At 56.7% G+C, this 46,634-nt stretch carries 69 protein-coding genes; 30 read left to right on the top strand and 39 right to left on the bottom strand.

Features of this window, described 5'->3' with window-relative positions; translation table 11 throughout:
* Nucleotides 1–193: 193 nt before the first annotated feature.
* Entirely contained in the window at nucleotides 194–424 is a 231-nt protein-coding gene (locus E1K68_RS27830) for a hypothetical protein (protein WP_034135905.1), read from the top strand.
* Here the strand turns inward: E1K68_RS27830 and E1K68_RS13795 are convergent.
* Entirely contained in the window at nucleotides 417–671 is a 255-nt protein-coding gene (locus E1K68_RS13795) for a hypothetical protein (RefSeq protein WP_034135906.1), read from the bottom strand. The two genes, E1K68_RS27830 and E1K68_RS13795, sit on opposite strands and share 8 nt — an antisense overlap.
* 71 nt (nucleotides 672–742) lie before the next feature.
* On the opposite strand from E1K68_RS13795, the gene E1K68_RS13790 reads away from it, so the two are divergent.
* Nucleotides 743–1,129, top strand: coding sequence for an Imm41 family immunity protein (locus E1K68_RS13790; RefSeq protein ID WP_034135907.1), 387 nt, complete (start codon nucleotides 743–745; stop codon nucleotides 1,127–1,129).
* Here E1K68_RS13790 and E1K68_RS13785 read toward each other — a convergent pair.
* The 10 genes from E1K68_RS13785 to E1K68_RS13740 form a co-directional block, all read right to left on the bottom strand.
* Nucleotides 1,116–1,916, bottom strand: coding sequence for a C40 family peptidase (locus E1K68_RS13785; protein WP_212614254.1), 801 nt, complete (start codon nucleotides 1,914–1,916; stop codon nucleotides 1,116–1,118). The genes E1K68_RS13790 and E1K68_RS13785 overlap by 14 nt on opposite strands.
* A 2-nt stretch (nucleotides 1,917–1,918) precedes the next feature.
* Nucleotides 1,919–2,671, bottom strand: coding sequence for a phage minor tail protein L (locus E1K68_RS13780; protein WP_212614253.1), 753 nt, complete (start codon nucleotides 2,669–2,671; stop codon nucleotides 1,919–1,921).
* Between the two features lie 9 nt (nucleotides 2,672–2,680).
* Nucleotides 2,681–3,019 carry a phage tail protein gene (locus tag E1K68_RS13775; RefSeq protein WP_058409918.1) on the bottom strand — a complete coding sequence of 113 codons (339 nt, stop codon included), beginning with the start codon at nucleotides 3,017–3,019 and terminating at the stop codon, nucleotides 2,681–2,683.
* 3 nt (nucleotides 3,020–3,022) lie between these two features.
* The gene (locus E1K68_RS13770; RefSeq protein WP_212614252.1) at nucleotides 3,023–6,076 is read right to left on the bottom strand and encodes a phage tail tape measure protein; all 3,054 of its coding nucleotides are present in this window, start codon (nucleotides 6,074–6,076) and stop codon (nucleotides 3,023–3,025) included.
* A gap of 27 nt (nucleotides 6,077–6,103) precedes the next feature.
* A complete protein-coding gene (locus E1K68_RS13765; RefSeq protein ID WP_094774174.1) occupies nucleotides 6,104–6,406 on the bottom strand; it encodes a DUF1799 domain-containing protein in 303 nt (100 codons plus the stop codon).
* A gap of 17 nt (nucleotides 6,407–6,423) precedes the next feature.
* The gene (locus E1K68_RS13760; protein ID WP_212614251.1) at nucleotides 6,424–6,804 is read right to left on the bottom strand and encodes a phage tail assembly chaperone; all 381 of its coding nucleotides are present in this window, start codon (nucleotides 6,802–6,804) and stop codon (nucleotides 6,424–6,426) included.
* Nucleotides 6,805–6,807: 3 nt separating this feature from the next.
* Nucleotides 6,808–7,464 carry a phage tail protein gene (locus E1K68_RS13755; RefSeq protein ID WP_078825120.1) on the bottom strand — a complete coding sequence of 219 codons (657 nt, stop codon included), beginning with the start codon at nucleotides 7,462–7,464 and terminating at the stop codon, nucleotides 6,808–6,810.
* Between the two features lie 73 nt (nucleotides 7,465–7,537).
* Nucleotides 7,538–7,954, bottom strand: coding sequence for a phage tail terminator-like protein (locus E1K68_RS13750; protein ID WP_212614250.1), 417 nt, complete (start codon nucleotides 7,952–7,954; stop codon nucleotides 7,538–7,540).
* Nucleotides 7,951–8,547: a hypothetical protein gene (locus E1K68_RS13745; protein ID WP_212614249.1), complete on the bottom strand. Its 597-nt coding sequence runs from the start codon at nucleotides 8,545–8,547 to the stop codon at nucleotides 7,951–7,953. Before E1K68_RS13745 ends, E1K68_RS13750 begins: the two co-directional genes overlap by 4 nt.
* Nucleotides 8,544–8,912 carry a hypothetical protein gene (locus E1K68_RS13740; RefSeq protein ID WP_212614248.1) on the bottom strand — a complete coding sequence of 123 codons (369 nt, stop codon included), beginning with the start codon at nucleotides 8,910–8,912 and terminating at the stop codon, nucleotides 8,544–8,546. The genes E1K68_RS13745 and E1K68_RS13740 overlap by 4 nt, the downstream gene beginning before the upstream one ends.
* Nucleotides 8,913–8,936: 24 nt before the next feature.
* Here E1K68_RS13740 and E1K68_RS13735 point away from each other — a divergent pair, with 24 nt between their 5' ends.
* Nucleotides 8,937–9,245, top strand: a complete 309-nt coding sequence (locus tag E1K68_RS13735) for a hypothetical protein (protein ID WP_212614247.1) — start codon at nucleotides 8,937–8,939, stop codon at nucleotides 9,243–9,245.
* A 1-nt stretch (nucleotide 9,246) separates the two neighbouring features.
* On the opposite strand, the gene E1K68_RS13730 is transcribed toward E1K68_RS13735, so the two are convergent.
* The 9 genes from E1K68_RS13730 to E1K68_RS13690 all read right to left on the bottom strand — a co-directional run bounded on the left by E1K68_RS13730 (nucleotide 9,247) and on the right by E1K68_RS13690 (nucleotide 17,134).
* Nucleotides 9,247–9,750, bottom strand: coding sequence for a DnaT-like ssDNA-binding protein (locus E1K68_RS13730; protein ID WP_212614246.1), 504 nt, complete (start codon nucleotides 9,748–9,750; stop codon nucleotides 9,247–9,249).
* A 59-nt stretch (nucleotides 9,751–9,809) separates the two neighbouring features.
* Nucleotides 9,810–10,397, bottom strand: coding sequence for a hypothetical protein (locus E1K68_RS13725; RefSeq protein WP_212614245.1), 588 nt, complete (start codon nucleotides 10,395–10,397; stop codon nucleotides 9,810–9,812).
* Nucleotides 10,398–10,443: 46 nt separating this feature from the next.
* Nucleotides 10,444–11,406 (bottom strand): major capsid protein, encoded by a 963-nt coding sequence (locus E1K68_RS13720; protein ID WP_166405604.1) that lies wholly within the window; start codon nucleotides 11,404–11,406, stop codon nucleotides 10,444–10,446.
* A 12-nt stretch (nucleotides 11,407–11,418) separates the two neighbouring features.
* Nucleotides 11,419–12,147 carry a hypothetical protein gene (locus tag E1K68_RS13715; RefSeq protein WP_212614244.1) on the bottom strand — a complete coding sequence of 243 codons (729 nt, stop codon included), beginning with the start codon at nucleotides 12,145–12,147 and terminating at the stop codon, nucleotides 11,419–11,421.
* An 83-nt stretch (nucleotides 12,148–12,230) separates the two neighbouring features.
* On the bottom strand, nucleotides 12,231–13,316 hold the full coding sequence (locus E1K68_RS13710) for a minor capsid protein (RefSeq protein WP_212614243.1): 1,086 nt from the start codon (nucleotides 13,314–13,316) through the stop codon (nucleotides 12,231–12,233).
* Nucleotides 13,291–14,709, bottom strand: coding sequence for a DUF4055 domain-containing protein (locus tag E1K68_RS13705; protein ID WP_212614242.1), 1,419 nt, complete (start codon nucleotides 14,707–14,709; stop codon nucleotides 13,291–13,293). Before E1K68_RS13705 ends, E1K68_RS13710 begins: the two co-directional genes overlap by 26 nt.
* Nucleotides 14,706–15,995: a terminase gene (locus E1K68_RS13700; protein ID WP_346344348.1), complete on the bottom strand. Its 1,290-nt coding sequence runs from the start codon at nucleotides 15,993–15,995 to the stop codon at nucleotides 14,706–14,708. Before E1K68_RS13700 ends, E1K68_RS13705 begins: the two co-directional genes overlap by 4 nt.
* 7 nt (nucleotides 15,996–16,002) lie before the next feature.
* The gene (locus tag E1K68_RS13695) at nucleotides 16,003–16,479 is read right to left on the bottom strand and encodes a DUF2280 domain-containing protein (protein ID WP_212614240.1); all 477 of its coding nucleotides are present in this window, start codon (nucleotides 16,477–16,479) and stop codon (nucleotides 16,003–16,005) included.
* Between the two features lie 31 nt (nucleotides 16,480–16,510).
* Nucleotides 16,511–17,134: a putative metallopeptidase gene (locus E1K68_RS13690; protein WP_212614239.1), complete on the bottom strand. Its 624-nt coding sequence runs from the start codon at nucleotides 17,132–17,134 to the stop codon at nucleotides 16,511–16,513.
* A 74-nt stretch (nucleotides 17,135–17,208) separates the two neighbouring features.
* On the opposite strand from E1K68_RS13690, the gene E1K68_RS13685 reads away from it, so the two are divergent.
* Entirely contained in the window at nucleotides 17,209–17,535 is a 327-nt protein-coding gene (locus E1K68_RS13685) for a hypothetical protein (protein ID WP_212614238.1), read from the top strand.
* A 30-nt stretch (nucleotides 17,536–17,565) separates the two neighbouring features.
* Here the strand turns inward: E1K68_RS13685 and E1K68_RS13680 are convergent, their stop codons facing one another.
* The 4 genes from E1K68_RS13680 to E1K68_RS13665 are packed head-to-tail and all read right to left on the bottom strand — an operon-like array spanning nucleotide 17,566 to nucleotide 18,737.
* The gene (locus E1K68_RS13680) at nucleotides 17,566–17,820 is read right to left on the bottom strand and encodes a hypothetical protein (protein ID WP_212614237.1); all 255 of its coding nucleotides are present in this window, start codon (nucleotides 17,818–17,820) and stop codon (nucleotides 17,566–17,568) included.
* Nucleotides 17,817–18,008 (bottom strand): hypothetical protein, encoded by a 192-nt coding sequence (locus E1K68_RS13675; protein WP_212614236.1) that lies wholly within the window; start codon nucleotides 18,006–18,008, stop codon nucleotides 17,817–17,819. The genes E1K68_RS13680 and E1K68_RS13675 overlap by 4 nt, the downstream gene beginning before the upstream one ends.
* A 49-nt stretch (nucleotides 18,009–18,057) precedes the next feature.
* Nucleotides 18,058–18,402 (bottom strand): hypothetical protein, encoded by a 345-nt coding sequence (locus E1K68_RS13670; protein WP_212614235.1) that lies wholly within the window; start codon nucleotides 18,400–18,402, stop codon nucleotides 18,058–18,060.
* Entirely contained in the window at nucleotides 18,399–18,737 is a 339-nt protein-coding gene (locus E1K68_RS13665; RefSeq protein ID WP_003218335.1) for a hypothetical protein, read from the bottom strand. Before E1K68_RS13665 ends, E1K68_RS13670 begins: the two co-directional genes overlap by 4 nt.
* 78 nt (nucleotides 18,738–18,815) lie before the next feature.
* On the opposite strand from E1K68_RS13665, the gene E1K68_RS13660 reads away from it, so the two are divergent.
* Nucleotides 18,816–19,205, top strand: a complete 390-nt coding sequence (locus tag E1K68_RS13660; protein ID WP_244858808.1) for a hypothetical protein — start codon at nucleotides 18,816–18,818, stop codon at nucleotides 19,203–19,205.
* A gap of 268 nt (nucleotides 19,206–19,473) precedes the next feature.
* On the opposite strand, the gene E1K68_RS13655 is transcribed toward E1K68_RS13660, so the two are convergent.
* The 9 genes from E1K68_RS13655 to E1K68_RS13615 form a co-directional block, all read right to left on the bottom strand.
* Nucleotides 19,474–19,773, bottom strand: a complete 300-nt coding sequence (locus E1K68_RS13655; protein WP_212614234.1) for a hypothetical protein — start codon at nucleotides 19,771–19,773, stop codon at nucleotides 19,474–19,476.
* 161 nt (nucleotides 19,774–19,934) lie between these two features.
* A complete protein-coding gene (locus tag E1K68_RS13650; RefSeq protein ID WP_212614233.1) occupies nucleotides 19,935–20,621 on the bottom strand; it encodes a hypothetical protein in 687 nt (228 codons plus the stop codon).
* Complete coding sequence (locus E1K68_RS13645; protein WP_212614232.1) at nucleotides 20,618–21,232, bottom strand: recombination protein NinG; 615 nt, start codon at nucleotides 21,230–21,232, stop codon at nucleotides 20,618–20,620. Before E1K68_RS13645 ends, E1K68_RS13650 begins: the two co-directional genes overlap by 4 nt.
* Nucleotides 21,229–21,744 (bottom strand): hypothetical protein, encoded by a 516-nt coding sequence (locus tag E1K68_RS13640; protein ID WP_069868605.1) that lies wholly within the window; start codon nucleotides 21,742–21,744, stop codon nucleotides 21,229–21,231. The genes E1K68_RS13645 and E1K68_RS13640 overlap by 4 nt, the downstream gene beginning before the upstream one ends.
* On the bottom strand, nucleotides 21,741–22,538 hold the full coding sequence (locus E1K68_RS13635) for a hypothetical protein (RefSeq protein ID WP_212614231.1): 798 nt from the start codon (nucleotides 22,536–22,538) through the stop codon (nucleotides 21,741–21,743). Before E1K68_RS13635 ends, E1K68_RS13640 begins: the two co-directional genes overlap by 4 nt.
* Nucleotides 22,525–23,502 carry a phage replication protein gene (locus E1K68_RS13630; protein ID WP_212614230.1) on the bottom strand — a complete coding sequence of 326 codons (978 nt, stop codon included), beginning with the start codon at nucleotides 23,500–23,502 and terminating at the stop codon, nucleotides 22,525–22,527. The genes E1K68_RS13635 and E1K68_RS13630 overlap by 14 nt, the downstream gene beginning before the upstream one ends.
* A gap of 1 nt (nucleotide 23,503) precedes the next feature.
* Nucleotides 23,504–24,352 (bottom strand): BRO family protein, encoded by an 849-nt coding sequence (locus E1K68_RS13625; RefSeq protein ID WP_212614229.1) that lies wholly within the window; start codon nucleotides 24,350–24,352, stop codon nucleotides 23,504–23,506.
* Between the two features lie 130 nt (nucleotides 24,353–24,482).
* Nucleotides 24,483–25,100 carry a hypothetical protein gene (locus E1K68_RS13620; protein ID WP_191949319.1) on the bottom strand — a complete coding sequence of 206 codons (618 nt, stop codon included), beginning with the start codon at nucleotides 25,098–25,100 and terminating at the stop codon, nucleotides 24,483–24,485.
* Nucleotides 25,101–25,154: 54 nt separating this feature from the next.
* A complete protein-coding gene (locus E1K68_RS13615) occupies nucleotides 25,155–25,382 on the bottom strand; it encodes a helix-turn-helix transcriptional regulator (RefSeq protein ID WP_191949320.1) in 228 nt (75 codons plus the stop codon).
* Nucleotides 25,383–25,425: 43 nt separating this feature from the next.
* On the opposite strand from E1K68_RS13615, the gene E1K68_RS13610 reads away from it, so the two are divergent.
* The 6 genes from E1K68_RS13610 (at nucleotide 25,426) to E1K68_RS13595 (ending at nucleotide 28,733) form a co-directional block, all read left to right on the top strand.
* The gene (locus E1K68_RS13610; RefSeq protein ID WP_082561474.1) at nucleotides 25,426–26,133 is read left to right on the top strand and encodes a LexA family transcriptional regulator; all 708 of its coding nucleotides are present in this window, start codon (nucleotides 25,426–25,428) and stop codon (nucleotides 26,131–26,133) included.
* On the top strand, nucleotides 26,133–26,369 hold the full coding sequence (locus tag E1K68_RS27825) for a hypothetical protein (protein ID WP_244858807.1): 237 nt from the start codon (nucleotides 26,133–26,135) through the stop codon (nucleotides 26,367–26,369). Before E1K68_RS13610 ends, E1K68_RS27825 begins: the two co-directional genes overlap by 1 nt.
* A gap of 178 nt (nucleotides 26,370–26,547) precedes the next feature.
* On the top strand, nucleotides 26,548–27,426 hold the full coding sequence (locus E1K68_RS13605) for a hypothetical protein (RefSeq protein WP_105706787.1): 879 nt from the start codon (nucleotides 26,548–26,550) through the stop codon (nucleotides 27,424–27,426).
* Between the two features lie 124 nt (nucleotides 27,427–27,550).
* Nucleotides 27,551–27,877: a DUF2388 domain-containing protein gene (locus E1K68_RS13600; RefSeq protein WP_212614228.1), complete on the top strand. Its 327-nt coding sequence runs from the start codon at nucleotides 27,551–27,553 to the stop codon at nucleotides 27,875–27,877.
* A 183-nt stretch (nucleotides 27,878–28,060) separates the two neighbouring features.
* The gene (locus E1K68_RS27820; protein WP_068967251.1) at nucleotides 28,061–28,249 is read left to right on the top strand and encodes a hypothetical protein; all 189 of its coding nucleotides are present in this window, start codon (nucleotides 28,061–28,063) and stop codon (nucleotides 28,247–28,249) included.
* Between the two features lie 70 nt (nucleotides 28,250–28,319).
* Nucleotides 28,320–28,733, top strand: a complete 414-nt coding sequence (locus E1K68_RS13595; protein ID WP_069868617.1) for a hypothetical protein — start codon at nucleotides 28,320–28,322, stop codon at nucleotides 28,731–28,733.
* A gap of 68 nt (nucleotides 28,734–28,801) precedes the next feature.
* Here the strand turns inward: E1K68_RS13595 and E1K68_RS13590 are convergent, their stop codons facing one another.
* Complete coding sequence (locus E1K68_RS13590; RefSeq protein ID WP_068967253.1) at nucleotides 28,802–29,257, bottom strand: hypothetical protein; 456 nt, start codon at nucleotides 29,255–29,257, stop codon at nucleotides 28,802–28,804.
* Nucleotides 29,258–29,486: 229 nt separating this feature from the next.
* Between E1K68_RS13590 and E1K68_RS13585 the strand changes: the two genes are divergently transcribed.
* The 4 genes from E1K68_RS13585 (at nucleotide 29,487) to E1K68_RS13570 (ending at nucleotide 31,318) form a co-directional block, all read left to right on the top strand.
* A complete protein-coding gene (locus E1K68_RS13585) occupies nucleotides 29,487–29,738 on the top strand; it encodes a DUF1654 domain-containing protein (RefSeq protein WP_056847751.1) in 252 nt (83 codons plus the stop codon).
* A 769-nt stretch (nucleotides 29,739–30,507) separates the two neighbouring features.
* Nucleotides 30,508–30,930: a hypothetical protein gene (locus tag E1K68_RS13580; protein WP_212614227.1), complete on the top strand. Its 423-nt coding sequence runs from the start codon at nucleotides 30,508–30,510 to the stop codon at nucleotides 30,928–30,930.
* A complete protein-coding gene (locus tag E1K68_RS13575) occupies nucleotides 30,927–31,118 on the top strand; it encodes a hypothetical protein (RefSeq protein WP_034136250.1) in 192 nt (63 codons plus the stop codon). Before E1K68_RS13580 ends, E1K68_RS13575 begins: the two co-directional genes overlap by 4 nt.
* On the top strand, nucleotides 31,115–31,318 hold the full coding sequence (locus tag E1K68_RS13570) for a hypothetical protein (RefSeq protein WP_212614226.1): 204 nt from the start codon (nucleotides 31,115–31,117) through the stop codon (nucleotides 31,316–31,318). The genes E1K68_RS13575 and E1K68_RS13570 overlap by 4 nt, the downstream gene beginning before the upstream one ends.
* On the opposite strand, the gene ykgO is transcribed toward E1K68_RS13570, so the two are convergent.
* Nucleotides 31,319–31,474, bottom strand: coding sequence for a type B 50S ribosomal protein L36 (gene ykgO, locus E1K68_RS13565; RefSeq protein ID WP_019816741.1), 156 nt, complete (start codon nucleotides 31,472–31,474; stop codon nucleotides 31,319–31,321).
* A gap of 123 nt (nucleotides 31,475–31,597) precedes the next feature.
* Between ykgO and E1K68_RS13560 the strand changes: the two genes are divergently transcribed.
* The 6 genes from E1K68_RS13560 (at nucleotide 31,598) to E1K68_RS13530 (ending at nucleotide 37,746) form a co-directional block, all read left to right on the top strand.
* On the top strand, nucleotides 31,598–32,341 hold the full coding sequence (locus E1K68_RS13560; protein ID WP_068967259.1) for a hypothetical protein: 744 nt from the start codon (nucleotides 31,598–31,600) through the stop codon (nucleotides 32,339–32,341).
* Entirely contained in the window at nucleotides 32,338–32,901 is a 564-nt protein-coding gene (locus E1K68_RS13555) for a siphovirus Gp157 family protein (RefSeq protein ID WP_212614225.1), read from the top strand. Before E1K68_RS13560 ends, E1K68_RS13555 begins: the two co-directional genes overlap by 4 nt.
* Before the next feature lie 144 nt (nucleotides 32,902–33,045).
* Nucleotides 33,046–35,343, top strand: a complete 2,298-nt coding sequence (locus E1K68_RS13545) for a hypothetical protein (RefSeq protein WP_244858806.1) — start codon at nucleotides 33,046–33,048, stop codon at nucleotides 35,341–35,343.
* Between the two features lie 310 nt (nucleotides 35,344–35,653).
* The gene (locus E1K68_RS13540; RefSeq protein WP_212614223.1) at nucleotides 35,654–36,019 is read left to right on the top strand and encodes a hypothetical protein; all 366 of its coding nucleotides are present in this window, start codon (nucleotides 35,654–35,656) and stop codon (nucleotides 36,017–36,019) included.
* A 57-nt stretch (nucleotides 36,020–36,076) separates the two neighbouring features.
* Complete coding sequence (locus tag E1K68_RS13535) at nucleotides 36,077–36,793, top strand: hypothetical protein (protein ID WP_212614222.1); 717 nt, start codon at nucleotides 36,077–36,079, stop codon at nucleotides 36,791–36,793.
* A gap of 83 nt (nucleotides 36,794–36,876) precedes the next feature.
* Nucleotides 36,877–37,746 (top strand): hypothetical protein, encoded by an 870-nt coding sequence (locus tag E1K68_RS13530; RefSeq protein WP_212614221.1) that lies wholly within the window; start codon nucleotides 36,877–36,879, stop codon nucleotides 37,744–37,746.
* A gap of 9 nt (nucleotides 37,747–37,755) precedes the next feature.
* On the opposite strand, the gene E1K68_RS13525 is transcribed toward E1K68_RS13530, so the two are convergent.
* Nucleotides 37,756–38,445: a hypothetical protein gene (locus E1K68_RS13525; protein ID WP_212614220.1), complete on the bottom strand. Its 690-nt coding sequence runs from the start codon at nucleotides 38,443–38,445 to the stop codon at nucleotides 37,756–37,758.
* Nucleotides 38,446–38,499: 54 nt separating this feature from the next.
* Nucleotides 38,500–38,727 (bottom strand): hypothetical protein, encoded by a 228-nt coding sequence (locus tag E1K68_RS13520; protein WP_212614219.1) that lies wholly within the window; start codon nucleotides 38,725–38,727, stop codon nucleotides 38,500–38,502.
* A gap of 70 nt (nucleotides 38,728–38,797) precedes the next feature.
* On the opposite strand from E1K68_RS13520, the gene E1K68_RS13515 reads away from it, so the two are divergent.
* The 5 genes from E1K68_RS13515 to E1K68_RS13495 all read left to right on the top strand — a co-directional run bounded on the left by E1K68_RS13515 (nucleotide 38,798) and on the right by E1K68_RS13495 (nucleotide 41,016).
* Complete coding sequence (locus E1K68_RS13515) at nucleotides 38,798–39,235, top strand: hypothetical protein (protein WP_212614218.1); 438 nt, start codon at nucleotides 38,798–38,800, stop codon at nucleotides 39,233–39,235.
* A gap of 588 nt (nucleotides 39,236–39,823) precedes the next feature.
* Nucleotides 39,824–40,087 (top strand): hypothetical protein, encoded by a 264-nt coding sequence (locus E1K68_RS27815; RefSeq protein ID WP_244858805.1) that lies wholly within the window; start codon nucleotides 39,824–39,826, stop codon nucleotides 40,085–40,087.
* The gene (locus tag E1K68_RS27810) at nucleotides 40,051–40,419 is read left to right on the top strand and encodes a hypothetical protein (RefSeq protein WP_244858804.1); all 369 of its coding nucleotides are present in this window, start codon (nucleotides 40,051–40,053) and stop codon (nucleotides 40,417–40,419) included. Before E1K68_RS27815 ends, E1K68_RS27810 begins: the two co-directional genes overlap by 37 nt.
* Entirely contained in the window at nucleotides 40,400–40,807 is a 408-nt protein-coding gene (locus tag E1K68_RS13500) for an HNH endonuclease (protein ID WP_197865148.1), read from the top strand. Before E1K68_RS27810 ends, E1K68_RS13500 begins: the two co-directional genes overlap by 20 nt.
* Nucleotides 40,783–41,016 carry a hypothetical protein gene (locus E1K68_RS13495; protein ID WP_169922059.1) on the top strand — a complete coding sequence of 78 codons (234 nt, stop codon included), beginning with the start codon at nucleotides 40,783–40,785 and terminating at the stop codon, nucleotides 41,014–41,016. Before E1K68_RS13500 ends, E1K68_RS13495 begins: the two co-directional genes overlap by 25 nt.
* 35 nt (nucleotides 41,017–41,051) lie before the next feature.
* Here the strand turns inward: E1K68_RS13495 and E1K68_RS13490 are convergent, their stop codons facing one another.
* The gene (locus E1K68_RS13490; protein WP_232246151.1) at nucleotides 41,052–41,243 is read right to left on the bottom strand and encodes a hypothetical protein; all 192 of its coding nucleotides are present in this window, start codon (nucleotides 41,241–41,243) and stop codon (nucleotides 41,052–41,054) included.
* Between the two features lie 176 nt (nucleotides 41,244–41,419).
* Between E1K68_RS13490 and E1K68_RS27805 the strand changes: the two genes are divergently transcribed.
* From E1K68_RS27805 to E1K68_RS13475, 4 genes are all read left to right on the top strand, one after another.
* Nucleotides 41,420–41,650, top strand: coding sequence for a hypothetical protein (locus E1K68_RS27805; protein WP_244858803.1), 231 nt, complete (start codon nucleotides 41,420–41,422; stop codon nucleotides 41,648–41,650).
* Between the two features lie 11 nt (nucleotides 41,651–41,661).
* Nucleotides 41,662–41,898 carry a DUF4224 domain-containing protein gene (locus E1K68_RS13485; protein WP_032872120.1) on the top strand — a complete coding sequence of 79 codons (237 nt, stop codon included), beginning with the start codon at nucleotides 41,662–41,664 and terminating at the stop codon, nucleotides 41,896–41,898.
* A 4-nt stretch (nucleotides 41,899–41,902) separates the two neighbouring features.
* Nucleotides 41,903–42,967 carry a tyrosine-type recombinase/integrase gene (locus E1K68_RS13480; protein WP_212614216.1) on the top strand — a complete coding sequence of 355 codons (1,065 nt, stop codon included), beginning with the start codon at nucleotides 41,903–41,905 and terminating at the stop codon, nucleotides 42,965–42,967.
* A gap of 591 nt (nucleotides 42,968–43,558) precedes the next feature.
* On the top strand, nucleotides 43,559–44,839 hold the full coding sequence (locus tag E1K68_RS13475) for an ImmA/IrrE family metallo-endopeptidase (protein ID WP_212614215.1): 1,281 nt from the start codon (nucleotides 43,559–43,561) through the stop codon (nucleotides 44,837–44,839).
* 361 nt (nucleotides 44,840–45,200) lie between these two features.
* Here the strand turns inward: E1K68_RS13475 and E1K68_RS13470 are convergent, their stop codons facing one another.
* A complete protein-coding gene (locus E1K68_RS13470; RefSeq protein WP_212614214.1) occupies nucleotides 45,201–46,316 on the bottom strand; it encodes a DUF3800 domain-containing protein in 1,116 nt (371 codons plus the stop codon).
* Nucleotides 46,317–46,634 lie beyond the last annotated feature (318 nt).

The raw sequence follows: 46,634 nt of genomic DNA, 5'->3' as shown, positions 1-46,634 counted from the left end.
AGAAACTGCCTTCACCCTGCCACTGGATAGCCATTCGGTGCTGCTATCGCGGGTAACTCATTGACCACTTTGGGTCGAAAGCTGACGCGCTATATGCTATCTCCTAGCTAGGCATCCAGCATGGATGGAATGCCAGTAACTCGCCTGACGATTGCCGTAGTAGCGTTGCGCCTTCAATTACCAAGGAATGGCCATGTCAGTCAGAAGTCTCGTGAAAAATCTACCAGCAGATCCGGATATGCCTGGATGGGTGCTGGGGTGGGCAGTGGGTCGTAATGATCCATGGACCTTTGTTGACATCTACGCCGACAAGAATGTCGCAGAGATCGAGGCTGAGCATCTAGGTGATGGCCACACTGTGAAGTATGGGTCGCACAGGCTAGGAACCGATGAGTTTATGGGTGGCGGCGAAGAGCCTAGATAGCGACTGCCTGCGCCAAGCCAAAATCAATTCTACCCGGACCAGATACAAGCGCAGCCTGAAGCCCTGACTTGCCATGGTAGCTGCGGCTGTAGCCGCCTTTGCTCTGGCACTTGCCGGAAAATTTCACGCGATCCATCTCGACACCGCCATCAAGAATGGCGACTTCGGCTTCAGCGCCGCAGATACCGCCACCGGTGAAGGTGAAGAGGTCATGAATGGTCAGCATGTAGCGGTGTATGATTTGCATGTGGCCCTCCGAGCTTAGATTATCGTCGTGGATAAAGAACTGTCTGCCACGCAGACATAAGGAACCTCGTGATGGACCCTCGATTTGTAGTTCAAAGAAACTTCCCGCGGTGCGATGACTACGACGAAAACTCATTCAATGGCCAGCTACACGAGCACGCGCTCTGGGCACAAGATGAATACTGGCTCTTAGAGTGGGCTCTCTACCAATTGGCCAAGGAAGAGGAAATCGACCCTCAGCTCTACTGGCAGGTGTTTCGCATCTTCAGCCACTGTTTCCTTTCATTTGGCTGCCACTTCGATCGGAATGACGGCTACAAGATACGTAACCTCAAGAGAGCACAGCTATACGACTGTCGGGAGAGATTCCAGGTGGTATTTGAGGGTTTTTTCTCAAGAAATATGCCTGAGCAAAACATCTTTGAAGAAGAGAACCCACTGCTGCTCACCCTCCATTAACTTGCTGAAGCGCCCCCTTCATATCAAATGATTCGTGCCGGTCTTTGTGTCTGAGGATCAGACGTGTCCGGTCATGCCAAGGCCCACCGTAGACGATGATCTCGGACGGCCTGCCGTACAGGTGGTGCAACAGGAACGGGCCAGGGCCGAATGCGCCCGATTCTTCACTTGGTAGCGACGGATCGGCGCCAAGGTAAATGCCAGCATGATTCGGGTGAACTGTCCGGCCAACCTGCATAACGATCATGTCGCCGCGCCGTGGGCGGTCGACGCGTACAAACCCCGCCGCCTCGTAGTGTTGCTCGTACAGGCTCGCGTTCTCCGCACTCTCCCACCAACCATCGGCGCGCTGGAACGCTTCGAACTCAAGGGCCCACTCACGCTGATACCAGTCAGCGCAGACCTGCCAGCAGTCCCATGCGCCGTGCACGAACGGACGCTTGAGCAGCGGCGTGCTGCCCGTCGGGGTGATCGTTCGCAGGTCGCCCTCGGGCCAACTCAGAATATGCCAAGGCAGCGCCGTGGCCTCGCACATGGCCAAGTCATGCGGTGACGGCCGGCTGGTGGCGTCCGGGTGTGAATGAACGATGCCGATCACCTCTCCAAAGTCTTCCGCCGCGGCATAGTCCTCTGGATCAAGCCTGAACTCTTCGTTCGGCTCCGTGGCGATGTTCCGGCACGGGAAGTACTTCTGTGCGCGCCCGACTGCCAGTAGCAGGCCGCAGCACTCTTTCGGGTACTCGGTGGCAGCGTGCGCCTGGATGGCTGCGATGATGTGCTTGCGCATGCTCAACTCCTGGCGATCAAGCTGACGGCGGGGAATCCACCAAAACTGAGCTCGTTGCTCTCGCCAAAGCGCAACTTGCAGGACGACAGGCAGCCCTTGCACTGGTCAAGTGCCGGGTCATCTGTGGGATTGTCCTCGTCGTCGAACATGGCCGCGCCGGTGTACCCGCAATCGGGCCCCCGGTAACCATTGGTCATGGCCCAGTGGCAGAACGTGGTCATCTGCCGGCCAGGCAGGCCATGGTTGTCGATCTCGCCCGGCGACGAAAGCTCCCAGACTACTGCCTCGCCGTCTTCGCTGGTTTTCTGGTCGATGTACCAGATCTCCAGAGCCTCCTGAGTCGGATCTGCAGTTGGGTTACCGTCGGGGAAGTTCGCCGCATCCAGGTACTGCGCCAGAGTCTCGCGCACCGTCAGCTTGAACTTCAGCAGGTCCTCGAAGGCCAGGCACAGGGCAGTCAATCGGCCATTGATATTGCCGGCGGCGAATGTCGGTCGAGAGGCCGTGCCGTCGCTGCTGGAGCTTATGCCTTCTATCTGCGCCGGCCAGGCCGCGTACTCGGCGCCCTGCCACCAAATCGACTTGGCCGGCAAATCCGCTTCAGAGCCTTCATAGGCCAGCAGTTCATCGGGCGTGTGAGGGATGGCGTGGCCGTGAAAGCGCAGGTAATCCGCGCCGTACTCGGTCCCGTCAATTTCGAACAGGCGAATTTCGCCGCCGGGCTCCAGCTTCTGGATGTCCGTGATCAGTGCCATGGGTAGGTCTCAGGGATGAAAGGTTTGTTCGAAGGTGACGGTGATGGCGTAGACCTGTCCCCCGCGATGCACTGGCTTGTAGCCGTTGCACTTGTAGAGGCCAAGCTCGCCCAGGGGCGGCTCCCATAGGAAACCCCGGGCCCCTTTGTGCCGATCCAGGAACGCCATGATGTCTTTGATGCGCGGCTTCAAGCCAGTGAAGGTCACCGGCCAGGATTGCGTCCGGTTGTTGATCCCATCCTCGACTGACTGCTCGTAACCGTCGCCGAACTTCTTGGAGCGGACGCGCTGGGCTATATCGCCCTCCGCGCCCTTCTCCGTTGCCCAGGTGAAACGTTCGATTGCCATGAGTCATCCCTTTACGTTGCGGCGGCTTACACCACCCTGTCGCCAAGATTTGGCAATTTCTTCGACTGCAACCTGCCGGGTGCGCGCCTCCATGTTGCGCTGGAAGGTCTCGGCGTCGAACTCAGCACCATCAGGCCGACCGGCTTCCTGATCGCTTAAGATGATCGGCATGCTGAGACTCAGATTTACACCGCCGCCTCCGCCGCCCATGGCAACAACCCCGAGCTTCCCGCTGGAAGTCCTGGCCAGCGGCATAATGGCCTCTTCCCCCGCCTCTCCCATGACCCCGGTCTTGCCGTTGGCCATACCGAACGCCGTGGGCTTACTGACGATGGAATTAGTGAAGGCGCCGCCGTCGGCGAACATCTGCACACCGTTGGCCCAGGCTCCACCGTCGGCCTGGAAATAGGTGCCGGAGTAGCCTGCCTGCGATGCGCCGAGGTTCGACGACGTAGCACCTGCGGACCCAGCCGCCAGGCCATTCCCGCCGCCGGCCGCACTGCCACCGAAGTAGCTTGCAGCCGCCCCCACCAGACTGCCCAGCAACGCCGAGCTGGCTTGGCGGGTAGCAATGCGCGCCATGTCGGCCAGGATCGACTTGGTAAAGTCAGCGAACGATGCTTTGCCTGATAGGGCGAAGTTAACCAGTGAGTCTTCCATTGAGCTGAAGGCATTACCGAACAGGCTCTTCGTCTGGCCGGCTATGTTGCGCGCCGAGTCAAGGTAGTTATCCCAGGCAGCTGTCGCCCCCTTCGTCCAGTCGCCCTGGGCGTTCTCTACATCCGCGTAGTTCTGCCGGATTTGGTCAGTAGCCGCCTTGTTCGCGTCTGCGAGCGCTTGCGATTTGCGGATGAACTCTTCCTCCGACATGTTCCGCGACGGGTCCGACTTCTGGTTGGCCAACTCCAGCGACCGCTGAGCAAATCGGTCTTGCTGGCTGTTCAGTTCGCCGCTGAGCGCGTTTTGCCGATCGCCCTGCCCCACGCCAAGTACGGCGCGCTGCCCGGCAAGCTCCAAGGCTCGCTGCTGCTGCCCAAGCGCCTGTACGTAGGTACTGATCGCGCGCTCTTGTCTGGCCAGGCGGCCCGTCTCATTGGTCGCCAGCACTTCAAGCTGGCTATCAGCGTCTCTCTGCGCCTTGACAATGCCCGCGCGTGCGTCGGCGATCTTCTGGTCCAGCTGAATGCTTTGCGCGGCTGAGGTGGTCTTCTTGCCCTTGGCGGACTCAAGCGCGCTGATTTCGGCTTCGTAGGCTGCCGTCACCTGGTCACGCTCGTTGCCGATCAGGGCTTGGCGCCGCAGAAGGTAGTCAGCCTCAGATATCAGCCCGGCCTTTTGCGCCGCATCCAGTTCCTTCTGGTAGTTTTTGTAGTCGGCGGCAATAGAAGCCAGATTGTTCTTCGCGCCATTGAAGCCGGTCAGATCTACCTGAGTGCCAGGCGCTCTCGGGTCCTTGAACTGCTCATTGATATTCGCCAGGTTCTTGTCGATCGCTGCTTGGTTCAATCGCGGGTCGTTCGGCGCAACCTTTCGGATGTTTTCGAGTTGCCGCTTGTACTCCTTGATCGCCTCCGTGCGCTTTTGCTCATTTGTCCACGCAGACTTGGTCAAGGCGTCAATTTTCGTCATTGACGATACGGCATCACCCTGAGCCTTGGCCTGCTCACCCTCCCACTTGGCGATATCGGCCTGGGCCGCCTTCTCATCCTCCAGCATGTTCAGGCGATTTTGCCGAACTTCGATCATCTCTTTCTGGTTTTGGAAAAGGCCGATATTGCCCTTCTGAGCATCGGCCAGGTCGCGGCGGGCCTGCTCTATGTCTGCACCAATGTCCGGTCGACCGACGTTCTTGAGGTTGTCAGCAGCGCGAGCAACAGCGTTGTATCCCTTCTCCCAGAAGCTTAAGTTCTCCAAAATTTTCGGCGTACGCTCGTTGATAGCGTCGGCGTAAGTCTCAGTTGCCAGCTTCACGGCGCCGGCGTGGTTGCCTTGTTGCTCCAGCGCTGCAATTTGCGAGTAAACCGAAGCGGTCAGGTAGTGATACTGCTCATTGAGCGCGGCAGATGCTTTTACCGGGTCGTCGGCCAGTTTGGTGAACTCGGAGACCGTCTCGCTTACAGCCTTGCCGGTAGCCTCTTGCATCGACACAGCGGCCAGGGTAATGCCCGCGAAGCTATCACCAGCGATCTTGCCGTTGTCCGCCAGCATAGCGAGGACCGCGGCGGCCTGGCCTGTGGTACCGACTGTCGCACTAACCTGACGCGCCAGGTCGCCCAGTTGTCCAGCACTGATACCGGCATAGTTTCCAGTGAGGATCAGCGACTTGTTGTAGCTGTCCTGTTCTTCGCTGCCTTTGTGATAAGCGTACGCCAGGCCGCCCACAGCGGCAGTGGCTAGGGCAAGCGGAGCCAGTATGGCAAGGAGTCCAGCGGCCCCTGCACCAGCGCCAGCCCCCAGCTGAGCCACGGCGCGAACGCCGCTCCCCCAGTCCCCCGAAGACAGCGCGTTACCGAGCTGAACAACGTTTTCCTGTGCCTGGCGGGTACCGAGGCGCAGCTTGTCGAAGCCGGTTGTGGTCTTTTCGAGCTTGGCGTAATCCTTGTACATTTTACCCAGAGCAGAGTTGTACTCTTCCTGGCTAATCCGTCCTTCGTCCAGGTGCTTCCCTAGTTGCTCGATCTGGGTATCCAGCTTTGCCAGTGCAGCACGAGCCGGATCAATTGCCCCCAGCAGGCTGTTCAGCGCCTTCTGCTCGTCCATCGCAGACTTGGCCAGGGCGATCTGTTGCTTATCCAGCTGAGCCGAGATCTTCGCGGCCTCGGCCTCGCCATAGGCGCCGGTCTTGGTCAGCTTGGCGAGCGCGTCACGCTGCTTCGCCAGGTCCTGTGTGGTTTTGGCGCTGGTGGATAGCGACTTCTCCAGGGTCTGCATTTCGTTCATCAGCGAAACGGCGGACTGCTCGGCACGGCCGCCGGCCTTCGCCATCTCATCCAGGCTCGTTTTAGCCTGGATTGCATCGGCCGAGTCGATCTTGACGCCGAGCTCTGCAATGTTCATCGACTCACCTTGAATAAGTGCCCGTGGTTACGGGCTGTTTTCCCTTTCCTCCGCCATAACGCGCAGGGCTTCGCCTTCCAGCACCTGAAGGTCAGGGAAGATTTCAGCGAGTTTCTTTTTCTTGATGCCGAGGAAGCCGGCCACGTCGCGGATGCAGCTATAGTCGAGACCAATCGCGCCGCCAGCGCCTGCTCGCCACTGAGTGGACATTCGGTTAAACAGGAGGAAGGCTGGCCAGTTGCAGGGCCAGACCTCCACTTCTTCAACCAGGTCGCCAGGGGCAAGGCCGAACATGCCGATAATCGCATCAGGCGCGCTCGGCGAGTACATCGCACGCGCCGCCTCGATCAGTTTCCCAGGCGAGCCTGGCTGTATGCGCCCTCATGGGCCTTAACGACAGCCTCGGCGGCGCCCTGGCAGGACTTCACGAACGCGACGATGTTGTCTTCGTTGTATTCGTCATCGAAGCCCCAGCCCACTACCAGATCCTTGATCTGCTGGGTTTGTTGCTCGGTATCCACGGCCACAATTTCCGACCAAGACGGCTTATCCCCCAATGCTGCCTGCGCCGTCTTCCGCTTCTCGTTCCACTCATCGAATAGAGCGGCAAGCTCGGCGCGATCCCGGTACTTAAAGGTGAATTCAACCTTCTGAGGCGCGCTGCCGACGATTGGAATCAGCACGGGTGCGGTGAACGTGGCGTTCTGAGCAATCCTGATCTTTGCCATGGGTTACACCGCCGCAGTCAGGTAGCGGGTCGGCTCAGCCTGCAACGCAAGACTTACGGTACGGGTCAGCAGGTTGTTACGGGACACCGCCGGCTGTTTGGAGAACGACGTGTAGGTGCCGTACAGCAGGGTGTCGTTACCGGGCAGGTTCAGTCGCGCCGCTTCGATCTGCTTGCCAGCGTCCGCCTTCAGCAGCACCCCGTTGAAGGCCTGGGCCGGGTCGTCGGCGATAGTCAGCACCATGCTTGCTGCCGACTTGTCGGTGGGGATCTGCTTGCCTTGGTCATCCTCGAGGAAAACCACATCCAGGTAGTTCTGTTCGCCGCCGGAGAAGGCCACGTCGGAGATTTGCGGGATCTGCACCCAGGTCAGCACCTTGCGCATCGTTCCCGCGCCGCCGGCGACCGGATAGACCTGCGTGTCGGTAGTGTCGATGCCTTCCAGGGTAATCGCCGTTGCCGTGGCTGCCTTCACGCGCACCACCTTGCTATCCAGCTTGCTCCAGCCGGAAGTGAGCAGAACAATATCGCCGGCAGCGATGGTGCCGCCGACGACAGTAGCAACGGCCTCGGCGGCGTTGCTGATGGCAGTGAACGCCAGTGCGGTCGCGTAGGTTGCGGCGTGCTGGAAGGTGCCGCCGTTCGGTAGTTTGTAGCCCATGGGTTATTTCCTCTTTGCAGATGTGAAAAAACCCGCTCAATGGCGGGTCTCTGGGTTTGCCCAATGGGCGGGATCAGTTGGTGTCGGCCCGGTACAAGAACGAGACCGGGACGGTGTAGGTGGAATCGCCGGTGATGCCGGGCCCCGGGTCGACCGGCGACATCGTCACCACCGTGACCGAGCCCTTCGTGTCTCTGGCGTATAGCGGGAACAGATCTATAAGTTCTGCTGCGATTGGATTCGTCTTGGCTTTGCCGGCGCCCGCCGGCGTGATGATGCTGACTTGGAACACTCCGGTGAACAGCCGGTGATCACCGCCGAGCGTGTTGCTCGCGGTGTCGCCCGGGATAGTGAAGGCTCGCAGGCAGGTCTCGCCCGCCGCCGGCGTGTACGCCGTGTTCTCGAAAACGATCTTAAGCTTCTCCGACCTGGCGGCGTTCCAGGCGATCAGCTTGGCCTCATAGATAGAGGCGATGATTGCGTGACTCATACCTGGTTGTTCCTGATGGCTTCCAGCACGATCTGCTGGAAGCGAGCCACGGTGACCCGGACCATGCCGCCGGGGGCCTGGGTCGAATGGCCGAACTCTAGCGGGATCGAATAGGGCAAGTTGTTGATGATGTAGGCCATTTGGCCGGCGGTGAAGTCACTCATTGCCGCGACCAGAGCAGCGACTGTCTCGGCACCGCTGGGGTCTACCTCGTCGAAGGTGACGTTTTCGACCACGCCGAGCGAGATGTGCCAGTTCGCACGGAACCGACCCCCGACGTATCCTTCCGGCGCGACGATATCCATGCCATCGTTGAGCTTGCGGCCTTTCTTCAGCCTGCCGCCCTTCGTGAGGTTTGTCGGATCGCTTCGAAGCGCGGTGTTGTGATCGTCGACGGCCTTGTTGTACTCGGTCGCTACAGCGTTCTGCGCCCAGATCTCCGGGTTACCCACTGGAGACATGCGAATCAGGCTGCTGCCCACCTCGATGATGATTTCGCGGACGCTGGCGTCGATGGCTTCGCTGGTCTGCGCGGCGAACTCGGCCAGGCTCAGGGCGAAGCTGCCGGATTGTCCGGCGCCTGCGCGGCTCACGACCGCACCTGCAGCTCATACAAGATCGGCGTGCCGGCCGGGTTGATCTCTTTCAGCGGCGGCACGATTGACCAGGTGCGGCCCTGCGCGACGACCTTGTCGAGCAGACCCGGCACCCAGGCCAATCCCTGCGCGGCAATCTTGAGCTTCTTGTCGCCTTGCCGGATGAGGCTGTTGCTCTGGAATTCTTGGCCGGTGAAGTCGATCAGAATGCCCTGGGCGATTTGCTCGACGGTTGCACCTGGCGCTTCGCCACCCGTCTCCGGGTCGTACTCGCCCGGCTCGGTTCTGCTGATGGTTACGGGCTGGCCGAACTCTGTGATCATCTCCAGAGCCATCACGGCCATTTCTTCGTAGAATGCCATTTAGTTACCCTATAAGGACCTGCGATGACTAACGGCGAAAAAGCATTGTTTTTGATCGACGCCGCTAACCGTCTAAACAATGCATTGGCAGACTTCACTAGCATCGACAAATGCTCAGCGAGAAAGGATTTCAAAGAGGCAATACGCACCGTCTTAGCTGGAACGCGCGCAGAAGAATTTACCGACGATCTGATCGCGGAGCATGCTCAACACCATGTCCCGTTCCACTCAAATGAATTTTCTACTTTTACTGAGCTCGTATCTGCTAGCAGCGACGAAGATTTATTCAGTGTTTTTGTCCACTATAAAAACCTGCAAATGTTGAATATTTGATTTAGACCCTCACCGAAAACAATCCACGCTTCTGTAAGTAGTCAGCGAACTGAGTGGCGCTGGGCCGATCCGGTGCCGCTGGCAGTAGCCGGTTGCTGGTGTTGGGGATCGCCGCGTACTGCCGGGTCACAGCCCCCTCAACACGTTCGAGCAGCACCGCGCCCTTACGCTTCTCCACCGGGTCAATGTCGTCCTGATGGATTTCGGCGGCCAGGGCCATCTGCCCGTACTGGATCCGCGCCGGAAGGTAGTTGTTCGGCTTGATCTCGTGATCCAGCAGCACTTCTCGGCGCGGCCAGGACAAAGCCTGCTCGCTGCTGGTCTTGCAACCCTTCCAGGTCATGCCATCCATCGCCAGTGCGGCCCGTCGCAACAGCGCTTCTTGCTCCGGGACGTCTGCGGGGATGACCGTGCCGAATTTCACGGCATACCGGGCAAGGTCTTCAGCGCTTGCGTAGCTTTCGGCGTCAGGCTTGCCGGTGCCGTCCTCAATGATGAGTGTCATGCGGTAACTCGCTGGAATGGTTTGTGAATTGGCCGTCGGGTGACCGACAGCCAGCAGTATTACTCCTTGGTCAGCTCGGCGACGAGCTTTTCCAGGGACTCTTTCGAGGCGTTGGCCCGGTACTGGACCTTGGCCTCATCGAGCTTTACTTTCAGCGCCGCGATTTCACCGGCCTCATCAGGCGGCGTAATCGAGGCCTTCTTCAGCGCCTCGATCTCTTCGCGCAGTGTGTCGACAGTCAGGGCTAGGCCGTCACGCTCAGTGGTCAGCTCTCCAACTGAAGCGTGGATGGTGCCCAGCACTTCAAACAGGCGCAATGCCAGTGCGCCAGCCTCTGGACGATGGATTTCGCCAGCCTCCAGACCGTCGACCAGCAGAACCATTGCGTCACTCTCGCCTTGCAGATCAGCAAGCAGCTTGGACAGTTCGCCAGATGCGATCGCCTGCGTGCCGAAAGCAATAGGCACCGGCAACTCGACAACCTCAACGTCAACACCGGCTTCTTCGTACGCCGTGACGATCTCGGGATAGTCACCTACCACGATCACTGCGGTTGCATCGCGCTCAACGCTCCGGAACAGACCTGGGACGCGGTAGCGCTTGCCTGGCTCAAAGCCGTCAAGCTGGTTTGTATAAACGAGTTCCATCGGAATCTCCGTAGCGGCCATCGCTGGCCGCTTCCTGGGGTGGTTATCAGCCGCCGACTGGTGGCGTGGTGGTGAGATTGATCATCACGCCGGCGGTGACCTTGTTGCTGTCCGAGTGCTTGACCCAGTTCGCAGCAGAGCCGACGGCGGCCAGAGTCGGGTTGGTACCGCCAGTGGTTTCCTTCCAGCTGTAACCCAGCACGTCGATGTTGACGGTGCCCTCGGCGCGGTAACCGATAGCCAGGTTTTCCTCGTCGTTCACGTCGTAAGAACGGAACCCCGGGGCCTGGGACTCGGTGATCACCACGGCATTCGGCAGCAGGCCGAAGATCGCATCCACTGGCGCCTTGTCGGTCACCAGCACCGGCTTGCCCAGGGTGCCAGGCAGGCCGCCGTAGATCACGACGCCCGCTTCTTCGTAGACCTTGTTCGCGATCGCTTCATCAACAATGTCGAAATAGGCAGACGAATGCATGACCCACAGCGCAATGCGGCCAAACTTGTCGCCGAATTTACGCATGCCACGGGTCAGAGTCTTCTTGCCGTCGGTTTCGATGTTCGCAGACACCACCATGGCAGCATTGGAGCCGATGGCAGCCTTGAGCGCGCCGGTGGCGTACTCGATGAAGCCTTCGATGGTGGCGTCAGCCACGTCGGCGCCGATGATCTGGGAAAACTCATCAACCGCACGACCGCGGCGCTTGAACGCCTCTTCGGTAGTCTGGTATGGGCCGTATTTCCACGGAGCCTTGACGCCTACGGCTTCGCCGGCGCCGATTTTCTTAGCGGTGACCTTGCCGTCGGAGTTGACATCGCGATGCTCCAGGCCGCCGCCGAGCTTGTAGAAAGCACGCTTGCGGAAGTCGCCTTGGATCAGTTCGTTATCGAGGACGATTGCGCCGTTGGACGAGGCGTTGAACACGTCCAAGTTATCCTGGATGCGCTCCAGGTAGGCGGTTTGCGCCTCATCGTTGTAGATAATCAGGTCGTTGTTGACAGTTGTAGGCATGGGTCTTTCCCCTTACTTGGGCAATGCGAGATATGCGGTTTGGCCGTGCTTGCGCTGAAAGTCGCGCTTCTGCTCGGAGGTCATTTCGGAGCGCTTCGATGCAGCCTGGCCGCCACCCCCGCCCGGGGCTTGTGTCCCTGAAGCCCTTGGCCACAGGTGGGGTGCGCTTTCGCGCAGAGACTCGGCCCATTCGAGCGGAGTCAGAGGGGTTTTGCCGTCTTTGCCAAGGATGGTTTGGCCATTCTCGTCAACAGCGACCGCTTCGCCCTCTTCGTTCAGTGAGAACACGCCTTTGGCACGCAGGATGATGTCGTCGGTTGCCTCAGGAAGTGCGCCAGCCTTCAGTGCTGCGCCGCGCACCGAGTCACCCAGGACTTTGCCCTGGAACTTGGCGGCGAAGGCTTCAGCCTTTTCAGCGCGACCGGCGAGCGTCTTCAACTGCTTGTCATGCTCGCCACGCAGGCGCTCGGTGCGCTTATTGAACACCTCGTCCACCTTGCCCTCGGTAAGCAGCTTGGTTTCTTCGTCCTGGCCCGCCCGACTGAGCAGGCCTTTGACGGCGTCGATGTCGATGCCTTCAAACTGGGTTTCGAACTGAGTCAGCTTGCCGGAGGTTTCCTTCAGCTTGCCCAGTAGCTCCGAGTTCTTGGTTTTCAATCCGGAAACGGATGCTTCAACGGCAGTCGCGATAGCGGCCTTGATTGCCGGGTTTTCCAGGTCGATTTCGTTTTCTTCTGCCACGGTGATGCACCCCTTGGGTATGTTTTGCCCGCCCGACGGACAAAAAAAAACCGGCTCAAGGCCGGCTGATTGAATATGTTCGGTTAAATTCCGGCGCGCTCGAACGCCAAAGGCTCCAAGCCCTTCATCTGTTTCAGTGTTAGCGGCGAGAAGTTGCGGTCCAGTTGCAGTTCGGCGAAGCGCTCCACCGTCAACCCGCCCTCCCGGAACAGCTTTGCCCGGACTGGGCCGATAGCAACGTCCTGGAACGCAGCCGGCTGCTGCTGGAGCCAGTGGTAATAATCGAGGTCTGCACTTACCTGCTGGCCGCCATTGGCGCCTACTGAGGCACGGGTAGCGCCCTTGGCGAACATGGCACTGAGCTTGGTCAGCAGGATGAAGGTGGTGCGGCAGTTTGGATGGAACGGCGGCCTTGGGCCGGAATCCACTGGAAACTTACGTTTGTCCATTGAGCGGCATTGCTGGCTGGTCTTGCTGTCCAGCGTGGCCACCATCTGGATCTCTTCCACGATATCCGTGTTGGCCTTAGCCACCTCCATTCGCGCCTGGGACGACACATGCTGAATGGCGGTGTGCACGACCGTGCTGGCATTGCGGTTGGTGGTGGCCAAGATGCCGTCTTTGTACCCTGCCGCCTTGGTGCCGCGAATATTGCGGATGATCTGGAAGTTCGTCTGCCCTTCGAAGAAGCCCTGCCGAATGGTCCCGGTGACACGCTCACGCTCGGCGCTAGTCCAGCCCTTTATGAAGGCTTTCAACAGCTTGCCGCCACCGGTACCGCGCACGCTGAGCGGATTCGTCAGCACGGCGGTACGGATTGCAGCAGCTGTCGGCGCGACTACATCCAGCGACACGCCAACCGGTGCCGACCTGGCAAGACTGGTCGCCTCGAACTCGGCCTCGTAATTGGCGATGTCCACCAGGTCGAGGTTCAGTTGCGCGCTGTAGCGGTCGAAGATGCCCAGCAGCAGGCTATCTACTTCCTTCAGCAGGGCTTCAAGACGTTTGACGTTGTACTCGGTCAGGTCCGACTGAGTGAGCCGGTCACGGATCGAGCGATCAATCTCCTTGAGGAAGGGGGCGAACTTGCCCACCTCCCCAGCCTTTAGCTTTTCGAGAAAGACAGCGTGCCTGATGGTCGCGTCAAGTATTGCTTGGTTCGCCGCCATCTACTTTGTCCTCGTCGTCCAGGCCCAGGCCATCGGCCTGCTCTTCCAGCTCGCCGTCGATCTGCTCGTCAGTCCGCTCTGGCGCGATTAGCCCCAGCTTGCGCAAGTACGCCCGCAGGTCAGCTTTCGCGAAGCCGCCGTTCTGCCACAAGCCAACCAAGGCCGTGATCATCTGCGGATCGGCAGTGAGCTCGACGAACTCTTGATTGACCTGGTAGGCGATCTTCTTGTCGGCAATACCCATGTACATGCAGCACCACATAATGGCTCGCGTGTAGGCCTCGCTGACGTTGGCTACGCATCCAGCAAGAACCGATGTAGATGCTGATTGATCGCCACGGGACTCGGTTGCGGTCTTGGTCGCAAGCGACGCAACCACCATCCGGGCGCCCAGCTCGATCATCATCTGGTTCTTGTCGGTCATGGCCTCCTTAACCAGCGTATTGGGCGCTGGCTGCGCGTAACCGAATGCGCCACCAACGGGCAGCATCATGGGGGCTCGGGAGCCGACATAGATGCCGTTCTTCTCCATCCAGTCGCGCCAGGACTCGTCGAGCCCACTGATCCACGGCTGGGCCTGACCGCACCAGAACACGCTGTCTTCGTAGTCGGCGCTGTTCCGGTAATGGCCCAGGTTGATCATGGCTATGTCATACAGAGGCGACTCATCGATGCTTGGGTCGTTGTTCTGTGCACCGACGAAGGTGAACGGGATCTCTTTGAGGCGCCCCGTGACGCCTTCCGGCTTGAATTCTTCGATGACAGTCAGCGGCCCACCACCTTTCGGCCCGGACCGGCGCCAAACACGACAAACGAAACCGTCATCCTCCAGCGCCAGTTCCCGGTACTGCTCAGCTGTCTTGTAGCCAAAACCATCCGGTATCTCCGGCGACTCGCGCAGCACCACCAGCGTCAGCACGCTATGGCCGTTCACCATGCCGGTGCGCCAGTTGATGATGTCTTCAGCGCAGTAGGACAAGATCACCGAATGCCCGCCGATACCATCGTCTTGGTGGTAGTCGACGTAAAGCCCGTGGCGCCCAGCTTCAAGCACTTTCTCCAGAGTCCCTTGGGAGTGCTGGTAAATACTCACTCCGGACCCGTTGGCGTTGTCCTGCAGGTACTCAAGCTTCTTCGGCACCGTCAGTGTCGGATCTTTGTGGAAAGCCAGACCCAGTAGCCCGTTACGGGTGTGCCCGGTGGCGTTCTTGAACACCGCCCGCTCGCGGTATGCCCGGTTGCGGTCTTCGTTCTCCGGCGACTTGTCGTGCGCGTTGATGTACGGCAGCCGATCCACAACCCGGTGCTGGCCCGCGCAGACGTCGCGAACGGTCGCCCAGCGGTCCAGCACTGCCGTGTATTCAGCCCGCTTGAAGGAGACGTCGTTGCTCATCGGGCGTATCCCATTTTGATAGAAGTGACGATCGCTTTGATCGGATAGCGCTTGGCAATGAAGTAGCCGGCGGCGTCGTTCATATGGTCGTGACCCTTTTTCGGATCTTTGTCCGGCTCGCCCTTGTCGGTGTAGGTCTGTCGCTCCAGGCACAAGGTGAGCTGAGGGCACTGGTCGATGTTGACCCTCAGTCGTCGCTCGCCGTATGCATTCAGGAACATGGCGTTTACCGAGTTCACGCGGTCTTTTACGCCTGGGTTTGTGGAGTCGACGATCACTGTGAATTTTGCTTTCTTCAACAGCGACAAGTCGGACTCGCTCGCGTTTTTGCTGCTGGTGTTCTGCCCACTGGCGTCTGGATAGACCGCCACCGAGTGCCCAGGGAACCGTGTCTGGATCTTCTCGATCATCTCCGGCGTGTCGCGCACACCGTGAAACTCATCCAGGGCCATCGGCAGGTCGTTGCGCACGACATAGACCACAGCCGCCATTTTCATGACGTTGAAGTCCATGCCGATATGCAGCGCTTCGCCTGGCTTGATGCGTTCGCTGGTTCGGCACTCATCACGATTGAACGTGTAATAGACGACGCCCGCGTAGTTCTCAAAGCCAGCTTCGTACTCTTGCCGGAAAGTGCGCGGGTCCATTTTCCTGCGAGCCGCTTCAAGCTCTTCAGGAGGAACGTTGCCGCCCTGCAATGACGTGTACTGCCAGCTCTTATGGTCCGGCTCGCCGCCTGGTTTACCGTCCAGATAAGTGTCGTAGCAGTGGTTGAAGCCCTTGGGCGTGCCGATTCGCAACGCATGCCCGCCCTTTCGCACTCCGACATCCGGAATCGTGTACTGGCAGGTAGAGAGCATCGGCCTCAGGACTTCTTCCCACGCAGCCCACGGGCAGTCCGCCCACTCATCCACCAGGACGAAGAACAGGCCGGAGCCCCGCAAGTTGTCGTAGTTATCGAGGCCCACCACGCGCATTACGTGGCCGGACTTGAGCGTGATCGAGCACTCCGTCTCATTCGGACGGTGTGCACGCCATGCCTCGGGAATAGCTTGCTTCAGGCGCCGCCAGAACACGCGCTTGGCCTGTTTGAACGTCGGCGCGCCATACCAGATCTCGTCCTCAACACTCACACCCCACTCAGCAGCAAGGCGAGCGGCACGGCGCATTTCAGCCTTGCCCAGGAACGTCTTGCCGAACCGCCGGCCACACACCGCATCGCGGAAGCGGGCCTCAGGCTGGAAGCCCCAGCAGTAAATGTTCGCCTGCTTGGGCGTCAGTTTCACTGGTGGGTCAAAGGTACGGGGTAGCGGGGATATTCTCATCAGGCTCCAAGGTGTACTCAGCAACGGCGTGCTGCTGGTCCGCTTGGGAGCCCAGTGGTTTCTCAGGTTCGAGGCGGCGATTCACGTAAACGTCGCCCACCTCTTTGGCGGCCTGCTCGTACAACTGAGCGGTCAGCGCCAGGTTGCGCATGCTCTCGGCCTTCTCAGCCATTCGCCCCAGGCCACGAAGCCGGTAGGCGCGGTTGGCGATGGGTATCTCTGCGGTCTCTTCGCGGAATCGCTTGCGAGTGTCGTGGAACAGGGTCACCCACTTCACCGCCAGCCCCTTCCCTGCAGACTTGGTTGGGTCGTGCGTCTCCACTTGCTGGCGGCTCACCACAAGCCCGTATTCGTTCTTGACGGCTTCCACCACCTGGGAGGGGGTGTCAAAGCACGCCAGCGCCTGAACGATGAAGCTCTTCACCTCATTTTTCAGGGCTGCCATAAATTCTCATCCGTCTAGAGCCTGTCAAAAATCAGGCCGATCTCAGCAGACAGGTTCCGCAGGCCCTCGCAATGTTCAATTTCCCCACCTCAGCAGGACTGTTTGCAGCATCCACCAACGCTTGAACGTCAGGGCTTGCACCGTAGCGGCGGACCACACCGACGAACTCTTCCACGTCGTGGCCCTGCAGCTTGATCTTCGGTGCACCGTCTTGGGTGAATGCTGGTTGACCGTACTTGTCGGTCGCATGAGCCAGGTGATACAGCTCGTGTTCAATCAGGGCGCAGAACTCAAGGTCGCTGCACTGGGCGCAGTAGTCGGCAGCCAAGGTGATGAGGAAGGCCGGCACATCTCCGAACCAATCGCGCATCTGTTGCTCCATCCGGGCCTTCTGCCAACCACCAGCGCGGAACGCTACCTGCTCGGCTTGGCCCAGTACTGTGCGGCCCTGCTTCTCGAAGCTCGACGAGGCCCACATAACCCGGATGTCTGCATCCAGTAGGTGAGCATGGTCTTCGTTGTGAATGGTGCCGGTGTCGGCGAGGATCTCTGCCTGGAGCCATTCCCACACCTCAGGTGCTGGGGTCAGGCGGATGCCAAAGTCGGATAGATCGGACAGCTCGAGCAGTGACGCTGGAGGGCATGGCCTATCCATGATTCACCTTAGGCTTGAAATAGTGGCGCGTTGCCGGTATTGGTGAAGATCAATCCGTCAGCAAGGAAAGCAACATGGGCTTAGCTACTGCAGATGTTGAGGTCTATTCAGATCATGAAACGGTTCGATTGATCGGTGTTCCGTTCACCTTTAACCCAGGCGAACGGACCATTTACACCGGCGCAGACAATACCAGCGCCGTGGTGCTGCGCGCAGGCTGGCTTGGTCTGAAGACCGAACCATTCAAGGGCTGGCAATCGGCGCACATCCTTTCGGTAACCGGAAGCAACGGGGATGATCGGGTGTTCGAGGTGAAGCGCAACTTCAACAACCCAGTGCAAGAGGGCGACTGGCTGTGGTTCCCAGCTATGCCCCAGAAAGTAGAACCCTTCCGAAGCTGATCATCAGTGCCGCACTCACCTGCGGCACACCTACCCTTCCGCGTTATCCAGTAGCACACCAATCAGCTTCTGCTCACCCAGGCGCATGGCGCCGAGGCATTGCAAGTCGTCGCACTTAGGGCCGAGGCCGAACACTGTTACCTCTCCTTTGGCACCGATCAGCGTCAAAGCGCCTACGGTGCACTCGGGATGCTCTCCAGCGTCCAGGTCATCGGCGATCTTGCGCAGGGTCTTGGCGGCGTCGCGCCAGTCCTCCCGCTTGAACTCCAGAACCTTGACGGTCATACGCTCACCATTTGGTGTGCCTGTGCATGCGCGTGACCGTGGAGCAAGCCAACGATTAGGCCCTGGGGCAGCCCGGCTTCCTTGGCGGCGTCCACTGCATCAGCAATGGCCTTGTCGAGAGCGACTACCGCAGCGTTGATGTCTTGGCTCATCGGCAGTGCGTGGCGCAGGCGTGTGACATTGCTCATCTGCAAAACCTCGCGCCACGATTTGGCGCATTCGAAAACGTGGCGCGGATTACTGCTTGGGCTGGTCTATGCTTTCAGGCGCCTTCGGGCAGCCAATGCATTGCTCGCAGTTGAGTGTCTTGCACAGCCAGGCCTTGACCGCCTGCCAGTAGGTGACCATGAAGATGTGGCGGGCACCGGCCAGGGCCAGGGCGACATGCAGCGTCAGGCCCGCCGTAGTCGGCCCAAAGAAAATGTTTTGGTTGCGCACCGACACGACAAAGCCAGTGATGGCGATTGTGGTGTAGATCAGCTTCCCAAGGATGCCGTCCCTCACCTTCCCACTCAGTACGCACCAGGTCGCCCAGAAGGCGATCAGGCCGCAGGCGATGGAGTTGATCAGTTCAAGATTCATGGCGGATTGCCTCCCCCGAACCGCTGGCGAATGAGCGCCCAGAGATCAGCGGATTTGATGGCTCGATTGATGGCCGCCAGGAGCGAGCCGCCGAATGCACCCAACAGGAAGCCGATACCGGCGACGATCTTCGGCTCGGTCACGCCGAGGTAGGTGCTGACCATACTCGTCAGGTAGATCGAGCAGGCCATGCCGGTGATGAGGAAGATCATCCAGGCACGCCAGTCGTTCAAGTCGTCCTTGTGCCACCAACTGGCGATCACTGCCCCAACGAGGCCCGCAATCAGCAATTCGAACCTGTCGATCTTGTCGAGCAGGCGCTGTAGATACTCCATGCGCTCGACTCCGTGGGGCATGAGAAAATGGCTATAAGCCATGTAGAATTCCCCTGCCAACTAACCAAGGACAAGGGTATGAACAAAAAAATTGCGGCAGGATTACTCGCATCGATTGGGATCGTCGCCGGCGCTCACGGCGAATCCTTCTTAAAGGCCGACATATGCAAAGCAGCTATCGCAGTGGAGATGGGGCGCCCAACCAAAACCATGAAAACGAAGCACGCTGAGCCAAACCCCGAAATAACATACCGCCGCCCGGATGGGGATTCATTCCGTTATCGCTGCCAGGTGAGCGAAGATCGAGTGATCTGGTCCTCTTTTATGGAGGATGAAAATCAGTGGGGCCGTTGGCGCAATCAATATTCTGAGGGTGACGCCTCAACTACATACTCGGTGTCCAATGGCGTGCTGACGATCAGCAATGATCAGTCGGGTGACGAATCCTTCAGAAAAAAAGACTTTTGAAGCCCTGAATAGGTGTGCGCGTCTTTCCGCGCTGTCTGCCAAAGACGATCCCAGCGTCGACGCCCTAATGCACCGATCTCCCCGTTCCTGTCTCGCGCCACCCTATAAGCATTGAGGTATGAGTGCGCGGGCTGCCGGGGTTGTTCTCGTACGTCGCACTGCCCGGCCATCGACGTCCAGGCCTTCCCAAGGGCTGTCCTGGCTACAGGTGAATTTGAGGCATAAAAAAGCCCCGCTAACAGCGAGGCTCAATCACAAGAAAATTCGGTTACCTGATGCCTTTTGCAGCGGCCATACGCAATAGCATTGCGCAAGCAACTTTACCATTATCACTGAGGCCTCGGATGACAGAGCCCTCATTGATCGGGCGATCGATATCGAACAAGTCGTCCCCATCAACAAGCTTGAACGTATCCAGCAACACCTGCGCATACTGCGCTTGTTGTTGATCTATGTGACGCTCAGGAAGCTGAAGATCCAAATAGCGGCCCATTGACAGAGGCGAGTTTTTTTGGAAAAAGCTGAACATTTCTACAACGTTTTCCAACTGCTCTTTTGAATTAATCATGCTGTCCGTGCCTATAGCTGAAAGAGGCGCCAATGTAAGCAAGGGCAAGATCAAAGACAACAAAAACCCGGCGCTTGGCCGGGTTCATGGTTTCGTGTGCGTTTCGCGTTACTTGTGCACTATGGGGAAAGTACATCAAAAACCCCAACATGACAACACCTTTATGCCGCAACTTCTTCTTTTTCTGCATGAATGACCTGCCACACCGGCTGCTGTACACGAATAACCACTTCCTCAATGGCGTCTCGCAGGAAATTCCACGCTTCTTTCCAGTCCCGATCCCACACTTTGGGCTCTATGTGGACGCCGTAGAGCTTGAGCATGCCCTCGGCGATACGAGCGGGCCCCCACTGAGCGCCGTCGTGAGCCTCGACCTTGTAGGACTGCAGGGCCATCGTCACAAGGCAATGCACCTTTGCTTCCTTGGCTTCGGTCAGGGCGGAAAAGTCCACGCAGTTCCAGATCAGCTTCTCGGCGTTGAGCACGTGGGCGAGCGTCATGCATGGGTGATACAGGTAGTGCCCGAACTGTTGCTCCTGGAATGGCAGGGTGCCGATGGCGCGCAGGACTTTACCGATGGTTGCCAGGTGTGCAGCTCGGGCCGTGGACTTGCCAGCGGATGTGCGCCGGGTTTCGCTGATGCTGATCCGCTGCCCAGGCACGGAGAAGCGCCCAGCCTCCTCCCCTTTATCGCTGCCCATGGCCGGGAACTGGGCGTCACGCTTGCCGATGCGCCCACCCGTCTTCACTGATCCCGACTCCGCCCTGTCGATGGCCACAGCGCTGATCGACGCGTTCGATTCGTGTTGTGCTTCGGTCCATACCTGTCTTGCGTTGATCAGCTTCATGCGGCTTGCCCCTTCTTGAGTTCTCTGGTCTTTGCCCGGTATTCGGCGGTCATCGCCTTCAGCTCTTCCACGGTGTATTTCTTGGCCTCATGAGGGCCTTCAAGCCATTCCACCTTTTCCTCGCCAATTCTCTGTAGGAGCGAGATTCGGTAATTGATGAGGTTTCCCGAGAGGTGGTTATTGCACGGGGCGCACTGCTTCCAGGCGTTGAGCGGTTCAAACCTCAGCTCTGGGTTCGCTCCTATACTGCGGTAATGGCCTGCGTGATACTGACCTTCATGGTGGCGGCCGCAACTGATGCATGGCAGTGCCGCATCACGGGCGCGCACCCATGCGTTGAATGCGTGCTGTGTGTCCTTAAGGTGCTCCGCCCTGCTCTTCAGCTTCTCCTTGCGGACCTTGATGTCGCGGCGACCAACATCCGCCAGGGCCTTCTTGGCGCTCGCCTGGCCCTTCTGTGACTTGCCGTAGGAGATGGCGCACTCGATCACGCCGCACACCGCCTGCGAGCCGCGGGCAGGCGTGAACATCACTCGGCACTCAGGGCAGCGTTTCCGGCGTGGCCTACCGGACGTGAGCGGGGTTTTGCGTTGTAATGGGGTGCGCCTCATGCGGCCTCCTTGAATGCTTCGAACTCTGCCATTTCGGTCAGGCGCTCTTCCGTGAGCGTCGGCCAGTCATGCAGTACCAGGTACGCACAGCACTGGCGCCAGAAATCTTGGAATGTCTCCTCCCCCATCGAATCGTAGGAAAGGCTGCGGGGTGTCTTGCGGGTGAGCTGGCCCAGGCCGGGAATGTCGAACAGTTCCTCGTCGCAGTACACGCCAGACTCCAGTTGCAACGCCTTGATGGCGTCGTGTGACTGCTTGCCAGAGAACCGATCGATGTTCTGGCTCAACACTCGGCCCAGGCCATGGACCAAGCCATTGAACCGTGGATTACGTGGCTGCTTGAGGTCGGCACGGATCTTCGCGTTCATCTTGAATTCACGCTCGCGCAGGATCGACCGGTCAGCATCGGAGGACGGCACGAACGCTGCCACCTCCTTGCCCGTGGCTGGATCGACCAGGCGGCGCAGCACCAGGTACACAGGCATTGGGCGGGGCTTGGCTGGCTTGCTCATTGCGCCGCCCTCTTCTCGTCGAGTTCGCGGGCTTGCTTTATCAGCAGCGCCCGGCGTTCCGCCAGCTCATTGGCCGCCTCAATCCGAATTTCGGTTTTTCGTTCGGCGCTGGCCTTGCGCATCTCCAGCATCGAGTTTTTGACCAGCTCCAGCTTCTGGCGCAGCACTGGCGCAGCCTGGGTGACGGCGCCGGTGAGCAAACCGGCAATGGCACGGCCATCCTCGGTAATTGGAACAATGCTCAGATCAGCCAAGTACTTCTGGCCGTGCTCTTGGGGAATGCGCTTTAGCTCCACAGCCTTGGTGACGGCCTGGACGCGACGGTTGGAGTCGAAGCCCACGGACACGTGCCAGTTGACCTGTTTCGCATCCTCGCGGGCCTGGCCCACGAACCTTTGGTAGGCGTCGATGAACGCCATGCGCGCACCGATTTTGTCGCCGCCATCCAAGATGGGTTTCGCGACTGCCAGTGCCAGTTGGATTTCATCGGTCAGCACCACGGTTTCAAACTCGTCGTTGGTGGTCATAGCGATGGCCCAGGCCTCGTCCTTGCCTGGACGGCCGTCGGAGGACTGGACGCGTTGCAGGATGTCAGCCATTGCCAGCTTGCCCTTCACCTCGAAGCGGCAGGCCTTCAACGCGGCTTTGACGACGGGTACCGGGTAGGCGCAGAGGTCTTCGGCCATCATCGCGGCAGTGCCTGGGTTCATTTCCTGGCCCATGGCTTCGGCGGTTGCGCAGATGGCAGCGGCCAGCCCGGCCACCTGCTGGTCGCTCATTTCAGAGGTATTCATTGCGGTCACCTGCTTGGCGTTTGGCCAGAACCATCTGGGCGGCCTGTTCTGCTGCGGAGTGGTTCGCCTCTGTCCGCTCCATCTGGCGGGCGGTTGTGCCGTTAACGCGTTGTCCGGTTACCCACTGGGTGTGGTAGCTCTCGGCGTTGGCCAGGAGCTCGTTGAGGCTGTGGCACTTGCGAAGAACAGCTGCATCGCTGGTTTTCAGGAAGTGAGCGGCCACGTGGTGGGCGACGTCGGCACCGAGGCGGTCGACCAGTTGGCCGAGTTGGCCGCCGACCTTGGCATTCCACACCGGCCAGGCGCTGTAGCGCTTGCGGTAAGCCATGGCGTAGTTCGCCCAGACTTTGAAGGTCTTACAGGTCTGGTCTTTGGGGCCGGGCATGTCGGCGGGGATCTCAACCCGAGGAGTGTCGGTGCGATCCACCACCAGCACCAAGCTGCGGGACTGAGCCGGCTTGCCGGTGGCGCCCTGCAAGTCCTGACTGGTTTCCTGATTGGTACCCTGATGATTGGTATCCTGATTTGTCGGAGATTTTTCCGACCCTTGCCCGGATTTTTTTCCGACCTTGCTCGGAGATTTATCCGAGGTAGATCGGATTTTTTTCCGACCCTTATTGTTTGGTGGGGTCGGATATTTTTCCGACCCGTCGAGCTTCTGGTTCCACTCGACGGCCTTCTCTTTGAGGCGGAAAAGCGTGATGTTCGAGGTGCTGGAAAGCTCAATCAAACCGGCCTCTTCCAGGGCCTTCAGCATGCGGTAAGCGGTGTCCGGCTTATCGGTGAGCAGCGGCAGCTCCTCGATGATCTTGGCCTTGCTCAGCGCGAAGAAGATCCCGTCATCAGTCTTGATTGGCTTGGTCCAGCTCGGGCAGCCGTAGACGAAGGCGAACAGCAGGGCCTGCTGAGAATTCAGCCCCCACTCCAGCGCCTTCACCTGGTTAATCGTGACGGTGTATTGCATGTCAGGCCTTCCCGACCTTTGCGGCCAATTCAAGGAAGCGATCCACGTACCAATGAGGCTGCGTCTCGCGGGGGCATTGAGGGCTGGTGAGGTTTTTGCCGTAGGCCATGCCTTTCTCGGTCACGGACCAGAAGTCGACCATTTCCTGCTTGGAGTTTTTGCGCTGGAGGACCTTGAGGAAGCCGTGGGCCTCAAGTGCAATATTGAAGGCACGGGCAGTACTGGCGATGGCGTGATCTTTGATAAGGGCGGTGATTGCCTTGGTCGGCATCGAAGACCCGCCTGCGGCATCTGGTTCGGCGTCCACGGCGTAGCCTGGGAGGAACTTGGCATCCAGCCCGTTGTTGGCGGCGATCTTGGCCAGCATCATCATCTTGCTGGAGTTGGCCGGCTTCAGCAGACGGTCGAAGCATTCCAGGATGGCCAGCTCACCGACGATCTTGGAGTTGTTCGGGCCCTGGGCGGAAAAGGTGCCGGTCTTGCGAATGCTCGGCAGCACCTGCCCCACCACCCACTCCTCAAACCTCTCGGCGGCCGGGAGCTTGGACTTCATCACCAGCCGGTACAGATCGCGCTCAGGAATGATGGTCATGAAACCACCACCCTGTTTCGGGGTAGTGGTCGCGGCCTTGCAGTGACGAGCCACGGCGTTCTCAGGCTTGGAGTAGCCGAGGGCGTCAGCGACATCGCGGGCAACAAACCACGGATCTCCGAGCTTGTCGGTGATTACCCTGATTGCGGCGCCGTCGAAGTCGAACGGGATCACTGATGAATTACGCGCCACGTTTTCAGATTGCGAAAAACGTGGCGCGAGATTAGTAGTGCTATTGATATGTGGCTGGGTTTGCATATAATCGGCCTCACAAAGTGTTATCGAATTAGCCGACCTCGACCGTCGGCTTTTTTGTGCCTGGGTTTCAGATCCGCTTAATTCATAGTGCGAACCCGATGGGCACCGATTTCCGCGCATGCGCGGGAAATCAGGAAACAGATTTCAAATTTCGCTGGACTGAAGCGAGCAACTGCTCGGCACGGCGCCCCAACTCCCCCGCCTTCGCTTCAACCTGGCGGCACTGCTTGGCGAATGCCGGTAGGTGCGGCAGATCCAGTTCGCACATCACCTGATCGTCAAAAACTTCGCTGCCGGTGTCGATCACATCACCCAGGGCGCGGATCAGCGCGCCGAAGCTCTTGTTTGCGCATTGGTCGCTGGTCATCTGGCGGGCGCCGGTCAGGCCGTGGCGGCTTGCCAACTCGTTTACGCAGTGGTCGCGAAATTCAGGCTCAAGGGCGTTGACCCATGACTCCTCCAGCCAGGACGGCATTTCCTGATCGCCGGACAGCCAGCGCTGAACACGTTTGAGCCAGCGACCAGTCGCCTTCACGAAGTCGGCAACGTCGTTCTGTAAGGTCAGCGCTGCGAAGTCCGGCACCTCTTTGGCGATAGCCTTCTCCGGGAACGACAGGTGAAGCTCGCGGCTCAGCGCCTGGGCGAAGTCGTCCTGGCTCAGGCTGGTGCGCGCAATCTGATTTGCAGCGTGGGCGACCAGCACCTGATCACGAGTTTGTACGATGTGTCTGGAACTGGACGTATGCATGGGGACTACTCTCTTCTAATCTGGCTTCAATGGAACGGCGGACAGGGATGTCGCTTAGGCGGCCCGAACATCCGTAGAAGATTGCAGCGGAAAAACGCGATCCAAAGTGCATTTCGCACCCAATTCATTCAGCGCCTGGACGATCTTCCGGGCATCTTCAAGCTTCAATGGGCGTGCCCCCGACTCGTAGTTAGCGAGCCGCGACTGCTTCCAGTTGAGCTTTCGGTGCAAGGCTGCCTGGGTGATTCCGGCCTCTTCACGAAACTCTGCTATGAGGTTCATTGCGTTGCTCCTGCGGTCATTAAACCAAGGATAAACACATAACGTGTTATTGGCAAACACAATAAGTGTGCGGAATTTATTTCACTCCGTGATTAAAATTCGATCCATGAAGACACTCGGATCGCGCATCGCTCACTACAGAGAAAAAGCAGGGCTTTCTCAGGCTGCCTTAGCAAAGGCATGCGGGTGGAAATCCCAATCGCGCATAGGAAACTATGAGAAAGATGCTCGGGAGCCAAACCTTGACGATATCGCCAAGATTGCCCATGAACTGAAAATCGATCCGGCAGCGCTGCTTTTGCCTGGCGAAAGCCCCTCGAATATTTCAATCGCCGCCCAACCCACCAAATCATTCCGCTACCCAGTAATCAGCTGGGTCGCCGCCGGCGCCTGGGCGGAGGCCGTTGAGCCATACCCAGCTGGATTCTCGGACAGCTATGAGTTCTCGGAGTACGACTCCAAGGGCACCGCGTTTTGGCTGAAGGTGAAAGGTGACTCGATGACGGCGCCCGCCGGCCAGAGCATCACCGAAGGCACGCTGATCCTTGTGGACACTGAAGCTGAAGTTGCACCAGGTAAGCTGGTGGTGGCCAAGCTACCGGATAGCAATGAGGCGACGTTCAAGAAGCTGGTGAGCGATGGCGGCCGGCTTTTCCTGAAGCCACTGAACCCGAGCTACCCCATCGAGGCGGTCGACGAGAACTGTCGGATCGTGGGCGTGGTTGTGCAGGCACTGCAGAAGTTTTACTGATGCCATCCGCCCTTGGAAAGCCATCGACCTCTTGGCGAGAGCAGAGCTTTTGGAACAAGGTGTGGACCTATGCCCTGCTTGCGCCCATGGTGGTTTTCACAGCCGAGGCTGGAATTTGGCCGGACGGCAGTTCATCCCATCGCAAGCGCGTCTTCAGCCCTGGCTTCGTTGTGCTCTGCACCCTCGTGGCTGTGGTTGAGCTGATAGCGCTAAACCATTTCTATAGCGGCAGATAAAACCCGGATGGGTACCTCGATTCGGAAACATGCATAAATCGGGTTATCGCCTGGTTCATCCGTTCGCTGTCTTGAGGTGGCTAGCTCAAGTCATAGAGATCGAAAAACCAAACATGCGCGACATTAGCACTGTTTATATATACAGTTTTTGATGATTTTTTTGGAAAGGAAGCCTACGATGAACGAAAGCACCGACCTTTACACCGTTGACAGTCTTCTGATTCGTTACGAGGGAAAGGATGCAGATCGTCATGTCATTGACATGATGGCTCTGGGTGAATCAATGCAAGGATTTGGTCGAATCTACAGCGTCGTCGGCCATTTTGTGGCTACCGGGTCCTACGCCAAGCAGTGGCAAGCACTTGAAGTCAGGGCTTTTGCAACTGAGCCAAAGGCCAAGTGCTTTCAGTTAGCTGTTGAGCTGCAAAGCGTCATGCAGTCACAGCTAATGTCCGGCTTAGCCGGCAGTATCATTACCGCTATTGTCTCTTATATCGTTGCTAGGAATAGCAACAAGGGCGAAGAAATGAAGCATCTGAGGGAGCTGCTTGAAAAGCAGCTCGATTCACAAACTGGACGTAATGATAAGACTACGGACCGGTTGCTTCTGACTATCGAGAAACTTGCAGAAAGTTTGAGATCATCACTCAAACAAGCTGTATCCCCTGTCGGGCAGACGTGCCGCAGCATTGACATCATCCCGAGTCCGGAATCGGGAGCGCAGCCTATATCTATTGATCAGGCAACCAAAGACGCGATCCTTGCGGATGACGATGACGCGGAGCTCACAGGCCTTAAATCCTTTGTGGTCATCATCACGGAAATGGATAGAGAGCGAGGAACAGCGAAGGTCAGGCTTCTCGGACAGGATGGCGAGCCTGAAGCGGATGACGATGGAACGAGCCGTGTCAACGCCAAAATAACTGACCCCGCTTTTGAGTCGAGTGCAAATGTTTATATTCAACATTTTGCATCTGGTGAAAAGCTTGAAGTGCGAGGTAAGGCCAGCATAAAAGAGGGTGTGATCAGGCAGCTGTATTTATCCGATGCCGGCTGAGCCCCCCATATAGATTCATGCACCCGTTAGTACCAAGCCCGGCCCAGCGCCGGGCTTCTTGTTTCTGGCAAGCGCCCTGCTCTGCTATTGTGGCGCTCCCTGGACGCAATGGAAGCAACGAAGAATGGACTCATGGAAGAACCTGGCAATCGCCGTCATGGTGCTAAGCAGCACTCAGGCAATTGCAGCCGAAAACAACAACCCGTTCCAAGGCGCGCTAATGACCACTACCATAGTGCCCGCGGTGATCATCTCAGCGCCCACGGCTATTACCTCGGAAATTCCAGAGTATTTTAAGTCCGCCAAGACTGACGCCCTGGCGTTCATTGGTTCGGACGGCGAGATTCGCGGCGCACAGTTTGAGCAAGCATCCCGACACTACCGATTGAGGTCTAAGGCTCCCGTCATGTCCGATATGCAACTCGCCAAGGCAATCGCGACGTCCTACTGAGCGCAACCTTTCACATCCCTTTCACAGTCGGGCGCTTATGGTTACCACAGCTCCTAGAAAACATCCCTTTAAGCCCGCTACTCCCCATCGCGGGCTTTTCTTTGCCTTGAATTCGGTGGTCTACGCTATCTAGGCCCTCAATTGGAGACGACGCCATGCCCTCCCCCTACTCCCTTCCCCCTTATGCTCGAACGCGTCTACGAGAACCCGCTCGCCCTGGAAGCGGCACTTATGGAGCTGACATTGCTCGTCGAAAGCCAAGGCAGTGTCGAGGCTGGCGGCAATGTTCGCGGTGCACTGGAGACGATCGGTGAGAACGCCGGGCATATCAAGCAGGGGTTGGCTAGGTTGAGGGCACAAGGGCCTGATTGATTACCTGCCCGCCAGTAGTGGCTGTACGCCACGAATGGTAAGGTGCTGGCTCAGTCAGAGAGAGACCCTCATGCTTAAGAAATTGCTCGCTGCTTGTGCCGCCTCGCTTCTTCTTACCGGGTGCGTAAAGCCCACTCCAGAGCAGCTTGAAAATCCGGACTATGGACCTTATCCATTCGACTACGATCGTACGATCAAAGCATATATGGCACGGACTCAGCCGGATCCCGACTCAACAAAGTATCAATTTCTGGGTGACCCTATTCCGATGTGGAATGGCATCTTTGGGCTTCGATTCGGGTATGGGATGTGCGTCATCGTGAATGCAAAGAATATTTATGGCGGCTATGCGGGGCAAGAATTGTGGTTTTTCATGCTGCGTGGCGATCAAGTCATGGAGACAAATAGCGCTCGTGTGGGTGGACACCCAAAGGCATTTGCTCGGGTGAAGTGCGAAAAAGTTGGCTTCAACTTGGGAGGCTGAACTAAGTCGAACCCTTGAGAATTTTAATAGATAAGCCCGTCGCGCGCGGGCTTTTTCATGCCTGTAGATTATTGCGACGTCACCGAGGCTTGCGGCTGTGCAGAAGGTGGAAGACTTACAGCGCTCAGCTTGCCAGTAGCGTCTTCTGGAAGCGTATACATGGCACCTGTCAACGGATCAACGATCAACATACCTATCAAGCCGCCAATAAGCAGGTTGCCCCAGTACCAGCCGCTTACAGTCGACTTCAGAGGGACAGTTGTTTCTGCATAGCCGTCTTTTTGGAAGGTAACGGTGTAGCTCTGGCTTTTAAAGTAGCCCCTGCTCGTCTCCAAAATCGCGGAACCTGGAGTGACGCCCTTATGCAGCACACCTCCACTACTGTCCTTGATTACGTAGTTGGCATTCGTCGGAAGGCTGTACAACCCAACCTTCGGCTTGCTATCGCTGACAATGCTTGCGCAGCCGCCCAGGGCAATCATTGCAATAAGCACTACGACTCCCGCCGCCTTTCCCATCTTCATACCATCACTCCGTAGCGCCTTCATTGGCTTGGCCGATGCTCGGCCGGCGCGCATTGTATCCGAATGATGGCAGTTAGACACCCCGCCACAGAGCTGGGCTTTTCTGGGCTTAGGGCGTCTCCAACCAAGCGGTTTATGCATTTATGCATGAAACTCCTTGCCACCCTATTGCCAATAAGATGCCAACAACAATACTGTGCATGCATACAGATTTCGCAAGGAGCGAAGCATGATTCAGGCACCCTACTATCCATCAAAACCACGAAATTCCTACGAGCTTGTCGGTCGACGCCTGCAAGGCTTGATCGCCTCTCCTCGGGTACAGAGGATTCAACTGGTCGAAGTATCCAAGCGCGACGACGAAAGCCCTGAAGCCTGGCACCAGGTCATCCAGGATATCGGCGACACCGCTGGCATAAGGATCGAGCATTTGGAGGGCGGCGCTGTCAGGATCGGCTGGCGCGAGTACTGCGATTCCTAAATGAGCTCGCCGGTAGGCGGGCTTCCTGCTACCTCCGTCCCAATCAATACCACACATCGTGATTCAATCATGAAAAATATAAACACATTACGTGTTGACACAATAAACACACTCTGTGATTATCGCCTCAAGCCAGCAATGAAGAATGTCGGCCAGCAGCGAAACCTGCGCCGTTCTTTAGCGATACCCATTGCCGGATCACCACCGGACCAGATTCAAAGGCAGCGATGAACCGGCCTAAACGGTTCAGAGGGTTGGCAACTGACCCGGGCGTGCAGCGTAAAGCGCCAAGAATAGTTATCCAGCGGGAGAACAAGCCGAAAGGCCCGCGGCTGGAGTGACATTTGATTCAAGCCGGTGACCGACGCCAGTAGCGGGTCAAGGCCAGCTCCAAAAGATTTGAATTAGCGGGCCCGATAGCTTCGGCTGGGAACGCCGGACCTCATGCACCCTGCCCACCTAACCGGGTAAACGAGCTGCAGCGTGCATGTTGTAGGGACCTGTGATCCAAGGCGAACAGATGCTGATTGACGCCCTGGGGAGGAAGCTCACCGCCAACCTACGAAGACGAACGGCCAGCCCTGCAATCAACAGCGGGCAACGGGCCACACCGCTGATGCAACAAACCCAGGCCGTCGCCAGTAGCGGGCCTGGGCACCCTTCCCCACCTCTATTACGTCAGCACTCCTCCCCCGCGCCCATCGGCAACCAGCGGGAAGCATGAGTGTTGACGAATACAGGTGAACAACCCGCCACTTTGGAGGCGACCATGTCAGCACTACGCAAGACTCAGTTTGAGCACGACGAACAACTACCGCCTCCGGTGAGCGAAGCCGCTCAGCAATTGGCTCGCAGCGAATGGCTGTACAACGCAGCCGAAGAGCTGGCCAGAGGTGGCAGCGTGATGTTCAAGCGCCACTTGCACCCACAACAAGGCGTCACGGCCTACCAGTTCGCACTGGCTGTCGATGAGTACGCCAACAACCTACTTGCTGACTGCGGCGTCGACACTCCAGCCCTGGGCTACTTACTGATCGCAGGGATGGCGGGTTCGAGGGTGAAATCGGAAGCTCTGGAGCTACTCGGCCGGAGCGACCATCCACTGGGAAAACTAGGCGAGATTGCCGAACGCCTCCTTCAACCTTTGGCTGATGACGCTCTTATCGCCCAGGCCGAGGACAACGAACTGTGAGCCCCTACGTTGAGATCGATAAAGCGTTGTTTGCGCTTGAAGATCCAGATAAGCCCGCTCTCGACGAGATCTTGGCTGAGGGTTTGATCGTCCGCCACTTTACTTCGGGCGCCATCAACGCAGAAGAATTTCATTGGTATAGCGCACGCCTCCTGGATGTCAGCCGGCGGCGTAAGGAGATTCAATGAGTACCGCACCGGTTAAATCCCTGATCGACGAGCAGCTTGAAGACATCAGCGCTCACAACCTGCGCGAGGCCTACAGCCTGGCCGAACGACGTGGTTTCTTCGGTCCACCGGTTGAGCAATTCGCAGAACCAGGCTACGGCGGTCGAGTGCTCCAGGTCCTGCGCTACCGGGTTCAGCAGCAGGATCAGCAAGCAAGCTGATCAGCCTTTACCCTTGTTTTTGTTCTTCGCACTGCCCTGCCGCGCTTTGAATTTTGGATTGGATTTACAGATCACGTAGATCCGGCCGCGGCGCATAACGATCTGGCAGTCACGGTGACGGTTTTTAGCTTCTTTGAGTGAGGACAGCACTTTCATAGGTGAGGCTCCTTGCGTTGAGTTGAAATGTTATTACGTATCTTAAATACGAATAAGAACGTTTATCAACTCTTATTTCCCCTTCCCCTTTTATCGCTGCGAGCATCGCGGCAAGGATCTCTCATGACCACAAACACGCGAATTTGGGACCAAGTCGATACCACTGATCCAAGCGCAACAAAGAACTTCACCGGCATGGGCGGCTTTAAAGGCACCGCCATCAAACCTACCTACCTGATGCATAAGGCCACCGAAGTGTTCGGCCCTTGCGGTGAGGGCTGGGGCTGGACGGTGCTTGAGGATCGCTACGACGAAGGCGCCCCGCTCCAGGCTCCTACCAAGGAGTGGCCAGATGCTCCGCGCATCAACGCCAAGCTGCACACGCTGAAAGTGGAGCTGTGGTACCTGGGCAAGGATGGGCAGAAGTGCACCATCGTGCAGTACGGCCACACGCCGTTTGTGTACCTGCAGAGCGGAAAAATCGTGACCGACTGGGAGGTGTCCAAGAAGTCGCTCACTGACGCTATTGGCAAGTGTATGCAACCACTCGGCTTCGCCGCAGACATTCACATGGGCTTATTCGACGATCCAACCTACGTCGACACCATCGCCGAGGAGTTCAAGCTTGAAAAGGCGGAGGACAAAGACGCCGAGATGCTTCGCCAAAAACAGGAGCGTGTCGAGTGGCTTGCTTCCGCGGTCGAGACCATCGGCAAGGCCGTCACTACACACGAACTCAAGCTACTGAACGTGAAGTACATCCGTGAAGCCACCCGCCGCAATGAGCCTACCTTCATTGCACGCATCACTCGCGCATTCGAAGAGCGCAAAGCAAGCCTTGAGAAAGGCACGGAGGCAGCAGCATGACCCAGCTCTACGCACTCACCGGCAAACTCGCCGAGCTTCAGGCCATGGCCGACACCGATGATGAAGGCCTGAAAGAGGCTTTGCAGCACGCCATGGACGAGGTGCAAGGCGATTTCAACATCAAGGCTGACAACATAGTCATGTTGCGCCGCAATATCGAAAGCGACGTGACAGCCATCGAAAACGAAATCGAGCGCTTGGCCGAGCTCAAGCGAATCAAGTCCAACAGCGTGTCGCAGATCAGCGACTACCTGCGCCGCAACATGGAAGCAGCCAACATCAAGTCGATCAAGCGTCCGCTCTTCACCATCACCCTGGCGATGGGAAGTGAACGGGTGGTCGTTGATAACGAAGACGCAGTTCCGGACGAATTGACCTCTGTGAAATCAAGCATCACGCCAGACAAAAAGGCCATCGCCGCCAAGCTCAAGGAAATCCGCGATCACAACGAGGCGGTGCGCAAGCGAATGGATGCCGGTGAGGACGCCGAACACGAACTGCTCGAAGAGCCCACATGGGCGCACCTTGAGCGCGGTGATAGCTCGATACGGATCAAGTGAGGGCATCATGATCAGCAACCACCTAAGCCTGGTCGAGGCACTACGGCCAGCATCAGACGAACTTGCAGCAGCTATTGACCAGTACCTGGCGGCTGGCGGCTGGCGGCTGGCGGCTGGCGGCTGGCGGCTGGCGGCAAGATCGAAGTGGCCGAGCCGTACCACTACAAGCCCAAGCCGATCACCTATAGCAACCGGATGCCACCAACGCCGAAGCCATTCGTTCGGCGCAAGGTTGAAGCGAATACCCTCCCCCTCGACAAGACCGACATCCGATCACGGGACCGGCTCAAGCTGGTTGAGCAGATACACCAGTTGGGCGTAACACTCACCAAGACCGAGGTGGCCGCCGAGCTTGGTGTTAGTCGGCGGCTTATCTACAACTACGCCGCCAGGTACGACATCACGTTCAAGCCGCCAACCCGCGGGGGCGCCCAGAATCTTGTGCGGAGGGAAACCGACGAAGCCCGCGACGCGAAATACGCCGAGCGGATCCGTGCATTCCTGGAACTGGGGATACTCGTCGCCAATGCTGCGGAAAGTTGGCGATCGGCAACAAGGCCTTCGAGCGGATCATTTCCGCCCATGGCATCGACTACCCAAAACGATCGTAGAAATTTGCCGGAAACGTTAGATTTCGAACATCGCAAACAAGCAAAACCCCATCATCAAGGAGCAAAGGAAATGCTAGAAAACATTAACGAATCGGGTATCACCAGTCAGGTCGTCGACAATATCTCAGCGCTTAAGGCACTCGTTGCAACGGCGAGTGAGGCGGTTTACGTGCTTGGATATTACGTGCCTGGAGATGGAGGCGGAGGTGTCTATCGCAGGGATCCTAACGATGCCACCACACCGGACAATAAAGGAAGCGTGATCGTTGGTGAAAACGGCACCTACCGTTGGAAGCTTTGCCAAGCTACGCCTTATACCCTTAAACAGTTCGGCTGCAAGGGCGACGGAATCACTGACGATACCGCCGGGTACCTGGCTTGCTTCAGCACTGGACTACCTGTGCATATTCCGTCTGGTCGATACAAGGTAGCGCCGATTGGACCGGCCGTTATCTACCCGGAAGGGCGGGAGCCGAATCGGACCTCCGCCGTGACGCTAAGCACCGGCCAGAACATTACAGGAGAAGGTGCGAGCTCGGAATTAATCTGGGGCAACACGACCAAGCAGGCCTTTTTCAGAGTAGTTAACGCCAAGAATATTGTGGTCTCAGGCATCAAATTCACGGGTGGCTACTCTGCGATTATCATCGATCCGATTGCTGATGGGTCGGTTGAGGATGTTGGGCTTAAGAACTGTACCCTAGATGGGCAGTTGATCGGTCTGCTCGGCGGTCGCCAGTACGCATTGGACCCCACTGGATCCAAGTACTGCTCGAATATCTGGATAGAAACCTGTGACCTTCGAAATATTGTCGTTCACGGCATGGTAGCTACTAACTGTTATCGGCCCCGAGCCACGAGTAACAATTTTGAGTCCTTCACTGGCGGCTTTTGCATAGACTTCTCCCAGGGAACTCGCGGGGGAACTATCAGCAACAACACTGGCAACAATGTCCTGCACTTCTGCAAGATAGAGTCGTCAAACATAGGCTTGAACGGGCAACCATTACTTCCGGATGCGGCAACCGTCGCAAGCCGCGACTGCGTTATTACTGGAAACAACATAACTGGAATACAGCAATTAGGCATTTTCTTTAACAGCGGCACTGACAGACTGATTGCATCTTCCAATATCTTGCAAGGCTCGTTCACTGTCGCGATAAGCATCGGCTCGGTCACGGGCTTTACACACGACGGCCAAATTATCATCTCGGAAAACGTCCTGAAGTTGCTGTCCATCAATGCCATCGGTATTAGGTCCCAGCTCAATACAGCGACACAGCCTCCCCTGATTGAAGGAAATAGCATCAGCGGAGGCTCAATTGGTATTGACTGGCAAATACCACAGGCAAGGTTTGTCGGCAACAACATTACGTCCATCAATACCGGAATCCAGATAAGCGCAGCCGTTAAAAATATCGACTTGCTTAACAACCATATTACTGCCTCCTCCGCTATAGCCGGTACTGGGACTGCTGCATGGAAGGGGCTAAGGGCTAGAGGCAATACGATCAATGTCACGGAATGGTCGTTTTACTTAGGGTCTATTGGAAGCCTTGGATTTTCTGAGTTTTCCGAGAATAGCGTAATCAATCAAACCACGCGGGCCAACGGGTCGTTGTTGATCAACAATCCAAGCTCTACACGTTTCGCCATGAACACATTTAATCTTCCGCCTGCCTCAGGAGGGTCGATTGTCACCATCGGCAGTGCAACAAAGTGTTCATTGCTAGGCAACATTTCTACGGTGGGTTTTAAAGTGGCGGCCCCCGATGCCACAACAACAGCACAAACGTTGAATAACATCACGGATGCAAGCTACATCCCCTGAAACTCGGACACCATCGAGGAGTGGCGTCCCGACATTAAAAAGCACTGAGAAGGGCTCTGCCACTACCTCGATATGGTAACTGGCTGCAATCACTCATAGCCGTATTCCTCCTATTCCAGTACCGAAAAGACTGGATCCAGGCCGCCCAAATAGCGAATTGGTCAGCCCGGATCCAAGTCGATGGCACAACATAGCCACATACGAAAATTCACACCTGATGCCCTTGTGAACCGCATCAACTACCAGGTGCGACAACGCCGGCGCCAGGCATGACTTGATTTGCCAGCACATGAAATCGAAGAGGTAGGCCATGGCCGAGGAAGAACAACAGCCGACGGCGGGAGCCTTGAAGCAGCGCCGCAAGCGCGAGAAGGCAGCAGCGAAGGACGCTGCATTGGGCGTCGAGAAGTTTACGGTTGAAGTCGCCGGCGTATTCAAGGCCGACCTAAAGCGCCTGATGAAGCAGCACGGCTTCAACAACCAACAGGAAGTGTTTCAGAACCTGCTGCGCAACGTGATCGCCGCCGACTTCGAAACTGCGGCGCAGATGCTCAATTGTGTCACGACACCTTTTGTAGTCACCGAAAAGGTGTCGCAACTAATCCGGGCGGCCGGCCTGAAGTCGCTCGCCGACGACCCACTCGAGCCTGAAGACGAAATCGAAACACCAGCATAACCCACCCTACTCGCTGCATCCGGTAACCGGAGGGCGGCGCCTGACTGGAGATAATCCATGAAAGAGCATGCAAGCGCCGCACTCACCGCCCGCGTCGCAGAAGACTTGGCCCAGCACCAATACACCCAGCTGGTGAATGAAAGTGGCGTTGAGGTATGGCGCTGCGCACGGCCAGGTAGCAGCTGCTACGGGTTCGACATATGCGTTACCCGCTTCGGCATGAGCATGATGGGCGATATCGGCCCGCTCGTCTTCCACGTCGGCGCCAGCTACGGCATCAACTTCTTGCGCCACCAGAGCGACGGGTATCTCCATGAGAAGCTGGACGGCGACATCAAGCGCGTAGTGATCGACTTCGACGCGATCCGCGACACCGTGTGCGAATGCGTTGCCGGCCGGATCGATTACGAACTACCGAGCGATGAAGTGCCTGAATGGATTTCTGATATCCCGAACAAGGGTGCCACCCTGGAGCGGGCCGAACAACTCGTTGAATGGCTGCGAGAGCGCGATGAGGCAGACGACGAGCGCTTACCTTTCGCCGAACTGGCTGATGTAGTTGAGGAGGTCGAGACCTTCGCCGATGGCCGCGACAGCGAGGTGGTGCTGGCCTATGACTTCCTGCGCGAACACGAAGAACTGATCGGTGGCAGCGACCTCTGGGAGTCGACGATCAGCAAGCCATGCCCAAGCCTGATGGCTCGCCTTTACTACGTGCGCCAGGCCGCTAACGCCATCATGGCAATCAAAGACGCGGCCAGCGCCGCCGCCTGATCCGGCTCCATGCCGGTCACCCGTAATACCCCATATCAACGAATCACGCCAGCCGGCGAGGCAATCGGCTGTCTGAGGCAATTATGAATCCCTACCTAATCACCGGCCCGGCCCAGATCGGCGTCTCCGGAGGCCGAACCAGCGGGCAGATGCTACGCAAGATCCTCGACGCCCACGGTGGAAAGCTCCCTGCTGACGTTCACGCCTTCTTTCAAAACACCGGTAAGGAACGTGAAGAAACGCTGGTGTTCATCGATCAGATCGACAAGCGCTGGAAAGTTGGCATCGTATGGATGGAATGGTGCCGGGTGTATGGCCAGCCTGACGATGCACCGTGGTACAAGCTGGTAAATTTCGAGACGGCCAGCCGCAACGGTGAGCCCTTCACGATGATGCTCGAGTACTACGCGGCGTATCGGAAGGCAGAAAAGAACCTTCCGCCGGTGCTACCAAACTTCTCCAACAACATGTGCACCGCATACCTGAAGGTGAAGATCGGCGAGAAGCACATGCGCGCCCTCGGCTACACCGAATGGGATTGCGTCGTCGGAATCCGATACGACGAGCCGAAGCGCTATCACCGCATGATGGCTGCCAATGACCGAGGCGGCACCCGCTGGGACAACGTTTGCCCCTCCTACACTGCCGGCGTCACCAAGGAGAATGTTGCCGCGTTCTGGGCGGCCCAGCCGTTCGACCTCGCCATAGATTCCGACTTCGGCAACTGCGACCTGTGCTGGAAGAAGAACGAAGGCAAGCTGATCAAGACGATCATGGATGACCCGTCGCGAGTGATCTGGTGGTCAGGCACCGAAGAACGGTTCGGCCAGGTATTCCGGCAGGATCGTGCCGACTATAAAACGATGGGATGGTCTGCCGAGCAACGATCCCGGCAAACCGATTTCGATTTTTGCTATCTCGCGGAAGATATCGACTGCTTCTGCGGTGACTAATAACTCAACCTATGACTGGATCTTATCTTCCCGTACGAAGCCAACACCGCCTAAGTCAATAACACTATCTGGAACAAACCTGCAAACCCCATCTACTGTATCGCGCTCCTTATAAAGAACACTGATTACAATATCGTCTTCCGGAGAATATTGCGGCCACCTAAATTTGAAGTCAACGCTTTCGCCCCGATCTAATTCTCTGAAAGTCGCGAAATGATGTGCATGTTCGCCGTTATTAAGAACCAGTATTAAGCTATATATTTGGGCTCCGTCATTAAACAACCTACATTCTACGATCCAGTAGCCATCTTTAAATTCAACATTGCCACCTTGCAAATGAAGAATTGGGCGTAGGCTTTGCCGATAACGAATAGCCTCTTCACGCCTGGCCTCGCGCTCATGCTCAAGCGTTTTCAATGAGACGTCGGCTAACAGCCTCTGCTGCTCGACAGCGTTTTTCAATTCATCGCCCTGTAAATTTAGAGCCGCCGTTCCTTGTCGTAACTCTATACCCTGCTGGAAAAATCCAAGCACAAGCCAGAGAATTGCAAGAGGACCAAATGCTCCGGCGAGAAAATCTCCAACTTCATTTAAGTCCATCGTTGAAAGATTGCCAATTCGATCCCCTATCAACCACCATGCGATTCCTAAATACAACGCTGAGAGCAGCATCCCCAAAATTGCTAACAGCCGACCCATGGCAAAGCCTCCTTAACTAAGTTAATGCCAACCAAGTTTGAATAACCATAAAAATTACACCTTAGCAATTAGCCTTGCTCCAACCTCACGACCAGCAACCTGCGCCAGGCCACGGTCAACATAGGTTCGGTCACCCGCAACAACCGGCACTACTACCTCACCACCACGCTTTACCTCGACGTTGATACGCCAGGTCTCCCGGCCTTCCTTGTCCTTGTCGCACTCCATGTAGTTCCAAACCTGAAAGCCTTCTATCTCATCGTAAATATCGTGCTTGGTCATGGTCCAGCCCATTTATAGGAAGGGTCCATCGTAGCACTACACCCCGGGCATGGCCCGGCAAGGACTCCCCATGCCTACAGAAAACAAAACCATCGGCCAGCAGCGCCTACATCGGATCATCGCTGCGAACGAATTCCTTAGGGTCATCGCCAGCTGCGGCCGGTGCTTCTTTCGTAACAAGGGCGCCGGGCACGATGCATACCTCGCTCTCAATGGCCGCCGCAACATCGTCTGGCTGTTCGATGACTGCACCGGGGGCCGCATCAACGTTACGAGGGAAGGCCGGTGGGATGGCTTCTCGCACGGCGGCACACTGAAGAGCCTGGTTGGGTCTATCGGTGCGTTTGTACTCACTGGCAAGACGATGCGATACGGGTATTTCCAGCCCGTGATGGATAACGGTTTCGAGAATCCGTGGGGCTATGGCGACGACATTTTGATTGTTCGCAATGAAGGCGTGCGCCTGGGCTTGATTCGCAAGCCAGACGAGCAAAAGAAGGCAGCATGAGGCACAGCGAGCTCCGGTGTCGTCACTTCAGTTTCCGGTAGTGCGGGCCACTATTTTCCGGGTTCCTAAGCAACGAGGATAATACGTGCAGCCCATGAACTTGGTGCCCCGGCGCCTGCCTACTTTAGCAATTCGAACTGCCATGGGGCTGCCACAGAGTAAGCATAGGCCAAGCGCATCCCACTCAGTCTTGGGTGGTTTCAATCGTTCGACTTCTGCAAGCCTTGCTTCCTCCAAGGCTTTGTCATGGGCTGTTCGCCGAGCGGTCTTCCACGAGTCCAATTTAACGAGGCCGAAAATTACGCCACCGATGCCCAAGAACCAAAGAAAGCCGGTGCCGCCTCCTCCTCTGCCGCCGCGTCCACCTCCGCGAGAGCTCCGCCCACCTCTTCCGCCGCGAGCTTGAACTTGCCCACTGAGGATCAAAAGTGAGCCCAGCAGCAAGATACGCCTAGAAAATTTGCTTTCCATTTGTTCGGTCCCTGATCGCTTGTAGTCAAACCTTAGCAACTATCGGCTTTGACCGGCATAGATAGTTTTAACCCCTCCCCCTTCAAAGTAAGCCGCTATAGCGGCAAGGACGAAGTCATGCCTGAAGAAAAAGTCGTGATGTACGAACCCCCACAAGCTGCCAGCATCCAAACCGTCACCGGCTGGGTAGGCGCTGATGGCCGCTTCTGGGGCAAAGATGAGCATATGGCGCGCTGGTGTGGCGCCACCCATCGCCACTGCGAGAAGAATCCAGATCATCCGATCCACGAGATTCGTAGCTACTGCCTTGTCACCAGGAAAGCCGACAAGCGAAGTTTGCAGCGATGCCCGTCAAGGAATGGTCTGGCGAACCGTTGGTAATATTCGATAGCGACCAGTACTTCTTTGACGAAGACAGCCTACGTGACTTCCTCATCGACAGCGATATCGACCTGGCAGACCTGCAGCTTTGCATCTGTGAGCCGAACATGCCTCGCGAGATCGATCCTTCGAACGTCTTCAGTGATGATCTACCTGACGACGGTGAGATCCGTGATCAGCAGCTTGTCGCAGCATTCGACCTACTGAACGAAATGATTCGCCAGTCCGAGCCACTTTCGTGGTCAGAAGGCGGGTACGCCGCTCAACTCCCTCAGCCGCTCATCGACGAGATCACTGCCGCGAGGGCCGGCCATGCGCTTGAAGAAAGCTGAGCGCGAGCAAGTTCGTTTGAAGTACGGCGGGCACTGCGCCTACTGCGGTGTACTGCTGGGTGACCGGTGGCACGCTGACCACATGGAAGCGGTATGGCGCGAGCCCGAACGGGTGAACGGTCTGTACACCGGCGCCATCGTTATGAGCCGCCCAGCGAACCATGCCATCGAAAACATGATGCCCGCTTGCGTCCCGTGCAATTTAAGCAAGGCGGCGATGCCCTTGGAAGTATGGCGTGAACGCATCGCCGGGCACCTCAACTCCCTCAACAGTTACCACCCCATCTACCGCCTGGCTAAGGCATATGGCCTGGTCGCCGAGACCGGAGCCCCGGTGGTGTTCTACTTCGAAAAGGAGACCCTATGGGCTACATCAACCCACTGTTAAAGTTGCCATCTGGCCGCGCCCTTTTGGATCTACCAGCAGAAGATAGGGCGCGGATTGAAGCCGTAATGCGCGACCTGCGCGACCAGGCCAACACCGAGGCGGAGAACTCCTGGAAGCGCCGCAAAGGCCCCATGGCCGCCTACTGGCGAGCCGTCTCTACCTACGCGCGCCACCTAGCGCATGCGCTTTCTCACAAACCACTGCCCTAACCCAAATCCCCCTACATGCCTGCCGGTGCGTTACTTCATGGCAATTGACTATCGACCCAGCGCTCAGCCGCCGCCATCGCATCATCAAGTGCCGCCGGATAGTCAGGCCAGGGGCCTTCCAACTCTGCTGCAACCTCACCCAAGCCATTGATGGGTGCAGGTTCAATGATCTTTGCAGCAACAGGGCTCTGGTCGTTCGGGCGACGCCAATCGAACTTGAGAAACATCACGTGGCCCCGGTAAGCGTGCGCTATCGGAGCATCGAAGTTGTGTGACACGTCCATGCCTCATCACGAACTAAGTTGAACCCTTTTGTACACCGCTTCGGTCCTGTTTGAAAGATAGGCAGAAAGCTATCACTCCAATCCCCTACGCGCCGCCCCAGCGCGGCTAGGACACCCCCATGTTCGCTATGAAACTCACCCTGACTGTACTGGGCGCCCTGTTGTACCTGGTAGGAACCCTCGGCTGGTTCTTCTGGGCTGGGCCTGACCTTGTTGGCACAGGCACCAACGAGGCACTGCTCTACGCCTTCGCCGGCACATGCGCCTGGCTGCTGACCTCCTTCGGCCTGGCAATCCAAATCATCAAGACAGCTCGGCCCACAGGCTCACTCCACATACCAGAGGCATAGAGGTGCACACCATGGAAATGCAAAGCGAAACCCTTGCCGAAGAAGAAATCGCGGCAATCACTGGCTATATGATCCCGTCGCGCCAGATCGCGTGGCTCAACCTGAATGGATGGAAGTACGTGCTGACGCGGGCGCGCCGGCCGGTAGTGGGCCGGGTATACGCCCGGATGAAGCTGGCAGGCGTAAAACCCTCAGCAGAAAACGTTGCGGCCGAAGCCTGGTCGTTGGACTTGTCACGAGTAGGATAAAAAGATGCGAGCGAAAAAGGCGGCAAACAGGGACCTGCCGCCGCGAATGATTCGGCGCGTACGCACGTTGAAGGGTGGCAAAGAGTGGGTTGGCTATTACTACGACGGGAGGAATGAAGACGGGAAGCGGGTGGAAATCCCGCTCGGGGGTGATTTGGATATCGCCAAGGCAGAATGGGCAAAGCTTGATTGCAAGCCGGTACCAAAGAAGAACGCCCTGCTGGCCCAGGTGTTTGACCGGTATGAACGAGAGATCATCCCAGGTAAGAAGCCCAAGACCCAAAGCGACAATTTGCTGAGCCTCAAACAGCTGCGCAAGGCTTTCAATGACGCCCCCATTGATGCAGTTTCGCCACAGATCATCGCGCAGTACCGGGACAACCGGACCGCCAAGGTTCGAGCCAATAGGGAGATATCCCTGCTATCCCACATCTACAACATTGCGCGGGAGTGGGGACTCACCGAAAACAACCCCGCCGCCGGCGTGCGCAAGAACAAAGAGGTGCCGCGCGACTTCTACGCCACCGAGGAAATTTGGGGCGCCGTGTATGCAGTCGCAGCCTCGGAACTACGTGACGCTATGGACCTGGCCTACCTGACTGCTCAGCGCCCGGCGGATACGCTGTCCATGCGGGAGGCGGACGCCGTGAACGAATTCCTGCAGGTGTCCCAGGGAAAGACATCGAAGAAACTACGCATTCGCCTAACCGCTGCCGGCGCACTCAATGATCTGGGCGCCTTGGTTGCAAGGCTGATAGAGCAAAGACGCTCCCGGGGCGTACGAAACCCTTACCTGATAATCACCGAAGACGGCAGGCAGGTGACTAAGCACATGCTCCGGCTACGCTTTGACGATGCTCGCGACAAAGCAATCGCCATCGCCAGAGAGGCAGGCGACGGTGTTCTTGCATCTAGTATTCGGCAGTTTCAGTTCCGTGACATCCGCCCGAAAGCTGCCAGTGAGATTCTGGACCTGGGCGATGCCAGCCGCCTGTTGGGGCATACGGACAAGCGGATAACCGAGACGGTTTACCGTCGTGTTGGGGAGATTGTGAAGCCGACACGCTGACCGCGATCAGCGCTAGGTTGCGGAAACTGCCGGAAATGATGCGGAAACGATCAGTCTGTAGAGATTTTTCTGAGACAACCCCCAGAAACGCAAAAGCCCCGCTTTCGCGAGGCTTTCGTGTAAATCTTGGCGGGAAACCAGGGATTCGAACCCTGGAGACGCTATTAACGTCCGCCGGTTTTCAAGACCGCTATGCAAATTCAAGCGGGCCAATGCCCCGAAACCCGTCGGCGTTCCATTACTCATGGCAATCGGTCAGGCTACAGACCGCATTCTGCAAGGGGTGCGTTTTGAGTTTGGGAACCGTTTTTGTCCTCCCGAGCATCATGTCGAATGAAGGCAAGCCACGGAATTGCCTAAAGAATTACAAATACTTTGCGACTGCTTTCGGCCAAAAGCTGACACTCAACGATACATATCAAACCGGAAAAGATTGAACAGGAACCTACTCCACCCTTCAATTGGCTTATCAAGTAGTCGCTCTCCATCGACAGCTAGAGTGTCGCCTCGAATAATCAACAATACGCATAGGAAACTCTACTGCGCTATCGGCTATTCTCAGAGCCCAATCAACAGGATTTCTGCGTAAATATGGAAATTGAGAAGCTAAGCACTTACGCCAAGGGCGATAAATTTGAAGAGCAGGTTTTTCAGTTCCTGTCTCGTGAGATCGATGAGGGGCGCTTCTTCTGTCGACCTGAGAACTGTCAGATCTACAGAAAAAGAGGCTATTACTCACGCGATCGGGACGACGCCATCATCTTCGATATTTCGATCGAGGTGTTCCTGCCGGGTCTCGAAAAACCATCGATGATCATCATAATAGAATGCAAAAACTACAGCGGCACTGTTCCCGTATGCGACATTGAAGAGTTCAGCTCAAAGGTCAGTCAGGTTACCGGCTTCAACGTCAAAGGGATCTTCGCCTCCATGAGCGCATTTCAGTCCGGTACGTTCAACATTGCTCGCAACAGAGGCTTTGGCCTTCTGCGGTATTTTGACCAATCTGAGTTTCGATGGGAGCTTCCTCGTGCGTTGCTGACAGGAGCTCAAAGCGCAAAATCGCGTAAGCGTGCGGAAATTGAATATGCTCTAACACATCCTGACTTTCGGCCCACTATCTACAGCGCATACGCCGTCACTCCGTCTGGTTACACGGATGGGTGGGACGGTATCTGGAGAGGCCTCAGTTTAGAAGCTGCTTTCAGTGAAAATGAGCTGAGATTGATTCATCCGCCCATACCTGCGGCCAAGCCGCGTGTTGCCTTTGTCTCAAAAAACAGCATCGAAGACTTGGCTGAACGGGTATTGAAGTCGATATGCTACATCAGAGGCGATGTAGATCTGAACAAGCTTGTTCTCCATGAGAAAAATACCAATGGCTTGAATGTGCGTTTTATTGGGGAGAGCCGCTCAGCTCTGGGTAGCATTACTTTCAGCCCCCTGGAAATAAAAATCTTCACCGCCGACGAACAGTCGTCCTTGGCCAGGTTCACACTAGCCCATGAGTTAGGACATTATTTCCTCAGCCATGGACGATATATGACGCGCGAAAGCATTCAGTCTCGGGACATTGATCAAAGCCAGCTCATCACGATTCCAAAGGGGGAAATCGAGCGACTTGAATGGCAGGCAAACACGTTTGCCTCATGCCTGCTTATGCCCCGAAATGAGTTCAATACGGTACTGAATCTTTTGATCAAGCATCATGAAATTCGAAACCGAGGGCATGGCGTTCTGTATTTGGATGGACAACGTGACAATGTAGATAATTTCTGGAAAATCGCGACAGCGCTAAGTAAGTACTTTAGAGTGTCTTTGACAGCGACTCGATTGCGTATGAAGGCATTGAATCTTCTAGTAGAAGCCTGAGTGAAACATTTGAGTTAGGCTAGATGCGGCAGAATGGAAGACTCAGAACAATTGAATAACTTTGAAAAACCTGCGTGAGAAGCTGACAATTGGAGTGAGTCGTCTCAAGCTTTAGATATACCCTTGAACGACAGCTTTTTGCCGGTGACTTGCATCTAGTATCTGAAGCTGATTCGAAGCTGCCACAAATTGATTTATCTCACGGCCTGATGCAGCAACGATCAGTTGCTACTGAACTATGGTCGCGTCTAACATACTAAAGTATGTTGCCGACTCCAGCCTCTCCAATGCCTCAAACTGAGTCGGCTTCCCTAGGGCTGACGCGACCTCCATGCATTCGACGAATGAAGGTATGATGCAGTTATTTTTTAGGCTGGGAGAAACGGACACAATCGCTAAAACCATCTAATACTTGGGAGTTTGTATTCACACCGAATGATTGCAGGAATTTTTTTGCAAACACATCCTTTGGACCTTCTGCTCCTTCGCCTTTATTTAAATACCGCGAAATTGAGCTTACAAAAAGGTCCGCAATCTGCATGAGGGGAGAACGTTCAGAGTTCTCGGCTTCAACTATGTCAACATACAAGCGGTCGTTGAAAATAGATTTTGCTGCATTTCTAAGTTGAAGCTCAATCTCCATCATTGAAAGCTTATCTTTAGACTCCTCTTCGGAATCTTTACGGAACTGTAGGTTTCTGGGAAGAACAGCTCGTCCTGACGTATCCTCCTCCTTGATACCCTGGATAACCATGTGGTAGAAGAGCTTGTTAAGCGTGTCGTCGAGGTTCGTCAGGCCACTTCTGAGAACTCCAATTCCCTTAAATGAGATTGAGGAGGAGTTTTCGATAATGGCGTTCAGAAGCTCACAGTAGGTATCTAGGTTACCTTTGTTTATTTCTTTGAAGTGCATTTCGCCCTTGAAGCCAATAGACTGCTTTTTTTGGTTAATTGCGTTAGTTATCTTTATCGTTTCGTAGCTTCGCAATACCCATACGCTACCGACTAATAAGTACTTGCTGGTCTTACCACTTTCGTCCGCATATATGCAATATATTGGGAAGGTCGGGCGTTCCTCAAGTGCACGTTGCTTTTCTTCATCCTCCAGTTTTCCTCTGCGCTTTCTAACTTCAGGAGAGGCGATGAACATTTTAAGATCATTCTGTACTCTTGCCCGTGCCCGCGTGATGCTGTTTAATCGTTCAAGCTTAGGATAGTTCTCTTGCAAAATATTTCCGCCACTGTAGAGATCTCCTTGAAATGTTTTCCAGTAATGTAGCTGGCAAGCAATATCTGAGTCACGAGCATTAGTGTAGTGATTCAGAATCCAAGCAACTCTATCTAACAAGCGTTTAGGACTATTTCTGGATATCGCAAAGAGTACCCGTTGCTTTTCAGCCTCAAAGTTTTTTGTTAAGGGAGTGTCGATTTGGTCTAAATCTTCCATCTCTTCAGATATAGCTGCAATCTCGTTCATACAGAGTCCCTTCAACAATATGAGTTGGCCAATAGCCAGCATTACCTCTGGCAGGCGGCGGCGTCAACTACCTCCCCTCTAAATTTCAGTCCTCCTACTGCAGGCACCTCACGGCCGTGATGGACGGCATTGTGAACGCCCTGAGTCTCGTAGACATTCTCATAGGCCGCTTATGGCCGATTGCCGACCGTCTCCACAGGCAGCTATGGGTCGATAGCTGCTGGTCGAAGATGACTGCTATCGACCCAAAGTGGTCAATGAGCTACCCGCGATAGCAGCACCGAATGGCTATCCAGTGGCAGGGTGAAGGCAGTTTCT

Origin of the sequence: Pseudomonas sp. B2021, assembly GCF_018135665.1 — a bacterium.
In the GTDB taxonomy this organism is placed as follows: Bacteria; Pseudomonadota; Gammaproteobacteria; order Pseudomonadales; family Pseudomonadaceae; genus Aquipseudomonas; species Aquipseudomonas lactis.
The sequence above is the reverse complement of the archived record's forward strand: the minus strand, read 5'-3'. Positions and strand labels throughout refer to the sequence as shown.

What these genes read in the sequence shown, in the direction of transcription:
- E1K68_RS27825 (WP_244858807.1), top strand. Translation starts at nt 26,133, where the DNA reads ATGCCATCCGCCCTTGGAAAGCCATCGACCTCTTGGCGAGAGCAGAGC.
- E1K68_RS13670 (WP_212614235.1), bottom strand. Translation starts at nt 18,402, where the DNA reads ATGAATCTTGAACTGATCAACTCCATCGCCTGCGGCCTGATCGCCTTC.
- E1K68_RS13710 (WP_212614243.1), bottom strand. Translation starts at nt 13,316, where the DNA reads ATGGCGGCGAACCAAGCAATACTTGACGCGACCATCAGGCACGCTGTC.
- ykgO (WP_019816741.1), bottom strand. Translation starts at nt 31,474, where the DNA reads ATGAAAGTGCTGTCCTCACTCAAAGAAGCTAAAAACCGTCACCGTGAC.
- E1K68_RS27805 (WP_244858803.1), top strand. Translation starts at nt 41,420, where the DNA reads ATGTTCGCTATGAAACTCACCCTGACTGTACTGGGCGCCCTGTTGTAC.
- E1K68_RS13720 (WP_166405604.1), bottom strand. Translation starts at nt 11,406, where the DNA reads ATGCCTACAACTGTCAACAACGACCTGATTATCTACAACGATGAGGCG.
- E1K68_RS13760 (WP_212614251.1), bottom strand. Translation starts at nt 6,804, where the DNA reads ATGGCAAAGATCAGGATTGCTCAGAACGCCACGTTCACCGCACCCGTG.
- E1K68_RS27830 (WP_034135905.1), top strand. Translation starts at nt 194, where the DNA reads ATGTCAGTCAGAAGTCTCGTGAAAAATCTACCAGCAGATCCGGATATG.
- E1K68_RS13740 (WP_212614248.1), bottom strand. Translation starts at nt 8,912, where the DNA reads ATGGCATTCTACGAAGAAATGGCCGTGATGGCTCTGGAGATGATCACA.
- E1K68_RS13515 (WP_212614218.1), top strand. Translation starts at nt 38,798, where the DNA reads ATGCCTACAGAAAACAAAACCATCGGCCAGCAGCGCCTACATCGGATC.
- E1K68_RS13495 (WP_169922059.1), top strand. Translation starts at nt 40,783, where the DNA reads ATGGGCTACATCAACCCACTGTTAAAGTTGCCATCTGGCCGCGCCCTT.
- E1K68_RS13725 (WP_212614245.1), bottom strand. Translation starts at nt 10,397, where the DNA reads ATGGAACTCGTTTATACAAACCAGCTTGACGGCTTTGAGCCAGGCAAG.
- E1K68_RS13570 (WP_212614226.1), top strand. Translation starts at nt 31,115, where the DNA reads ATGAGTACCGCACCGGTTAAATCCCTGATCGACGAGCAGCTTGAAGAC.
- E1K68_RS13640 (WP_069868605.1), bottom strand. Translation starts at nt 21,744, where the DNA reads ATGAGCAAGCCAGCCAAGCCCCGCCCAATGCCTGTGTACCTGGTGCTG.
- E1K68_RS13585 (WP_056847751.1), top strand. Translation starts at nt 29,487, where the DNA reads ATGATTCAGGCACCCTACTATCCATCAAAACCACGAAATTCCTACGAG.
- E1K68_RS13780 (WP_212614253.1), bottom strand. Translation starts at nt 2,671, where the DNA reads ATGGCACTGATCACGGACATCCAGAAGCTGGAGCCCGGCGGCGAAATT.
- E1K68_RS13755 (WP_078825120.1), bottom strand. Translation starts at nt 7,464, where the DNA reads ATGGGCTACAAACTACCGAACGGCGGCACCTTCCAGCACGCCGCAACC.
- E1K68_RS13795 (WP_034135906.1), bottom strand. Translation starts at nt 671, where the DNA reads ATGCAAATCATACACCGCTACATGCTGACCATTCATGACCTCTTCACC.
- E1K68_RS13615 (WP_191949320.1), bottom strand. Translation starts at nt 25,382, where the DNA reads ATGAACCTCATAGCAGAGTTTCGTGAAGAGGCCGGAATCACCCAGGCA.
- E1K68_RS13595 (WP_069868617.1), top strand. Translation starts at nt 28,320, where the DNA reads ATGCTTAAGAAATTGCTCGCTGCTTGTGCCGCCTCGCTTCTTCTTACC.
- E1K68_RS13625 (WP_212614229.1), bottom strand. Translation starts at nt 24,352, where the DNA reads ATGCAAACCCAGCCACATATCAATAGCACTACTAATCTCGCGCCACGT.
- E1K68_RS13605 (WP_105706787.1), top strand. Translation starts at nt 26,548, where the DNA reads ATGAACGAAAGCACCGACCTTTACACCGTTGACAGTCTTCTGATTCGT.
- E1K68_RS13775 (WP_058409918.1), bottom strand. Translation starts at nt 3,019, where the DNA reads ATGGCAATCGAACGTTTCACCTGGGCAACGGAGAAGGGCGCGGAGGGC.
- E1K68_RS27815 (WP_244858805.1), top strand. Translation starts at nt 39,824, where the DNA reads ATGCCTGAAGAAAAAGTCGTGATGTACGAACCCCCACAAGCTGCCAGC.
- E1K68_RS13555 (WP_212614225.1), top strand. Translation starts at nt 32,338, where the DNA reads ATGACCCAGCTCTACGCACTCACCGGCAAACTCGCCGAGCTTCAGGCC.
- E1K68_RS13470 (WP_212614214.1), bottom strand. Translation starts at nt 46,316, where the DNA reads ATGAACGAGATTGCAGCTATATCTGAAGAGATGGAAGATTTAGACCAA.
- E1K68_RS13525 (WP_212614220.1), bottom strand. Translation starts at nt 38,445, where the DNA reads ATGGGTCGGCTGTTAGCAATTTTGGGGATGCTGCTCTCAGCGTTGTAT.
- E1K68_RS27810 (WP_244858804.1), top strand. Translation starts at nt 40,051, where the DNA reads ATGCCCGTCAAGGAATGGTCTGGCGAACCGTTGGTAATATTCGATAGC.
- E1K68_RS13665 (WP_003218335.1), bottom strand. Translation starts at nt 18,737, where the DNA reads ATGGAGTATCTACAGCGCCTGCTCGACAAGATCGACAGGTTCGAATTG.
- E1K68_RS13675 (WP_212614236.1), bottom strand. Translation starts at nt 18,008, where the DNA reads ATGAGCAATGTCACACGCCTGCGCCACGCACTGCCGATGAGCCAAGAC.
- E1K68_RS13580 (WP_212614227.1), top strand. Translation starts at nt 30,508, where the DNA reads ATGTCAGCACTACGCAAGACTCAGTTTGAGCACGACGAACAACTACCG.
- E1K68_RS13645 (WP_212614232.1), bottom strand. Translation starts at nt 21,232, where the DNA reads ATGAGGCGCACCCCATTACAACGCAAAACCCCGCTCACGTCCGGTAGG.
- E1K68_RS13540 (WP_212614223.1), top strand. Translation starts at nt 35,654, where the DNA reads ATGGCCGAGGAAGAACAACAGCCGACGGCGGGAGCCTTGAAGCAGCGC.
- E1K68_RS13765 (WP_094774174.1), bottom strand. Translation starts at nt 6,406, where the DNA reads ATGTACTCGCCGAGCGCGCCTGATGCGATTATCGGCATGTTCGGCCTT.
- E1K68_RS13475 (WP_212614215.1), top strand. Translation starts at nt 43,559, where the DNA reads ATGGAAATTGAGAAGCTAAGCACTTACGCCAAGGGCGATAAATTTGAA.
- E1K68_RS13485 (WP_032872120.1), top strand. Translation starts at nt 41,662, where the DNA reads ATGGAAATGCAAAGCGAAACCCTTGCCGAAGAAGAAATCGCGGCAATC.
- E1K68_RS13500 (WP_197865148.1), top strand. Translation starts at nt 40,400, where the DNA reads ATGCGCTTGAAGAAAGCTGAGCGCGAGCAAGTTCGTTTGAAGTACGGC.
- E1K68_RS13695 (WP_212614240.1), bottom strand. Translation starts at nt 16,479, where the DNA reads ATGGCAGCCCTGAAAAATGAGGTGAAGAGCTTCATCGTTCAGGCGCTG.
- E1K68_RS13735 (WP_212614247.1), top strand. Translation starts at nt 8,937, where the DNA reads ATGACTAACGGCGAAAAAGCATTGTTTTTGATCGACGCCGCTAACCGT.
- E1K68_RS13730 (WP_212614246.1), bottom strand. Translation starts at nt 9,750, where the DNA reads ATGACACTCATCATTGAGGACGGCACCGGCAAGCCTGACGCCGAAAGC.
- E1K68_RS13620 (WP_191949319.1), bottom strand. Translation starts at nt 25,100, where the DNA reads ATGCATACGTCCAGTTCCAGACACATCGTACAAACTCGTGATCAGGTG.
- E1K68_RS27820 (WP_068967251.1), top strand. Translation starts at nt 28,061, where the DNA reads ATGCTCGAACGCGTCTACGAGAACCCGCTCGCCCTGGAAGCGGCACTT.
- E1K68_RS13590 (WP_068967253.1), bottom strand. Translation starts at nt 29,257, where the DNA reads ATGAAGATGGGAAAGGCGGCGGGAGTCGTAGTGCTTATTGCAATGATT.
- E1K68_RS13530 (WP_212614221.1), top strand. Translation starts at nt 36,877, where the DNA reads ATGAATCCCTACCTAATCACCGGCCCGGCCCAGATCGGCGTCTCCGGA.
- E1K68_RS13660 (WP_244858808.1), top strand. Translation starts at nt 18,816, where the DNA reads ATGAACAAAAAAATTGCGGCAGGATTACTCGCATCGATTGGGATCGTC.
- E1K68_RS13630 (WP_212614230.1), bottom strand. Translation starts at nt 23,502, where the DNA reads ATGCAATACACCGTCACGATTAACCAGGTGAAGGCGCTGGAGTGGGGG.
- E1K68_RS13785 (WP_212614254.1), bottom strand. Translation starts at nt 1,916, where the DNA reads ATGCGCAAGCACATCATCGCAGCCATCCAGGCGCACGCTGCCACCGAG.
- E1K68_RS13685 (WP_212614238.1), top strand. Translation starts at nt 17,209, where the DNA reads ATGGGCTTAGCTACTGCAGATGTTGAGGTCTATTCAGATCATGAAACG.
- E1K68_RS13790 (WP_034135907.1), top strand. Translation starts at nt 743, where the DNA reads ATGGACCCTCGATTTGTAGTTCAAAGAAACTTCCCGCGGTGCGATGAC.
- E1K68_RS13750 (WP_212614250.1), bottom strand. Translation starts at nt 7,954, where the DNA reads ATGAGTCACGCAATCATCGCCTCTATCTATGAGGCCAAGCTGATCGCC.
- E1K68_RS13705 (WP_212614242.1), bottom strand. Translation starts at nt 14,709, where the DNA reads ATGAGCAACGACGTCTCCTTCAAGCGGGCTGAATACACGGCAGTGCTG.
- E1K68_RS13655 (WP_212614234.1), bottom strand. Translation starts at nt 19,773, where the DNA reads ATGATTAATTCAAAAGAGCAGTTGGAAAACGTTGTAGAAATGTTCAGC.
- E1K68_RS13650 (WP_212614233.1), bottom strand. Translation starts at nt 20,621, where the DNA reads ATGAAGCTGATCAACGCAAGACAGGTATGGACCGAAGCACAACACGAA.
- E1K68_RS13560 (WP_068967259.1), top strand. Translation starts at nt 31,598, where the DNA reads ATGACCACAAACACGCGAATTTGGGACCAAGTCGATACCACTGATCCA.
- E1K68_RS13520 (WP_212614219.1), bottom strand. Translation starts at nt 38,727, where the DNA reads ATGACCAAGCACGATATTTACGATGAGATAGAAGGCTTTCAGGTTTGG.
- E1K68_RS13690 (WP_212614239.1), bottom strand. Translation starts at nt 17,134, where the DNA reads ATGGATAGGCCATGCCCTCCAGCGTCACTGCTCGAGCTGTCCGATCTA.
- E1K68_RS13535 (WP_212614222.1), top strand. Translation starts at nt 36,077, where the DNA reads ATGAAAGAGCATGCAAGCGCCGCACTCACCGCCCGCGTCGCAGAAGAC.
- E1K68_RS13635 (WP_212614231.1), bottom strand. Translation starts at nt 22,538, where the DNA reads ATGAATACCTCTGAAATGAGCGACCAGCAGGTGGCCGGGCTGGCCGCT.
- E1K68_RS13770 (WP_212614252.1), bottom strand. Translation starts at nt 6,076, where the DNA reads ATGAACATTGCAGAGCTCGGCGTCAAGATCGACTCGGCCGATGCAATC.
- E1K68_RS13600 (WP_212614228.1), top strand. Translation starts at nt 27,551, where the DNA reads ATGGACTCATGGAAGAACCTGGCAATCGCCGTCATGGTGCTAAGCAGC.
- E1K68_RS13480 (WP_212614216.1), top strand. Translation starts at nt 41,903, where the DNA reads ATGCGAGCGAAAAAGGCGGCAAACAGGGACCTGCCGCCGCGAATGATT.
- E1K68_RS13680 (WP_212614237.1), bottom strand. Translation starts at nt 17,820, where the DNA reads ATGACCGTCAAGGTTCTGGAGTTCAAGCGGGAGGACTGGCGCGACGCC.
- E1K68_RS13490 (WP_232246151.1), bottom strand. Translation starts at nt 41,243, where the DNA reads ATGTTTCTCAAGTTCGATTGGCGTCGCCCGAACGACCAGAGCCCTGTT.